Genomic DNA, 57,671 nt, shown 5'->3' with positions numbered 1-57,671 from the left:
CGGAAGCGGACCGGAACCGACTCCCCCCGGCACCCCTCACAACGTCCCGGACCGGCGCGACGGTTCCGCGTGCGGGAAATTCGTCGTCACATCGCGCTGGCGATGAGGACTTCGAGTTGCTCGGCGGTGTCGTCGAGCGGCTGGGCGCTGCGCTTGGCCCGGCACATGGCCACCGTGCCCTCGACGGCCGCGACGACGAGGGTCGCGAGCTGCGCCGCCCGCCCGGCCTCGACACCGTGCTGCCGTAGCGAGGCGGCGAGCAGGTTCTCCCACTCCTCGAAGACCTCGGCGGCGGCCGCCAGGGCGGGCGGCACCTCGTCCGCCGGAGGCTCCTCGATGGAGACGGCGAGGACGGGGCAGCCCGCGCGGAAGTCACTCTCGACGACGATCTTCCGCCACAGGGCGAGGAAGGCACGCAGCCCGGCGACGGGCCCCGCTTCGAGTTCCCGGCGCAGGCTGCGGGCCACCCACTCCCCCGTGAAACGCACCGCCTCCGTGGCCAGCTGCTGCTTGCCCTCGGGGAAGTAGTGGTACGTCGAGCCCAGCGGCGCCTTCGCGTGCTTGGCCATCTCCCGGATACTCGTGGCATTCAGCCCACGCCGACTGATCATGTCGGCGGCACCGGCGACGATCCGCTCACGCGAGGGTGAACTGCTCTTGGGCACCTGGCACTCCCCAATAGACCATGACGACCGTCATAGTCTAGCTTGACCTGCTTTGATGGCTCAGAATGTGTAGTTGATCGTCTTTTCCCGCATCATCTTCTCCAGCTCCGCGTCCGACAGCGGGTGCAGGGTGTTCAGGAGATGGCGCAGTCCGGATTCGTCGAGGGTCCAGCTGCTGACCTCGATCTCCACGTTCCGCCGGCGGCGGGTGAGGGTGACGGTGTGTTGGCCGGGGAGGTCGCGGGCCAGGCGCATCTCGCCGTGCGCGTCCACCGTGCAGGTCTCGCCCTTGAGCAGGACTTCGGGGCAACGGAGTGCCGGTGTGATCGGTGGGCGCAGGATGAGGTCTGCGTACGCGGTCCGGTCCGGCTGGACGGGGCCGTACACGACGCTGAAGTAGGCGGGGCCGACCTCGGCACGGGCCAACTGCATGCCGGGCGGCGCGGCGCCCATGTACAGCAGCTCCGGATGCTCCCGGTACCGCGCGACCTCCGCCTCGTTCCGGTGCTGCTGCGCCTGCCCCGGGCCGACGAAGCCCCCGTAGGCCACCCCGGCCGCCAGCACGGCCACCGCCCCCAGCCGTACCCACCGGCTCGGCACGAAGAACGCCGCGGCCACGGCGTACGGCACCCCGGTCAACGCGAACCGGGCACTGGCGCTCCCCAGGTCGACGCCCCCGTCGTAGGCGGCCAGACCCGCCACGACGCCAAGCGTGCCGAGGACGAACACCAGCACCGCCCAGCCGAGCCGCTGCGGCAGGGAGCCGCAGAGCGGCACCACACTCCGCGCCGAAATGCCCACCGTGGCCAGCAGGAACACCGACAGCGGCACACCCACCAGGACGACCGGCACCGCCGCACCGTTCCCACCACCCCATGCCGACAGCACCACCGCGAAGCCGAGCGCCGGCACCACGGCCGCCGTCATCGCCCAGACCAGGAAGAGATGCAGGGCTATCGGCGCCCCTTTGCCACTCGTCATACGCGAAGCCTGTCAACGCGCGACCTGGCGCACATGAGTGCGCGTACTCATAAGTCAGAAGCCCGGGCGGCCGTTCAGCGTGGCCGCATCGAGGTGAGCTTGCCCCACACCACCAGGCGGTACCTGGAGGTGTACTCCGGGGTGCAGGTGGTGAGCGTGAGGTAGTAGCCGGGGTCGGTGTAGCCGTAGGCGGGGTGCGTGGTGCTCCTCGGCACCGGCGCGATGGTGGTGCCGTCCCGGGCGGAGGTGCGCGGGAGCGTCCGGTCGACGGTGTACGTGTAGACCGCGCCGCGGGTCTCGACCTGGACCGTGTCGCCCTTGCGGAGCCGGTTGACGTACCGGAAGGGCTCGCCATGGGTGTTCCGGTGCCCGGCGACCGCGAAGTTGCCCGCCTGGCCGGGCTGTTGCGTGCCGGTGTAGTGGCCGACGTAGCCCTTGTCGAGGACGTGACGCTTGCTGGTGCCTTCGGCGACGGGGACGCGGAGGTTGAGGCGGGGGATGGTGAGGATGGCGTAGGCGCGGGAGTCGTCCAGGGTGGTCGCGGCGGTGGTGCCACCGCTGTGCGGTCGGACCCCGCCACCGGTGGCGGGGTCCGGGGCGGATGACGTACGCGCGCGTGTGCCCGCATCGCCGGACGACGTACGGGACCCGTCACTCCCGGCGTCGAGGCCGAGGTCGGCGTCGGAGCCGGCGTCGGAGTCGGGGTCGGCCCACTGCCTTTCCAGCGCCTCGACCGTCCGGCCCGCCCCCTCCTTGGCCTCCCGGTTGGTCCACCACAACTGGTGGGCGACGAAGAGCAAAAGGAGGACCCCGACGGTGACGAGGACCTCCGCACCGCCCCACAGCACGCGCCGACGCAGGGCGCGGCGCCGCCGGGTGCTGTGCCGTACGACGGGAACCCGCACGCGGACGCCTCCTTCACCGGGGCTGGCGGCACGATAAGGGGCGGGGCGCGAGGTCTCCAGAGGCACGCGCGCGTGGGTCCGCGTTCGCTCGCCCGAACACTTCCTCCACAGGTTTGAGAAAGGGCTGTCAGAACTCTCGACAACCTCACAGGTCACACCTGATGCTTCGTGTCGACCTGGACGGGACGAACAGGCCACGACGCCGGTCGGACGGCCGGCCGTCGGTCGAATCATCGAAGCGGAGAAGCCATGATCCGACGCAGGACACTGCTGACGGCCACCGGCGGAGCGATCCTCGGGAGCGCGCTCGCGACGGGCACCGCGCGGGCGGACGCGACGATCGCCGTCAACCCCGGCACGACGTACGGCACCTGGGAGGGCTGGGGCACCTCCCTGGCCTGGTGGGGCAACGTCTTCGGCAACCGCGACGACTTCGCCGACATCTTCTTCACCACGAAGTCGGTGGCGTACGGCGGTAGGACGCTTCCCGGCCTGGGCCTGAACATCGCCCGCTACAACCTGGGCGCGTGCAGCCCGAACAGCGTCGGCGGCGAGAGCATGGTCGCCTCCCCCAACATCCCGGCGTTCAAGCAGATCGAGGGCTACTGGCAGGACTGGAACAACGAGGACCCGACGTCCTCGGCCTGGGACTGGACGGCCGACGCGAACCAGCGCGCGATGCTGGTGAAGGCGACCCAGCGGGGCGCGACCAGCGAGCTCTTCGCCAACTCCCCCATGTGGTGGATGTGCAAGAACCACAACCCGTCGGGCGCCTCGGACGGCGGCAACAACCTCCAGACCTGGAACTACCGCCAGCACGCCTCCCACCTGGCCGCGGTCGCCCTGCGCGCCAAGAACAACTGGGGCGTGAACTTCGCGACGGTCGACCCCTTCAACGAGCCGAGCTCCAGCTGGTGGACGGCGACGGGCACCCAGGAGGGCTGCCACATGGACGCGACGGTCCAGTCGGCCGTACTGCCGTACATGAGAAGCGAGTTGGACAAGCGCGGCCTGACCGGCGTGCGGATCTCCGCCTCCGACGAGACGAACTACGACACGGCCCGCTCGACCTGGAGCGCCTTCTCCTCCTCCACCAAGGCCCTGGTCAACCAGGTCAACGTGCACGGCTACCAGGGCTCGGGCGGCCGCCGCGACCTCCTCTACACCGACGTGGTCACGACGTCCGGCAAGAAGCTGTGGAACTCGGAGACCGGCGACAAGGACGCCACCGGCCTCACCATGGCGTCGAACCTCTGCTACGACTTCCGCTGGCTGCACCCCACGGCCTGGGTGTACTGGCAGGTCATGGACCCGAGCACGGGCTGGGCGATGATCGCCTACGACCAGAACACGCTCCAGCCGACCACCATCCAGACGAAGTACTACGTGATGGCCCAGTTCAGCCGCCACATCCGCCCCGGCATGAAGATCCTCGACACGGGCGTGAGCTACGCGGCGGCAGGCTACGACGCGTCCGCGAAGCGCCTGGTCATCGTCGCCGTGAACACCTCCACGTCGGCCCAGACCCTGACCTTCGACCTCTCCCGCTTCACCACGGTGACGGGCGGCTCGGGCGGCCTGGTCCCCCGCTGGCACACCCAGACGGCGGGCGGCGGCGACCTCTACACCTCCCACTCGGACATCAAGCTGAACGGGAAGACCGTGGCGGTGCCGTTCGCGGCACAGTCGGTGCAGACGTTGCAGGTGGATGGGGTGACGGTGTAGGTGCCTGTGTAAGGGCCGCTTCTTCCCTCCTCTCTCCTCTTTTCTGTCAGCCCTGGGCAGTACGGTGTCTGCCATGCGCCCCGACACGCCCGCCGAAAACGTCGACCACCCCGCCGAAGCGGCACGCCTGGAGCGGACCGCCGGCCTGTACCCGGAGGACGCCGAGGCCCTGCTCCTGCAGGCCGCGGCCCACCTGGAACTGTCCGGCGACCGCCCCGCCGCGACCACCCTCTACGACCGCCTGCTGTCCTCCGCCGACGGCCTCGACAACCCCCACCTGGTCCGCGCCCTCAAGGCCTCGAACCTCTGGGAGTACGGCCACGAGGCGGAGGCCCGCGCGATCATCGACGGCCTCCGCGCCGCCGCCCCGCGCGACCCGGCCCCCTGGGTGATCGTCGCGGAGGCCCTCGAGAACCACGACGAGCTGGAAGCGGCGCAGAAGACGTTCACGGAGGGCGCGGAGCTACTCATCCCGGAGGGCGCGGAGCCCCCGTACGCCACCCACGCGTTGTTGTTCGGCCGCCACAGGGTCCGCCGCATGCTCGGCATCGGCCACGACGAGTGGGACATGCTGGCCGACACCCTCCACTCCTCCCCGGTCTCCCTCGACGAACTCCACGACCCCAAGCGCGTCTGGTCCCTCGGCTCGGACAACCCGGCGGAACTGGAGGCGGAGATCTCCCGGCTGAGGGCTGAGCTGGGGACGTACCGCGAGGCCCTGTCCCGCCCGTTCCCGGTGGCGGTGCTGCACTGGCCGGCGGGGGAACTGGCGGAGCTGGTGGCTGCTTATCCCTCCCTGGAGGCGGAGTACCCGTCCCACGAGTCCCACCTCGCGACCATAGAGGCATCCCTGAGAGAGCTGGCGGCCTCCGGCACCCCGAACCTGGGAATCGTCACGGGCACGGTCCCGTCGTACGAGGCGTTCGCGGCGTCGGAACTGTCCTCCCCCGGCGACATGGCGCTGCTGCCGCAGTACGCGACGACTCTGGCAGCGCGGGGCCGGGCGGTGGCTTGGCCCCCGCAGCGGACGGCGGCTTGCTGGTGCGGGTCGGGGCGAACTTACGGGGAGTGCCACGGGCTCGCGGCCTGATCTCGCTGTCAACACCGATACATACGGCCCGCCAGGCGCCCTGGCGGGCTTTCGGCATGCAAGGAAAGCAGACGCCGCCTCAAACAGCATCGCCCCTCACAACGCGAGAGCCGCCGATCCACCCGGCGTGCAGGCGAGGCGCGATCGCGCCCCCGACCCCGGCCCACATCGAAGCCACCACAAGGGACCGCCCACCCGGACCACCGCTTCTCCGGGCCGCTCGCTCGCTTCTACCCGCGGAAGCACGACACTGCCAGAAGCGAGCGGCCCTACGGCGCCGAACAAGGACTCCTTACGCCTCCCCGCCCAGCGCCGGCAGAATGCTCACGTGTCCGATGCTGTCCCCTCCTCCCCAGCCGTTTCCGCCCGCATGAGCCGCCAGGGCTCTCGCGACACGGCACCCGAGGTCGCGGTCCGACGGCTGCTGCATGCGGCAGGCCTGCGGTACCGGGTGAACATGCCCGTACCTGGCATACCGCGTCGCACGATCGACATCGCGTTCACCAAAGCCAAGATCGCAATCTTCATGGACGGTTGCTTCTGGCACGGTTGCCCACAGCACGCAACACAGCCCAAGGCGAACGCAGAGTGGTGGCGTGCCAAGCTGGACAAGAACATGGCTCGCGATCGGGAGACCACAGAGCATTTGCAAGCGGAAGGATGGACCGTTCTTCGCTATTGGGAGCACGAGCTGCCGATCATGGTGGCGGAAGAGGTGAGATCCACCGCTCTGGGACAATCGCGCAAGACGTGATCAGGCCACGCCATCGATGCACTTCCACCTGTCATCGACACTGCGGAAGATCACGCCTATTGTCTTGGCATATTCGTTGATCCATCGGGGCGGGGAGACTCCATGAGGAGACTGACATCGGTCGACGTATGTTCCGGCGCAGGGGGCCTCGCCCTAGGCCTGGAGCGCGCTGGGTTCGACCCGGTTCTCCTTCTGGACAACAAGCCGGTCGCCTGTGAAACGCTGCGCCTGAATCGGCCGCAGTGGAACGTCGTCGAGATGGACCTCCTGGAATTTGATCCGATCGAGAACCCGGAGCCCTACGACCCCGACGCCTACGAGGTCGATCTGCTGTCCGCCGGGTTGCCTCGCGTGAAGTCGTCGGCGACGACGAGGCGAGTGGAGACCGGCCTGGAGTTGCGCCTGCTGAAGGCAACAGTTCTCTTGGCCGCCCATGTTGTCCAACCCAAGGCCCTGTTGATCGAGAATGTGCCGGATCTCGTGACAGCGCCGGAATTCGAAGAGGTCCGCGACTACATACAGCGTGAGCTCGCACACCTCGACTACAAATTCCACTGGTTTGTCATCAATGCCGCCGACTTCGGTGTTCCGCAGGACCGGAAGCAAGGTGTACTCGTCGCACTCAAGAGCCGCTTCTTCGACGGTTTTCACGCTCCGACACCCACCGTGACCCGCCACACAACAGCGGGCGAGGCTCTGTTGCTGTCGATGTCGGCCCGCGGTTGGATAGGTGCAGCGGAGTGGGCGGCACAAGCCAACCGGGTCCCCCCGACCCTCGTCGGCGGGTCCGACAACCGAGGCGGCGCCGACCTCGGCCTGACCGGGAGCAAGAAGATCTGGGCTCAGATGGGCATCAATGGCGGGGCTCTGAGCGACGAAGTCCCGAATCCGGACGGCATCCAGGAGTCGGACACGTCCGGCTCGCCCCTCAAGAAACTGACTGTGGAACAGACAGCGATCCTGCAGTCCTTTCCGGAAGACTGGGCCTTCGCAGGCAAGAAGACGCTCCGGGCCCGGCAGATCGGTCATGCCTCGCCACCTCCGGTCGGTGAGGCTCTGGGCCGGTCGATCGCCGAGGCTCTTCGCGGTTGACCGCACTGCACCGCCGATGCGGGCATCCTGGGTCTGCCCCAGACCATCACCCGCGCCGGCTACACTTCGATGCCATGACCCCCGTACAGCCTCAGTCACCTCAGCCTGCACTTTTCCGCATGGTGGACCTCTTCGCAGGTCCGGGCGGGTTGGACATGGCAGCCGAGGCACTTGGGGTGGGGAGTATCGGCGTCGAGTGGGATGCCGGCGCGGTCGCCACTCGGGCACGGGCAGGACTGCACACCGTGCATACGGACGTCCGCGCGGTCAAGCCGACCGATCCCGAATTCGAGGGAGCCAACGTCTTGGCGGGGGGTCCTCCCTGCCAGACGTTCACCGTCGCAGGCACCGGCGCGGGGCGTCGCGCGCTGGACCTCGTATTGAAGTTCGTCCAGAGGCTCGTGGATCGCGACAAATGGTCCAACATCGAGGCCGATCTGGCCGAGCTCAAGGACGAGCGCACCGGACTGGTGCTACAGCCTCTCCATTGGGCCCTGGAAGCAATCGACAACCCTGCTCTCAGCCCATATCACGCCATCGTGTTGGAACAGGTCCCGGCGGTTCTCCCGGTATGGGAGGCCTACGCCAGGGCACTCAGCGACGAGTATGAAACCGATTACGGAGTCCTGCACACCGAGGAATTTGGTGTGCCGCAAACACGCAGGCGGGCCGTCCTCGTCGCACGGCGCCGCAACGGAGACACCAATCTGCAGAGCCATCACCCGCTGAGGCTGCCCAAGCCGACCCATCAGCGCTATCGCGGAGACAACGGCCGGAAGGACGAAGAGGGATTCACCTTCGTCGACTCTCTGCCCGAGAAGTGGGTGAGTATGGGCGAGGCACTCCCGACGCGCCGTGCCCCCTTCACCGTGATCTCCAATTACGGTACTGGAGGCGACCCCAAGGCCCGTGGGCAGCGCCGATCCGATCAGCCTTCGGCTACCGTCACCGGAAAGGTGTCCAGGAATCGGGTCGTCGGGCCCGACGGCAAGGACGATCGTTTCTCCGTCTACGAAGCCGGCCGACTGCAGACGTTTCCGGCGACGTACCCGTGGAGCGGCAAGGACGTCTCGCAGCAGATCGGCAACGCCGTGCCACCACGTCTCGGCATGCACATCATCAGTGCGGCCCTGGGACTCGGACGCCCCTCGAAGGAGGCGTTGGACCGGCTCGTTTCGTGGAAGCCGCCGACGGCCTCATAGGCTCATGAGCCCCTCACTGCGGCGTACTCGTCGAAGAGTTCTTCGAAGCGGACGACGAGGGTGTCGATCGCGTCCGAGGGAACCGGGCCATCTTCGGGCCCCTTCGGAAGGAACTTGCGCGGCACAGGGGGTGCCGATTCGGCGTCGCGAATCCACTCCTCCAGAAGGCTGCCGTCCACCCCGTCGTCCTCGGCAAGCACGTCGTACATCAGAGTGCTCGCCGAAGCGTTGACCGCCCTCGCCAGGGCGTTCACCTCGCGTCCGGTCTGAACCTTCTTGCGTGCCACCATCCGTATCAACGCCTGCGCCGTGGGCCGGTGGTCGATGACATCGAGGCGGAGAACCGTATTGAGGACATCCTGGTTCCCACAGGCCACCTGTACTGGTTCGTAGTCGCTGCCGTCCCTGAACAACTCGGCGGCCCACCACAGACGCGAGAAAGCCTGCGTGTAGTGAGCCCCGCGAAAGCGGCTCGCGGCGACCATAGGGGGAAGTCCATCCTTTCCCTTGGCCGGTAGATGGCGCCAGACCACGTAATCGGGAGCCACCGCAAGGGCAAGGAAGTTCCACAACCTACTGTCGGCCGCCTCTCGGCGCGTCAAACGCAGCGCGGCGTGCAAGCGTGGAGCAAGCCAGGCGTCCGCCTTCGTCGGACTGTCGTGACGATAAAGGTGCATCACGTCGTCGATGAGGTCCCGAACCGGAACGACCTCCGAGCGCACCTGAAGGTCGAAAAGCGATTCTGTGACCTTGTTCAGCGCGATGTACGGCGGCGACTCGTGCCCGGAAAGCACTCCCGTGCTCAAGTACTTCGCCGCATTGATGTCGGAGAGCAGCGCCAGTCGCTCCGGCAGGTGTTCGGGCTTTTCCGTCATGCTCAGCTCTCCCGCTGGGACACATCGAGGGTTCGAATGGCCGCACCCAGATTCCTGGCCACTTTCGCACGGCGGCCCGCCGCGTAGTTGATGCGTGGCTGAAGCTCGTTCCAGGCTGCCGACTCAGAGCGGCGAACATGGATCTCTCGCAAGGCATCGCCTTCGGAGTGGTCGGGAAGGATGTCGGCGAGCATGCCCTGCAGTACGCCGTCGCGCCAGCCTCCGGGCCATAGCGGCTCACCGCGTTCGTCCGTTTCCAAGTCGCTGACAAGAGAGTGGAACACTGCTGTCCAGACGTCGGAAGCGATCTGCGCCGCAAGCATGTCGCGAACGGCCCTTTCCAAGGGGCTGCCCATGGAGTTGATCAGCTCCGAGACTCCTTCGAACCCTGTGTTCAGATGCACAGTGGGAAGGTCGCCCGAGGTCTCGACAATCCAGGGCGCGTCTTTGAAAGGACGCAGCCACTCAGGCCCCACAGTGAAGTCGACCTCGTTGACCACCATCTCGCGCTGACGCGTGGGGGTGGTTGCCGTCAGGTCGACGACCCACGATTCCTCGGATGCGCCGATCATCCGGCCCGATACGCCATCCACCGTGGCCACGGCCACGACCGTCAGATCGGCCCGGCCCCGGTAGGCGGACCGCCAGAAGCGCAGGTATCCGTACCAGTTTGCTTCTGTGCCGCGGCCCTCCTGCGTGAGCCTGACCGTCGTCCGCGAGTTGGTCGCCTTCTCGGTCAGAACCGCCACGACCGAGACGTCGGTCCACGGGCCGTCGGCGAGTTCCTTGACCGGTAGAGCCGCGGAAATCGTGAGTCGGACGCTCTCCCAGTCGTCCCGCTCCGCTTGGTGCAGTGCCACGACACGCTCCTGTGTGGAGAAACTCCGCGTGTCCAGGTCGTGTTGGTAGCGACCTTCGAGTTCCTGGCGAACACCCGTCACTTTGAAGGCGATCTCGCCGGTCAGCCGCCGGTAGGGATAGACCTTCACGGCGAAACCTCCCTGGTCTTCTGCAGCTCGACGATCAAGCCGGCCAGGTCGGCCCGGACGGGATGTGTGGACACGTCGGTAACCGCACTGAAGGAAGCGCTGCGGGCGCCTCCCTTGAAGCGCAACTTGCCCTCGACGAGTTCACAGTTCTGGCCCGGGACGACTTCCGCCCACCTGACGGAGGGTCGTCCACCGGAACGCACATCGAACTTCGCAACCGGCACCAGTAGCCAGGGGTCCTGGCCGGTCGGCAGTTTGACCTCCGCCCTTACTCGCCACGCGCCCGAAGCATCGAGTTCCGCGTCCAGGCCACGAATCGTCGGCACCTTTCCTCCGCGGGCCATCGACGATCCCGTGTCGAGTCCCAGGAGGTCGCGCAACACCTTCGAACCGCTCTTGTTCCTCTCTCGGGAACGTCCCACGAGCTCTCGCACCGCCGTGTTGGCGGCTCGTGTGAACTCGCTGATCCTTCGATGTGCGGTGGCCGAGTACAGAGCACGCAGCTCCTCGGTCTGACCCCATTTGTTGTGCTCGGGGGGTTCCGACGCCCGGAGAAACGCCTCCGCCAGATCCGCATTCTCGGAGCCGTCTCCCGCCGCGTGTCCGGCGAGCAGTACGGCTTGGAAGGGGTTGGTGCCCAACGGCAAGTCCGGCACCCGCGCCGACCGAATGACCATGCGGTTGCCCCGCATGCCGACAATCTGGTTCGGCTTGCCGTCCGGGTCCTCGGCCGAGGTGATCAGGAGAACGGCCTCGTGCTCGACCGCGCCCCTCTGGCCGCGCAAGGCGGGCACCTTCAGCGGCACACGCACTTGGGCCACCTGCCCTGTTTCGGTCAGGCGGTCGACGGTCTCCCCGTCCAGGTATGCCCTGAGTGCGCGCGTGCGGGATGGCTGTACCCGCTGCGGCTCGACACGTTCCTCGTCGATGACCACGCGTCCGTTTCGCAGGGTCTTCACTGATGCCTCCAGCAGCGGCGCCTTGTCCCTGCCCGCCGTCATGGCGGCCCAGAAATTCCGGCCGAGCGCCTCCACGAGACGCTCGTGCATCGACTGCACCGTGTCTTCCTCTTCGACGGCGTCCTCGCCGTTGGACGAGTCGGTGACCAGGCTCGCCACATCGTGAGCACCGACGATCAAGAAAGACGTGCCGGGATCAGCGCTCTCCCGGGTGAGGTGCAGCCTCGCCACGGTCTCCTCGTCTGCCCACCAGGAGCGAGCCACGCCCTCGTTGCCGGGTGCCGTGTCGGGCTCACCGAACCAGGCGGGCCCGGCCCAAGGCTCGCCGTCCACGACCCGCCACGGCAGTTCGAGGCGCCCGATGAGCCGACGCTCTGTCCGCCCCTCGTGCTGCTCGCACAGGGTGGAGTTGACGAGGACCATGCCGAGCCGGCTGGTAGCCCAAAGGGTCGCCTTGCCCAGGCCGTACGAACCACCCGCGCTCGCGTCGGACTTCCGACTGTCGAGCTGCCGCCGCATCACGGCGGCGAACCTCCCGTCTTCATAGTCGTCCCCGGTGAGGCCCGAGGCGTTGTAGTCGTCGACCCTCAGCAGAACGATGCGATCCCGCTCGTACATGTCACGCAGGCCTTCGGCGATGACTCGGCCCACCTTTTGCTCCTGCGCGGCAGCCGCCTCGTAGTGAGGGAAGAGGTCGTCCCAGGCGATGGCTTCACGGAATCGGGCCAGCACCTCCCCCGTCAGCTCGTGCAGCGTATAGCGGACGCGTACGGGCTTCGTCCGGTCGAGTCGCTCGTCCAGGCTGTTCTGCGTGGCTTCGCGGGCCAAGACTTCCACGTCGGCCTCGAAGGCGAACGTGGCGGCGTTACCGAAGTCCCTTCCCCCGTCGGCGTAGGCGGGGCGGTGATACCAGGTGACGGGGCGGCTGCTCACCACGTCGGTCGTGCGCGTGTGCACGCTCACGTAGTCCACGTCGAACACGGCGGCGATGGCCCGCATGGTCTCTTCGCGAGGGGTGGCTCGGCCTGTGATCCAGGCCGAGACAGCGGCTCGGGTCAGGCCCACCCGCTCCGCGAGATCCGCTTGATTCATGTTGGCCCGGCGCAACTGCCGAGCAAGCCACGGACCGAAGTCCTCTCCACTACTGACCACGTGCGGCTCCCCCACCACGTTAGCTCCAGGTCAGAGGCACTCTAGCACGCGCCATTTGACACCTAAAGATCGCGACAATATTTGTTGACAAGGCCGGAGGGGTCGCCCCCCAAGAAGGCTCCAGAGGTAAATTCCTGCCGATTCACCCGATCTTCGATGCTTGCGTCCGCTTTTACGACCCTCCGTCCCTAATGCCCCTCATTCGGAGTCACTAATTCCGAATGTAGAGATCCCAGAGGACGCAGAAACGATGTTGCGGCGCCCTTGTCGGCGCCGCTACGGTTTGAAGCATGGCCCCCGTAGCCTCACGGGAAACAACCGTTACAGCTCGAGGTGCCTAGTTTGCTGTGCCCACACCCCCGGCGTACCAAACAGGATCGTAATTCCGCATGTCCACGCACGAATAACCGATCTCAACAACACCCATAGGGGGACTGCCGTGAGCAGTGACCTTGGCGACCCTTCCGGATCCAATTCCGATTCGCCCGAAATCGCGAGAATGCGTCGAATCCTCGCCGAGTATGACTCGATTGAGGATCCTGTCCTGAAGTCCGAATACCTGGACGCACACGGGCGGACCTTCGCCACCATCATGAACTACCGGAAGATCGTCGCTCGCGCCGACCGTCGATCCGCCTTGGCGCCCGTCACTGCCACGGTCCGCATCCGCGCGACCCGCCGCCGCACCCGTCGCGCCCCCACGTCCCCGCCCTCCCGCGCGTACGAGACCACCCGTCCGGGCGACTCGCCGCGGAACCGCGGTGGCCGTGACCGCGTCACTGTCGTCATCATCTTCGAATTCCCGTCTCCTTAGCCCCTCAAGCTGGTCATCTAGATCTTCCCCCTCCCCCCACACGCCTTCCACCCGCCGGGGTCGGCTGTGCCGTCGTGCACGGAATCGCCGGCCCCGGCATCTTCGATCACCAACAGAACGGACTTCTTGTGAGCCAGCAGCCGTTGTCGAGCGCTTCGTCTGCAACCCCCGTGATCGCCAAGATTCTCGAACAGTCGGAACGCGTACTGGAGACCTACCGTGTGGACCCCGGGCTGGTCCAGGAACACGCCAATGGGGAACGTCGCATCGCGCAGGGCGGATACGGAGACAGGCAGCTCTTCGAGCTCGTTCAAAACGCCGCCGACGAAATTGCGAACGAACCGGGCGGGAAGGTTCAGGTCGTACTGACCGAATCCCATTTGTACTGCGCCAACACAGGAACGGAAGTGACGCCCGAAGGCGCCGAAACCATCCTTCGGATGAGCGTCTCCCGCAAACGCGGTGGCCAGATCGGTCGATTCGGAGTCGGCGTGAAGTCGGTGCTCGTGGTGACGGACGCACCTCAGTTCTTCAGCATGTCCGGAAGTTTCGGTTTCGACCGCGAGTGGTCACACACCGAGATCTGTCGGGCCATTGGTGTCCAGCCGGCCCCCGACGTCGAGACCCCCGTACTTCGCATGGCCCGTCCCCTGGACGAAGCCGCGGAACGCCGCTCGGACCCCGTTCTCGACGAACTTCTGAGCTGGGCAACCACCGTGGTTCGTCTTCCTCTGCTGCACGGCAAGGCTGACCGCCTGGGCAAGGACATCTACCTCGCCAAAGAGGACCCCGAGCAAGAGGAATTCCCCGCGCTCTTCCAACTCTTCTCGCCGCACGTGAGTACGGTGACGCTGGAAGACCGCCGGATCGGAAACGGACGAAGCAAGGTACGGCGCGTGATCACGGTGGAGGAGGACGGCTTCCACCGCACGATCCAGGAGTGGCGACCGGGCGGAGGGGTAGCCAGCAGCCGGTGGAAGGTCTTCGGTGTCACGCACAAGCCGACCGAAGAAGCCCGTCGCAGTGCCGGCGAGATGCACGACCGGGGCACGATCGACATCGCGTGGGCCGTCCCGGAGTACACGGGGGAGCCTCCGTTCTCCACGCCCAGGGGGCGCGGACGGTTCTGGTCCTTCTTCCCGACTAAGTACGAAATGACGCTGAGCGGCGCGCTCAACGGTGCTTGGAAGACAAACGAGGACCGACAGAACCTGCTGGACTCCACCGCCTTCAACAGAGAGTTGATCCAGGTGGCTGCCCGCTTGGTCGTGGAATCCCTTCCTCATCTCTCGCCGCCGAACGATCCTGGCGCGTACCTGACGCTCCTCCCGGGTCGCCCGCGTGAGTCGGAGACTGTCAGTTGGGCCGACCTTCTGCTGACCAGGAAGATCTGGGAGTTGGCCGCCCAACTTCCCTCGCTGCCGGACCAGGAGGGTGTCCTTCGCGCACCTCGCGAACTGCGCTTCCCGCCCGTCGAGGGCAAGGATGCCACCAAGATCCTCAAGTCCGAATGGCTCCGCATGTGGAGCGGCTACCCTGGCCGCCCCTCGAACTGGGTGCACCCCTCCGTGGACACCACGGGCCGCCTCCGATCCGGCAAGGTAGAGCACATTCTGAACGAGGCGAAGCACCCGCGTGCCACCGTGCGTGAGTGGTTGGAGGCCCTGGTCGCCGACGGTCAAGCCGAGGCCTCAGCCACCGCGATCCGCATCTTCGCCGAGATGATCACGTCTGGCTCGCCGTTCGTGGAGGAGGCCCGGAAGGCGCGTTTCGTCCTGACCGAGTCGCACGGGATGGTGCCTCCGGTGCCCAACAAGGTCTGGCGCCGCGTCGTGCAAGACGGTCTGAAGGACGACTTGGTCTACGTGGACCCGAAGCTCTCCGACGATCCGTCATTGCAGAGTGCACTCAGCACCATCGGGATCCGCGAGGCGGACGACAGAGGTCGTTTCTCTGGAGTCCTCGACCAGGGGTTCGAGGCCTATGGCCCGCGCGATTGGACGCGTTTCTGGGAGCTCTTTCGCAGCGCGGGCGGCACCCACGTCACCGCAGAAGTACGGCGCCGATTCCCGGAGCCCATGAAGGCCCTACGCGTGCAGACGATCGACGGTCGCTTCCACCCCATGTACGACTGTCTGCTGCCGGGGCCGATCGTTCCTGACGACGGCTCGCGCGACACGTCCGTCGCGGTGAACGTGAAGTTCCACTCGGACGACTTGGCAGTCCTGCGTGAGTTCGGACTGCACGACCGCCCGGTCGGAGGGCATGGGCCGGAGGAGGAAGTCTGGTTCGAGGAGTACCGCAACTACCAGTACGAAAGCTACTGCCGGACACTCGGTCCCCGGGACAACCGCCCCCAGATCGGCCGGATGAACCTGAGCGGGTCACCCGTCGCCAAGTCCCTGCACCTGTTGCTGCGGCTGTCCGATGAAGGGAAGGCGGCCTTCGTCAAGGCCCTCCCGGACGCGTATGTCGTAGACGCGTGGACCATGCAGTTCGGTGCCCAGGCCCAGACCCGCCGAGGGGTCTCGTCACCACTGCGCTGGATGGTCCGCCGGTATGGTTTGGTCCCGACCTCTCAGGGCGTGAAGCGCCTCACCGAAGCCGTCGGTCCGCAGCTCACCTCGTACTCCGATGTCCTTCCCGTCGCCGACATCAGTCTCGAGAAGGCGCGCAAACTCCGGTTGCCTCTCACGGTCGACGCCGTCCCCGAAAGGCAGTGGGAAAGGCTGATCGAACAGCTCTTGCGCAGCGAGGACGACATCTTCGTAGGCAACACCTACGTGCTGTTGAGTCGTTTGGACGTTCCCTTCCCTGAGGATGTCCTGACCCGCTGTCGCATCGGCGACGAGTGGGGCAACCGGGAGGACGGCGAGATCGCGGTCGCCGCTACACCCGACGAGTACCGGGCGCTCCGGGCCGAGGGTCTGCCGGCGCTGCTCACTCAAAGGGCCGAGGACGCCGAACTCCTCATCGAAAAGTGGGGGATGCTGCGGTACACGGACGTGATCACCAAGGAGATCCGCCATGTTCCGGCAGGCGAGCCGATCCCCCTGCGTGACGCCTACCCGGCGTTGCGGCAACGCCTCGGCAGCCAGATCAACAACTACTCCCTTTTGAACTGCTCCGAGCTGGAACAGGTGACCCGCACGCCCAACGGCATCAAGCCCAGTCCCTTGAAGAGTGCCCTACAAGGCACCACCGTCCTCGTCCTTGAACCGAAGTCGCCCCTGGAAGCGCTGGTTGCCGCCGACCGGGAACTCCGATGGAACCTTGGCGAGGCCGGTTGCCGCGCCGTGCTCGAAGCGCAACGGCAACAGGAGCAGGACCGTAAGGTCCAGGCCGCTCTCAAGGCCGTGCGGGATGCCGAAACAGTCGTGGAGAAGCTGGCTCTGCTGTTGGGCGCCGAGACTCTGCGTGACCGACTTCCCGCCGGTCTCCTCGCCAGCGAGCAGAGCGAATCCGACGGAGAAGACCCCACTCCAGAACGCATCGCGCAAATGGCGTACAACGCGCACGGCGACGGTGTGCTCCAGGTTCACGTGAAGGATCTCCAGGCGACCTATCCGAACCATGCCCCGTCGTCGTTCACTGGCATGACCCCTGCGGTGAAGTTCGTCTCGGACCTCCGCTTCCCCGATTCTTTCGCCGGCTCTCGTGCGCCGTCACTGGCGCCGCGCATCGATGTGGACGGACCGAGCGAGTTCCCGCGCCTGCACGACTACCAGGAGCGCCTGGCCTCCAGCGTTTTCGCCATGCTCGATCGTGTCCAGCCGCAACGTGGAATGCTGTCGTTGCCCACTGGTGCGGGCAAGACTCGTGTGGCCTCGGAAGCCGTCATCCGTTGGATCAAGCAGGACGGTGACATCGGTGGCCCGATCCTATGGATCGCGCAGACGGAAGAGCTCTGCGAGCAGGCAGTCCAGAGCTGGAAATTTGTGTGGTCAAAGGTCGGTGCGGACAATCCCCTCGCGATCAGCCGACTCTGGTCGTCGAACGAGGCGGGCCCGGTGAGCGACCGGCCCCACCTCGTGGTCGCCACTGACGCCAAACTGCGCAGCTGCCTGGATACCGAGAGCTACGCGTGGCTACGCGATGCCGCCCTGGTCATCGTCGACGAGGCCCACGTCGCGATTGCCCCTCAGTACACCGAACTCCTCGCGACCATGGGTATCACTGCCTCTCGCACGGACCGGCATCTGCTGGGTCTCACAGCGACGCCGTTCCGCAATACCAACGAGGACGAGACCCGTCGTCTGATCCGGCGGTTCGGCGCGCGGCGACTCGACGACGGTGTTTTCACGTCCGGTGATCCGTACGCCGAACTCCAGGAACTGGGTATGTTGGCTCGGGTCGAGCATCGCGAACTCGCTGGTGGGACAATCGAGTTGACCGAGGACGAAATCGAGCGTGCGGACCAGTTGAGCGTGCTGTCGAAGGCCGCCGAGCAGCGCCTGGCCGAGGACCACGACCGCAACCGACGTATCGTCGAGGAAATCGCCGGCATGCCTTCGGATTGGCCCGTCCTGGTCTTCGCCACATCCGTCGCACACGCCAAGTTCCTCGCCGCCAAGCTCAACGACCGGGGTATCCGCTCGGCGGCGGTCGACTCAGCGACCAGTCCCACCGACCGGCTCAACCGCATCACGGACTTCCGGCGCGGTCGGCTTCGCGTCCTCACCAACTACGGCGTTCTCACCCAGGGCTTCGACGCGCCCGCCACCAAGGCCGTCGTGGTTGCGCGACCGACGTACAGCCCGAACGTCTACCAACAGATGATCGGGCGTGGTCTCCGGGGGCCTCGCAACGGTGGCAAGGACACCTGCCTGATCCTCAACGTCCGCGACAACATCACCAACTACGGCAAGGCACTCGCCTTCACGCAGTTCGAGTACCTGTGGAGCAGTAAGTGATCAGCCCGTACGCCGACAGCCCGCCACTCACCTCTGAGCAGCAGGCTGTCGTCGACCAGCCCTGGGACGCCCGGGTTCTCGTCACCGCAGGGCCCGGAGCGGGCAAAACATACACGTTGATTCGGCGGCTCGACGCCTTGATGAGCCGCGAGGACGACGCCTTGGAGGCTCGGGAGATCCTCGTCCTGAGCTTCTCCCGAGCCGCGGTGCGAGAGCTCAAGGAGAGGATCCGCAGGCACGCCCATCACGCGCGGAGGGTGAGGGCTCAGACCTTCGACTCCTGGGCCTATGCCCTGTTGACCTCCGCATACCCCGACGAGGACTGGAGCCGGCACTCCTTCGACGAGCGCATTCGGAAGGCGGAGCAAGCGATCGTCAAGGGTGCTGTCGAGTCCACCGAGGCCGGCGCGCCGGCTCATGTGGTGATCGACGAGGTTCAGGATCTCGTCGGCGACCGACGCAACATGGTCGAGACACTGCTGGACCACTTCCAGGATTCCTGCGGCTTCACCCTGGTCGGCGACGCCGCCCAGGCGATCTACGGCTTTCAGGTGTCCGATCCGGATGCGCGGGCCGCAGAGACCAACGAGTTCTTCGCCTGGCTGCGTACCTCGTATTTCGACGACCTGGTGGAGCTCCATCTGTCGGCCAACTTCCGCGCGGCGTCGGAGGAGGCCCGGATCGGGTTGCCCCTCGGCACGTCGCTTCAAGAGCTGTCCCCGAGGGTCGCCGACAGCGATTCTGCGGGCGAGTCTCTCTACCAGGATCTGCGGTCACGTCTACTGACGATGCCGTCCTTCGGACAGCTCGATGCACCCTTCACGCTCGACTCGCTCCGGAACCATCCCGACACCACGGCCATCCTGTGCCGGGACAACGCCCAAGCGCTTGTCATCTCCCAGATACTGTCCGAACACGATGTGCCGCACCGAATGCAGCGATCCCTGCGGGAGAGGCCGGTGCCTTCGTGGGTGGCCGGAGTGATGCTTCGTACCGGAACGGCGACGCTCGGTGAAGAGCGGTTCCGGGAACTCGTCGCGGAGGTCGGTGTTCCTGCCGACACCGATGTCGACTTTCTGTGGCGCTCCCTGCGTGGCGCCGCGCGTGACCGCCGTGGATTGGTGGATCTGGCAAGGGTGCACCGGTTGATTGCCGAAGGCCGGTTCCCCGACGAACTCTCCGCGCCGGAGCCGGCTCGTCTGATCGTGTCCACCGTGCACCGCGCCAAGGGTCTGGAGTTCGACCGGGTCGTTGTCGTCGAACCGCCGACCCTGACGGAGCTTCGCAAGCGACACACCCACATTGATCCTGCTGCCGAGGCCCGCGCTCTGTACGTCGCCGTGACCCGTGCTCGGTACGACCTGTACCGGCTCGCCTCCCCCGAGACCTCGCGCGTGCGTCGCAACCGCGTCATCGATCGGTGGTACGTGGGCGGTTGGAAGCCTCACGAGAGATACGGCATAGAGGCCACGGCGTCAGACGTGTCCACCGAGCATCCTCCCGGCACGGATGTCTTCCGGGATGACGCCGTCGGTCTTCAGGACCGCTTGTCGGGCACGGTCCGCTCCGGGGACGCTGTCACTCTCCGTCGCGAGCATGACATGCCGCTCGGCGCCGACCAGAGCCCGCCCTACATCGTTGTCCACCAGGGGCGCTCCATAGCCGTGGCCTCGGAACGCTTTCGCCGCGATCTCCATACTCTGCTCAAGATCAACAAGACATGGAACATCCGCTGGCCGGACGAAATCCACGGCCTTCGGGTCGACGCCGTGGAGAGTGTCGCCGGAAGCACAGCATCTGGTGCCCGTGCCGGCCTCGGGGATCATGGGGTTTGGCTGGTCCCGCGCCTGGTGGGACTGGGGCGCTACAAGTCGAGCGGAAATGCGCAGGAGGACAACGGCCGATGACGAACACCGATAGTCGGCACGCCGCGCACTACGCGGCTCGACAGAGCCTCGTCGACCAGCTTCGAAGGGATCTGCTCGGCCCCGGTGCCGAGGACGAGATCCTCACTCAGGACCCACCAATCACGACGTACCCGATCGGCGTCCTCTTTCCCCGCCCGGCCGACGATGACGCAATGGAGGAACAGGTCGCAAGCCTCCGCGAGACGGACGGGCTCGACGAAGCCCCTGTCCTGGCTCACTCGGACGCCGAGGACATAGGTTATGAGCTGGGCGTTTCGCTTGCCAACGACCGTCGGCCCTCTTCCATGGGCCTCACCTTCGCTGTCGATCCGTCAGTCTCGTCCACGGTGGTGGTCCGGGCGGAAGCCGCCATGTACGACCCGATCGACATCGAGGGTCGCGTCGTCTCGGCCAAGCGTGCGCAGGCTCGGAGCACGGAGGATCAGTCCGAGCACTGGCGCCGACGCCGACTGCCGCTGCGTCCCGTGACCATCAACGTGACCATGCCCGGCATGCAGGAGTTCGAGCCACTGGCCGAAGACGTATTGCTGCGTGTACTGGTACGCAAGCCCACAGCCTCCGGGACAGTGACCATCACCGTCACCCTCGTCAACGACAAGCGCGTCAGCGAACGCGAACTGCAGGATGCTTTCAGCCTTTTTCAGCCCCGGCTCACCGTGGAGACCCCTGCCGGCGAGGAGGCGTTCGTGGAACGCCCCACCACGCGGAACGCTGTCGACGACGAACAGGCCGCGAGCACGCTGCTGCATCGCCACGCTCCGACGTTCGCCGTGGGGCACGGCTGCGCGGCCCATTGGGACTGGACACCGCCGCCCGTGGGAACGCCGCACACCAGACGAGCGGCCGTCTCGATGGTGCGTACGGAGTTCGTGCCCGCACACGAAGTACTCCTCACCGATTCCAACGAGGAGATCAACAGCGACGCCCTCACGATGCAGGACCTCGCGAAGCTGCCGGACGCAGACGTGCTCAAGGCCCTCGAAGACTTGGCCACCGGTTACGAGCGCTGGATCGACGCTCGGTGTTCCGAGGCCACAAAGTTGGCAGGAACCCCTTTCGAACAGGCCGCGGAGGAACAGCTGAAGGCGTGTGCTGCCGCTCTGGGGCGTATGAGGCGTGGCATCGATGTGCTGCGCCATGACTCGGAAGTCATGCACGCCTTCCGGCTCGCCAACGATGCCATGGCGCAGCAGAGGGCTCGCAGTGCTTGGGTGAAGGGCGGACGGGCCGGCACTCCGGACCCGGCCTCCAGTCGATGGCGCCCCTTCCAGATCTCGTTCATGCTGCTGTGCCTCGAAGGGATCGTGGACCCTGATCACCCGGACCGGAAGCTCGCGGACCTGCTGTGGTTCCCGACCGGTGGCGGCAAGACCGAGGCGTACCTCGGGCTGATCGCGCTCACCACCTTCCTGCGGCGCATCCGCCTGAAGGAACACGGGGCCGGGGTGACCGTCCTCATGCGCTACACCCTTCGGCTTCTCACGCTGCAGCAGTTCGAGCGTGCAACGATCCTGATCTGCGCCATGGAACTCATGCGTCAGGCGGACGAGGCCCTCTTGGGATCAGAGCCCATTTCCATCGGCATGTGGGTCGGCCAGTCCGCGACCCCCAACAAGCTGAGCGTCGCCGAAGACAGCATCCAGGATCTCCGCAAGGGAAAGGTTCTCCAAGAGAAGAATCCCGTACAGCTGCACGCTTGCCCGTGGTGCGGCACCCGGCTCGACGCCCATCAGTACGAGGTGGATCACAACGCGAAGCGGATGCACGTCCGCTGCCCCGACCCGACGTGCGACTTCACCCATGGACTCCCGGTGCACCTGGTGGACGACGCCGTCTACGACGCCCGCCCGACCCTGGTCATCGCCACCGTCGACAAGTTCGCCTCCATGCCGTGGCGCGAACAGGCGGCGGCCCTCTTCAACCGGGACCGCTCGGACAACACCCCTCCCCCGGAACTGATCGTCCAAGATGAGCTCCATCTCATCTCCGGACCTCTCGGGACGCTCACCGGCCTCTACGAGACCGCGGTGGACGCACTTGCCGACCGACCGAAGGTGATCGCCTCCACCGCGACCATCCGCCGCGCCTCGGAACAGGGACGGGCGCTGTTCGACCGGGAGGTCCGTCAGTTTCCGCCCGCGGGCCTGGACGCCCGGGACTCCTGGTTCGCCGTTGAGACACCGCGCGAGAAGAAGGCCAGCCGCCAGTACGTGGGCCTGCTCACCCCCAGCACGAGTCAGTCCACGCTACTCATCCGCACCTACGCTGCTCTCCTGCACCAGGCACTGCGAATGGACACATCCGAGGCGGTCCGTGACGCGTACTGGAGCCTCGTCGGCTACTTCAACAGCCTGCGGCTGCTCGCCGCCGCCGAGCTCCAGGTACACGACGACGTCGAGGCGTATCTGGAGTACCTGGCTGAACGCGACGGTACGCCCAGGCGGAAGGTCATGGAGCTCACCGAGCTGACCAGTCGCGCCAACTCCAGCGAGATCCCGAGTCGGCTCAAGCAGATCGAGCGCCGTCTGCCTCACGAGGAAACCGTGGACGTCCTCCTGGCCACGAACATGATCTCTGTCGGCGTCGACGTCGATCGGCTGGGGCTCATGGCTGTGATGGGACAGCCTCAGACGACGGCCGAGTACATCCAGGCGACAAGCCGCGTGGGACGCAGTCATCCCGGCTTGGTCGCCGTGATGCTCAACTCGACCCGTTCCAGGGATCGTTCACACTACGAGAACTTCCTGCACTTCCACTCCGCGCTCTACCGCGAGGTCGAGTCGACGTCGGTCACACCGTTCTCCGCGCGCGCCCGTGACCGCGGGTTGCACGCTGTCGTCGTCGCTCTGGCGCGAATTCTCATCCCCGAGGCCCGGCCGAACGACGGAGCTGGGCGCGTCGATCTTTTCGAGAACGAGCTCCGAGGGCGGATCCGCGAGATCCTCCTCAGCCGGGTCGAGGGCACGATGACCGGGCAGGCAGGGGCGCGCGACAACAGGGAATACGAGGCGACCGCCCAAGCCTTCGACGAGTTCGTCGACCGGTGGGTGGACGAGGCCGAGGCACACGGCGGCCTCTACTACGAGCCAGTGCGCGGCAGGAAGGCGCCGTCTCTGCTCTGCGCTTTCGACGACGAGTCCAACGACGAGGCGTGGCCCACCCTGTGGAGCCTGCGCGACGTCGACGCGGAATCCGCTCTGTTCATGGAGGCATCCCGATGACCCCGCCCCCTGCTCGTCGCCGCCGTGGCGCGGGCGCACCCGAGCGCAGCTACCTGCGCAAGGGGTCCGTCCGACGAGCGCAGATGATCACAACGTACGGGGTCGGCTCAATGGTCGCCGTCGACAGCGAATCGTTCATCGTCGCCGGAACGGACTCCTGGAACATCACCGAGGCTCCTCGCATCCATGAGCACCGACTCGCTCGCGTCCTCGGCGTGAAGTCCTTCCGGCTCCCCCCGGCCTCCGACGACACGAGCAAGGACGGCGTGCATGTCCGCCGCTTCCCGCTCTGGCACTCGTGCCCGAGTTGCAACGCTCTTCAGCATGTCCGCGCTTTCAACTCGCCTCCGGGAAAGAACGAGTGCGGTGACTGCCAGGAGGACCTGGTGCCGTCGCGCTTCGTAGTTGCCTGTCCCAAGGGCCACATCGACGACTTCCCGTACTGGAAGTGGGCCCATCGCGACAACCGGCAGGAGGGAGCGTCGGGACTGTGCGGCGGTGAAATGCGCCTACGCACGACTGGCCGAACCGCTTCGCTGCGCTCCGTGCTGATCTCGTGCACCTGCGGTATCCCCGAAGTCTCCATGGAAGGCGCCTTCAGACGGAACACCCTGGCGAAGCTGCACGTCCGCTGCTCAGGCGCGCGGCCGTGGTTGAAGGACGCACCGGCAGAGACTTCCTGCACCGAGGTCCCTCGTACGCTCCAGCGCGGTTCGTCGATGGCTTGGCAGCCCATCGTGAAGTCCGTGTTGTCCATTCCCCCATGGAGCGACGGTCTGGCCGCCCGCCTCGCAGACCACTGGGATGACCTGCGCTCCCTCGACCGGGCCGGATTGGAGATCTACCTCAAGGCCCTCGCGCCGAAAGGTGGCGAGGTATTTCCCGTCGAAGCCGTACTTGCCCTCCTGGAAGCCGAACAGCACGAGGAGTCGGACCTCGAAGAGGGTGCCGACCACAACAGCAGGTACTTCGCCCTGCGTATGCAGGAGTACGAACGACTCTGTGCCGGCAACGCGGAACGGGACAGCGCACGCGAGGAGCAGTTCATCTGCGAGCCCCCGACGGAGTCCTCCCCTGCTCTGGAGCCTTTCGGGCTCACGTCACCCATGCTGGTCAAGCGACTGCGAGAGGTCCGCGCTCTCAAGTCCTTCTCGCGCGTCCACACTCCCGACTCCAACACCGAGGTCCACGAAGCGCCCCTCTCTTTGGCCGAGTTGGACTGGCTGCCCGCCATGGAGGTGCAGGGCGAGGGAGTATTCCTGCGGTTGGACGCGACGCGGGTGAACGCCTGGGCCCGCAATGTGGCCGTCGCCGCCCGTGGGGAACGCATACGCACCAATCACACGCGGCTGTTGCGCGAGCGGGCTTCCGATCCCCAGTCCGTGCCGGACTCGCCCGCGACTCCCCGCATGGTCCTGCTCCACACATTGGCACACGTACTCATCAATGAGTGGAGTCTGGAGGCCGGTTATCCGGCTGCTTCGCTACGAGAACGCCTGTACGCCGACGACAGCATGGCAGGCCTGCTGATCTACACAGCTACCAGTGACTCTGCGGGCAGTCTGGGCGGGCTCGTGGCGCAGGGCGAGCCGAGTCGTTTGGTTCGGACTCTCCGATCGGCGCTGCACCGCGCCGAGTGGTGCAGCGCCGATCCTCTGTGCATCGAGTCGGAGGCCGGCGGGACGGGAAGCGTCAATCTCGCCGCCTGTCATGCCTGTGTTCTTCTTCCCGAGACCAGTTGTGAGCAGAACAACGGCCTCCTTGATCGCGCCCTCCTGGTCGGCACGCCCAGCGACGCCTCAGTGGGCTTCTTCCGCCAGATGCTCGACTCGTGAGGCGGCCCGCTCGCCATAGCTGTCCAATTCTGCGTCGTAGCGGGTCTGGGCCCGATCCAAGGCTTCGTCCACGTCGCAACCGTGGGCACGAAGCCAGTGAAGGAAGTCCGTGATGGCGGTGATCACCGACTCCTCGGCCAACGCCCTCCCAAGTCTTCCCAGGCCGGGGCCCAGCGGCGGTTTCGCACCGGCGTAGAACTCCAACAAGGCCTCGGCCCGCTGGACGCCGGGGCCTGCCACATGGCCGTTCGGCGATGTGAGACCCGTCGCCAATTCGCACCACGTGACCTTCCGATCAAGTCGGAGCTGCACACCCCAGCGGGCAGCGATCGCGTCGACGAGAGCCATACCTCGCCCGCCCTCCGAGTCGACGCTCGCGTCCAGGAGGGTGGGCAGGGCACGTGTATCGGGATCATGGACCTCGATGCGCAGATGCACTCCGTTCATCGAAACGGCAAGTATGGCCGGAGTGCCGGGGCCGACGTGCGTGATGACGTTGGACGCCAACTCGCTCACGCAGAGCTGGGCTTCGTCGCTGACTTCGTGCAAGCCCCAGATGCCCAGATGCAGGCGCATGGCCCGACGCAGGGCCGCCACCTCTGTCGGCTCCGCTGTGAAGGCAAGGTCCCACGGTTTGCGCCTCATGCACGTTTCCTGGCCCACGAAAACCTCTCTGGTTGCAGTGACACCCCACGCGCACCACGCAGCGTCATAGGGCATCACGGTGAGTTGCTTTGCCATCAGAGTGGGGCCGGCGAATCCCTTCGTGCAATGTGCACAGCGAGAATCCCACTTCCGAGTGATTGGCAACCGCATCCCTTGGCACGAGACTGAACGCCCGCTATCCGAAACGGGGTTTGTATGGCCGGATCACCCACGGCACGCCGGCGCCGCCTGTCGATCGAGCTGAAGAAGCTCCGCGAACAGTCCGCTCTCACCTGTGCGCAGGTCGGGGCAGCTCTGGACTGGAGCGGCTCCAAGGTCAACCGCATGGAGACAGGCAGCGGCCGGGTCCAGCCGTCGGACATCGATGCCCTCTGCCGTTTCTACGACACCAGCGACGAGGTACGCGAGTTCCTCAAGTCCCTGGCCCGGCAGGCCAAGATGCGGGGTTGGTGGCAGGTACACGGCTCAGGCGTTCCGGAGTGGTTCAACATCTACATCGGCCTGGAACAGGACGCGTCAACCTTCCGCCAGTACCAGTGCGAGTTGCTGCCCGGGCTCATGCAGACCCACGCCTACGCCTCCGAGCTCCACAAGACCGGTGCGCACATGCCTGCTGAGGACATCGACCGGGCCGTACGGGTGCGCATGGAGCGCCAAGCCATGCTCAAGCGACCAGATGCCCCTGACGCCTGGTTCATCGTGAATGAAGGTGCTCTCCGCAACGTCATCGGGAACCGTGCCGTGATGCGCGAACAGATCGAGCGCGTCCTGGACTCAGCCCGATTGCCGACCGTCACCCTCCAGGTCCTCCCCTTCGACTCCGGCACCTACCCGGCTACGGGCTCATTCACCATGCTGGGGTTTCCTGCACAGGAGGACCCGGACATCGTCTACCGAGACGGCATCACCGACGCTATCTACCTGGAGGGCGCGCATCATGTTCGTGAGTACACCCGAGCGTTCGACGGCCTGCGAGCTGCGGCCCTGAGCCCTCAGCGTTCGGCACAGTTGATCGAGACAGTTCTGAAGGAATACGCGAATTGAGCATGGCAGCGCCAAGCGGGATCAACGGTCCGATTTGGTTCACGTCGTCCTACAGCAACGGTGCGGGAGGGGAGTGCGTCGAATGCGCGCTGGCGGGCGGTAGCGCCCTGGTGCGTGACTCGAAGAGTGTGGAGGGGCCTGCCATCTCCCTTGGGAGCACGGCTTGGCTTGCCTTCATACGTGCGGTGAAGCACAACGGCGAGAGCTGACAGCACCTGGGCGGCGCCGCTGTGTCGCCCGAGTGCGCCGAGCTTCGATCCGTTACGCCAGCGACTTGCGTACTGCGTCAACCAGCGACGTCGCACGCACATCGTTGGACCCACCGATAATGTGGTTCATCACGTAGGCGAAGGCGATGCCGTGCTCCGGGTCGGCGAAGCCGAGTGAGCCTCCTCGGCCGGTGTGGCCGAAGGAGTCCGGCCCGGTCATGGGGTTGGTCTCGGTGGGCAGCATGTAGCCGGTGCCGAACCGGCTCGGCACCACCATTACTTGGTCCGGCCCGCTTGCCTGCTCCTCGGTCGCCGATGCAACGGTTTCCGGGGTGAACAGGCGCACGCCGTCCACCTCGCCGATCAGCGCGGCGTACATACGCGCCAGTCCGCGGGCGGTGCCGATGCCGTTGGAGGCCGGGAGTTCCGCGGCCTGCACCTCGGGAGAGTTGAAGTCGATCTCGGCCGGATCGGTGACCGAGAAGGCCCTGTTGCTGAAGGAGTCCGGGTCACGCCAGGCAGCGACCAGTTCGCGGATTTCCTCAGGCACCGACTCCGGAGGCAGGGTGGTGTAGTCGACCTCGGGCTGTTGGTAGACCATGCGGCTGATCCGATCACGTTCGCTCGCCGGTAGCCCGATGAAGAAGTCCAGCCCCAGTGGGGCGGCGATCTCGTCGGCGAAGAAGCGGCCCGGCGTGCGGCCGGAGACCCGGCGGATCACCTCGCCGACCAGCCAGCCCCAGGTCCGGCCGTGATACCCGTGCGCTGCGCCCGGGGTCCAAAACGGACGTTGCGCAGCCAGTGCGCCCACCATCGGCTCCCAGGTCAGCGCCTCGGCCAGCGGCACCGGTCGGTCCAGAGCGACGAGGCCGGCCCGGTGGGACAACAGCCAGCGCACCGGGATGTCCGCCTTGCCGTTCGTGGCAAACTCCGGCCAGTACTTGGCCACCGGCGTGTCCAGATCCAGTGCGTCCCGCTGGGCCAGCAGATGCACCGCGGTCGCGGTCGCTCCCTTGGTGGCCGAATAGACCAGTTGCAGTGTGTCCCGAGCCCACGGACGACCGGTGTCGGGGTCGGCGGTCCCACCCCACAGGTCCACCACCGGCCGGCCGTCTCGGTATACGCACACGGCCGCGCCGATGTCCCCGTGCTGGGCGAAGTTCGCCGCGAACGCGTCGCGCACCGGCTCGAACCCTGCCGCGACCTCACCGCTGATCGTCGTCATACGGCCCATCCTGGCACTTTGACCGCCGCTTCGAGAGAGTCCTTTCTATGGGCGCAGCTCGTACCGATCAGACAGCGACGGACAACGCCTGAAGGCGTTCGCGGAATTCGCGGACGGCCGGAACGGACTTGTGCGGTTGGAGTTGCTCGGAGAACTCCTTCAGGCGGTCCAGAGCCCGTACAGAGCTGACCTTTTCTTCGAGGAGCTCGGCGCCGTGATTCGCGGCGTCCAGCGCTCCGTCCAGGTCGTTTCCGGCGAGGCGCGCTTCAGCCAGCCGGCTGGACCGTACGGCCTTGTCCCGAGGTGCGGCCTTCTTGACGGAAGTCTCCAGTAAAACTGTCGCGCGCTCCAGCTGTCCCGAGCGCAACAGGACCTTGCCCTCGGTCGACTTCAGTTGCGCCTCGCCGAACCAGTCGAGCCAGTCCGGGTTTTCCTCAACGGTGTGGCGTTCCCAGAGGGAAGCGGCACGGTTCAGCGCGGCACCGGCCCTCCCGTGATCTCCGTCGCGGGACAGCGCTTCGGCCTTGTGCAGGTAGAGGAAGGACTGGGTGTAGGGCGACAGGCTTCCAGGAGCGTTGTCGATGGCAGTCGAAACGAGGTCGACCCGCTCAGCGGTCCGTCCGGCTTCGGAGACATGGACGCCCATCTCTGCCAGGACGAAGGCCCCGAAGGCGTTGTCTCCGGCGGTGCGGGCGCTGCGCATGGCCCCGACGTAGTACCGCTGACCGGCGGACCGCAGCCCCGCGTCGTGAGCCATCCAGCCGGTCAGATGCGATACCCGTGCCGCCAGTGCGTAAAGACGGATGCGAATCCTGTCCGTGTAGCGGCCGGCGCTCAGGAGGCCGGTGATCAAGGCGAGATCACCGCGCGCTTGCTCCAGGAGCCGGGCGCCTCCGAGCTGGTCGTCGAGCGTGCGGAGTGTGCTGATGCGCTGCTCGATCGTCGAGACCATCGTGTCGGTGACACGATCTCCGTTGAGCGCAGAGGCAACGGCGGAAGGTGCGTCGGCCCAGCTTGCCGCGAGCCCCGTCAGGGCGGCGCCAGTGATAGTGAGGAACCCTCGACGGTCCATGCGGCCACTTCCCACCAGGTCAGCCAGTGCCTCAACGGTACCGGCCTCCGTCCAAGGAGCGGTGAGCCCGGTGACTTCCCAAACGGGGAGCCACCGAGGCCACGCTTCCGCCTGGACCTGTTCGGACGGAACGCGCAGCAGATCGGCAAGAACGCGCTGAGCGTCGGCGTCCGGCTCCTGACCCTGTTCCCACTTCCATACTGTCGTGCGGTTGGTCGCCAGGGGGATTCCGAGCGACTTCCCGTGCGTCTGCATGAGTCGTGCGAATTGGGCCTTCCCCCATCCACGCGACTGGCGGACGAACGTCAGCGGGTGGACTGCTAACGGCTCACCAGGCATGCCCTCACCCCGTCATCCCCTCGCGGCGTAGTTCGGAGGCTACCCCCGTGTATGGCATCGGCGATGCGCCCCGCAGCAGGAGAAACCCCCCAGAAACGTTCCACACCTGCACGCTGCGGCCGTTGACTGAGCACCAGCCGTTCATGAGGTCCGCACACGGCGTCCCTGCGGCCTCGGCGGTCGACAAGAAATCCGACCGCACGTGGCCGGCCGTTACCAACCGGCCCGAACGCGGTCGCCCGACGCCGCCCCTACGGCACCTCCCCATCTCCCGAAGCCGTGGGTGCAGCGCCCTGACTTCCCGCCGGGACCCCGGTGGGAGGAGCTGAAGAGGAAGGAGCACGAGGTGGCAGAGAGCACGGCACCGCCTCCGGCCCGGAGTGGCCTTCTGATGGCGGTCGAAGAACTGGCCGCCGTCCACGACCGGTACGACAGTCTCCGGTCCGACAACGCCGGTAGTTCCGGCGATGCCCCGTGGCCGGGCGGTGACGGCAACCTGACCGACGTCGAATAGCACCAAGCGGCGGGGGCTGCGTGTGGTCCGCCGTGCCGGCCCCCGCTGCGGCTGCGTCACGTGGTCGCACTCAAGAGGAGGCAGTGATGGAACACAAGTTGATCAGCGCCATCGAGGCGGCGCTGGGATGGGACGGAGCGGACGAGCTCGGACACGGCTTCGTGCGCGGGGGCATGGCCGACCCGGCTCTCGTCTCCCGCATCCTGACCCCGAACCGCCTGCTCGACATCGCCATGCGAAGGAGCCTCAACCGCCCGCAGTTCCGGTGCTTCCAGAAGGGTGAGGAGGTCCACCCGGCCGTCTATTACACCGACACGGTCAGTCCCCGGGGCCAGAGCATTCCCATGGTCAACATGCGCACTCTGGGTAGGTTGCTCGGGGAGGGCGCAACGCTCATCCTCGACCAGGCCAACGTCTTCGACCCGACGATGGAGGTCGCCTGCCGGGCGTTGCAGTGGTGGTCACGTGAGCGGGTGCAGGTCAACGCGTACCTGACGACGAATGACGCCGCGGGTTTCCCCCTGCACTGGGACGACCACGACGTGCTGATCGTCCAGCTCGCCGGCGAGAAGGAGTGGGAGGTACGCGGCACCTCTCGCAAGGTGCCCATGTACCGCGACTCCGACCCCAACAGCACCCCGACCGAAGAGATCGTCTGGGCCGGCGCGATGAAGACCGGTGACGTGATGCACATCCCCCGGGGCCACTGGCACCAGGCAACCCGCAGCGGTCGCGGATCAGGGAAGAGCCTTCACGTGACGTTCGGGATCACCAAGCGCACAGGGGCGAGCTGGCTGGCGTGGTTGGCCGACTGGTCCCGCGAGCACGAGATCTTCCGGCACGACCTGGATCGCGTACACGAGAGCGGCGCTCAGGCCCTGAGCGAGGCCGCCGGCCGACTGATCGGTGAGCGGTCCCCGGCCGACTTCCTGGCCTCGTACGAGCAGGCGACGGCACTTCCACGGCACGTCCCCTTCCTCGATGCTCTAGGTCCGCTCAACGCCATGGTGTGCACCACCCACTTTCCTCCGCAGATCCGGGAGAACGGCGGGACCGTTGACGTCGTGGCCTGTGGGAAGAAGCTCACGTTCGCGGCCGAAGCCTTACCGGCGCTGCGTCTGCTGCTGAGCGGCAGGCCGGTCTGGCTGGAGCAGGCGACAGCCGTTGCCGGGGCCGAGGCGGTGGAGGTGGCCGAGATGTTGGTGAAGGAGGAGCTGTGCGCGGTGCTCACCCCCGAGTTGTCCTCGGGCTACACCGGTCTCGTCACGAACGCCGTCTCCTGACCGCAGCACTGGACCTAGGCGTCACAGCGATCGACACCAGCACCAACTACATCAGCTTTCGCTCCCATGAGATCCTGGCGCGGACAGTCGGCGATCTGTTGCCGAAGTTCACTCTGTCCACGAAGGTGGGCTACTTCCCGAGGCGGGACAGGGCGGAACACTCCCTGGACCCCGTTCGGCTGTGCGGGGCCGTAGAACAGGCGGCCCGGGAGCTCCGACGAGAGCCGGACGTGGTGTTCCTGCACAACCCGGAACACTCGCTCCAAGAGGCCTCTTCTGAGACCGTCCCTCACAACATGGACGTCCTGGCCCAGGCATGCGCCGCCCTTGACGACGCCACAGCGCGAGGGCTGTGCGGAGCCTGGGGCATCGCGTCCTGGGACCCGTCTCCACTGCAAACTCTGATCGGTACGACCATGCCGAGGCCATCCGTACTCATGGTCCGTGCCGGCCTGCTGGTGGGAAGCAGAACGCTCGATGCCGCGGATTCCCTCACCGCGGCGTGGGGCATGAGCGACGGCATGGTGTGGGGCATGAGCCCCTTCGGGGGCAGCACGGGCACTCCTGTGTGGGACAGGATCGACCCACGCGTCTTCCTCGTCGGAGACAGCGCCGGGCTCTCCCGCCTGCAGGCGGCCTTTCGGGCCGCCTACCACCTCCCCCGGATCGATGTCCTTGCCGTAGGAACCGATGATCCCGCCCATCTGGGCGAATTGATCGGTGCTCTGGCCGGCGAGGTCGACGAGCGGGCGATCCACGAGTACCGGAACCTTCTCCGGGATCGATCGCGCGGTCAGCCCGTCTGAAGCTCCGCGACGATCTGTTCCGCCGCACGGCGTGCGGGCTCCTGCCGAGGGTCTTCCGGATGCGCACCAGGCCCAAGGATCTTCGCGCACACGAACAGCGTCATCAGCTTGCCGTCCCGGCTCTCGAAGTCATGGCGCCGCTCTTGCCGTACGCGATCGGCCAGAGCTGGGACGGCAAGGGAACTACCCCACAGGGAAGCCGAGTCCAGCCCCCGCGGCGCGATTCCCCAGTCCTCCCAGTCGAACAGGCAGAACGTCGGCGCGGTCATGTTGGCCCAGTTCAAGTCCGCGTGGGCAGGTACCCATTGCTCGACGGTCGTGTCGAAGTCGCCGGAGAACGCGCTGTGGATGGACTCGGTGACGAGGGCCTGTGTGATGGCGACAGTGTCCGGCGTAGCGACCCGTCCGGTGTCCTGAGCCGAGAGCGCGTCCACCGAGGAACTGAACGCCTGCCACCATTCATCCGGCAGCTTGGGGTCCTCAGTGAGAACAGCGGTGCCGATGGGCGGTCCCGGCAGGAGCTCGGTTTCGTCGGCCCGCCACATCACCGGCTCATCTGCGTCCCGCCAAACCAGACATCCCCGCCATGCCGGCTGGGCAATGCCGTCCAGGCGCGCCGCGCACTCAGTACCGTTCCAGCCCTGAACACCGATCTTGTCCAGCCCCCGCCTCTCGATACGCACCCACGTACCACGATCCGTCCGTGCCCCGATCGAGCGGCGCTTTCGTACCACGGTGTCCCTGGCCAGACATGTCTGAAGCGACCGCCCTACGCGATCAAGCACCTCATCAACGGGTTCAACCCGCAGGTCGACAGCACGAGTCGTTGATGCCGAGAGCGTCATACGGGCGACCGTAGCACCGGGGCGACCGCCCACCTTCATCACAGCACTAGGCACATTGCCAGGGAGGAACAGCGTGACAAACATGGTCCCCTGGCAGCAGCGACTGGCCACCGGTACGGAAGACATCCAGGACGAGGTGATCCGCTGGTACCGAGAGGCAGGGAATGGCAAGGCCTACATTCCCGACATGATCTGGGGAACGCTGCAGACTGAGGCGTACGCGACCGTGATCCTGCGCCGGGTTGTCGACTTCCTCGGTGTGCCGGACGATGTGCCGGCTGGGGTGGCCAAGCGAATGGAGCGGCAGCAGGTGCTGTACGACGGGGAGCGCCACTACGACGTGGTGCTCGGTGAACAGGCCCTGTACACGAACGTCGGCGGGAAGTCGGTCATGCGTGGACAGTTGGAACGCCTGCTCCGCGACATCGACCTTCCTTCGCTCAGGCTTGGAATCCTTCCGGCCACTGCGGAGGTGCCAATCTTCCCCGTTCCCGGATTCAACATGCGTGAGGGGGAGGCCAACTACGAGCTCCTCTCCAGCGGCGTGGACATCACCGACCCCGCCGAACTCGCCCTCCACGAGAAGGCCTTCGCCGCCATCAGCAGTGCCGCCAGCTACGGGTCCGCGGCAGAGGGCTTGATCTCGAAGGCGCTGACTTACTGGAATGGTGATTGATTCCTCCGCCGAGGGGCCGGTGTGAGTCCTGGCGTCGCTTGGCTCAGACATTCCGATGTGGGGCCGGAGTGCGGTGCGCGCGGACAGCTATTCCGCGGGGCGAAGGTCGGCGACCAGGCGGAAGCGTTCCAGAACCGTCAGCGTCGCGTCGTCCACGGTGAACTCGGGGTCCTCCAACGCCGCGCGCATCTCGTCGCTGTGCCAGAAGCGCTCGTGGTTGGCCCGCCACTCGGCCACGCTGGTGTCCCCCTCCCCCTCGTCCACAGCGTGGGCGAGATCCACCTGCGCCAGGGGGACGACACGCACGTCGGTCACCTCGATGACCGCGACTGGGCGGTCGTCCGAGTCGATGACCACCGCACGGCTTCCCACTTTCGGCAGGGGCTCCCCTTCGTGCTCGTAGTCGACGACGAGCCCTGTCGTGGAGGTCTTGGTTCCGTTGAGGATGGCTGCGACCAGCTTGTCCCGCAACGGGCCTGGGAAGGCGAACTCGACTCTGGGCAGCGACGCTGGGTTCTGGGGTGAGGTGGCGTCAGTCGTCATGCGGTCACCGTAACTACCGGCCTGCGCAGGGCGACACGTGCATTGGCGCCTGCCTGACTCGCGTTGATACGGCCCTCGGGAGTCGCTGTGGCGCCCTCTGCCGTCACACGGTGTCCCGGTGGCCGGAACCGGCGTCCGACAACCCCGGTTTCAGGCGGAGGAAGCTGATGGCGGCGTGCACCGCGAGCACAACCGGGAGAGCGAGGAGAAGGGCCCACGGCACCGCGCCGACCGCTGCCAGGAGACAGATGACCGGAAGAGTGAGGAGTGTGGGGAACGTCGAGGTGAGGGCGGTGAGCGTACGGGTTCGGCGGTTCATTGGCGGACTCCTTCGGAGAGAGTGAAGATGCCAGGGTGACCACGGCGAGTGAGAGTCAGGCTGGGCTGTTGCGGGCGAGGTCCAGGTAGTCGGCCAGCTCTCGCCAGGCGTCGGACGGAGCACCTGGGTCTCCCGACATGGCGGCTGGATCGTCATGCCAGGCTGCCTTCACACCAGCGGAAATACCGGCATCGCCGCCGGTGAACAACGCGCTCAGCTCATCCATGCGGGCCGCCAGTCGGCGGACTTTTTGATCACTGGGTGGCATGCCGGCCACACGGAGCCGTTCGGCCCTGCGATAGAGCTCAGGCCACTCGACCTCGAGCAGGTAGTGCATTGCAGGCCCCAGGGCAGCGGCACGAGTCCGCAGGACGTCGATCTGGTCGGCATCCAGGTGGCGGCCCAGCGTGTACTCGCCCTCCGGACCGGTGCCGCCGATCGCCCGCAGCGCTTCAAGCAGGTCCGTGGCTGTCGGGGGCCGGTCCTCCGACAGTTCGTCACCGAGGCGCACGAGCCGTTCCCGCAGGACACCGAGCGCGGCAAGGGACGCCTCCACACCGGCCAAGTGGTCGCGGACCAGCCGGGCCGGGTCGACCCCGGCATCAAGGCAGACGGCGATGGTGTCCAGAGCCAGCCCCAGACTGCGGAGCGCCAGCACCTGATACAGACGGACCAGGTCTTCCTCGGTGTATTCCCTGTGTCCTCCCGCGGTGCGCTGTGAGGGACTGAGCAGACCGATGGCGTCCCAGTGGTGCAGCGTGCGCACGGTCAGGCCGCTGGCCTCGGCGAGCCGGCCCACCTTCCAGGTAGCAGAAGTGGTCATGAAGCAACGATGCATCCTGACACCGCGTGAGGTTCAAGCCACGACGTGACCCCATCAGCGGGTCACTTCACATACGCCGGAGCCACCGCCTACTTCATCAGTCGCCGTGTCGTGCCCGTGCCGTCGGCCGGAACCGTCCACAGGTCCGAGCCGTAGCCCCTGGGGAGGGCTTAGTCCAGGTCCTTCTCAGGAGCCGGACCGGAACAGTGCGACCATCAGCCAGATCATCCCCACCGCCAACAAGGCTGCCACGGTGAGGTAGATGAGCCTCGACAGGCGCTCAGGGGTCAAGGTTTCCCCTCCTTCGGTGTGGTCACCGCGTGCCGGTGACGGTCCGGGCATGGTCGCAGACCCTGGCCGGTTCGGGCCAGGGATACGGGTGGCGTCACAGGGGGTCTTGGTTCGCGGCTCTGTCAGCGGCTCACCGTAGGGTTCAGGCCGTCTATGCCCTGCCAGTAAGGAGACACCGTGGCCCAGCCTGCTCGTCTCGTGAGGACACATGCAGCTCCCCTTGCCTTTTCAGGAGCCGACGATGCTCCCACTGTCGAGCCCGGGCTCACAACGGGGCTGCTCGTGCAACGAGGTGACACGGAGTTGGTCGTGCGGGAGCTCGGAGCGGCGGCCTCGTCTTCGGCATCCCTTCGAAGTGTCCGGCCTGCCAACAGGCCTCGGTGACGGGACCTGGTACACCGCATCCGCCGTCGAGAGCGCCCTTCATCTCTGGAGCGTGTAGCGAGCGGATCAGGTGCGGTCCGGGAGCAGGTCTGGAACAGCCCGACGAACTGCCATACGGTGAACGCCGTCGACCGGATCGCCGGTCCCGGGCGGACAAGCCTCGACGCTCGCCCAGGGCTCACATCAACCGGTCCGGATGGACCATGGCCCCGTCCGGACCGGCATCAGGCGGCCCAGGGGATCACCGCCAGAGGGTCGTGGAGGGCCGCCCGCCCAGGGCTGGGCGGAGGAGTGGGTCACCGCCGCGGCGGGCATGCTTCGCGTGCCCAGCGACAGCCGGTCGAAATGGGGGTCGATGGCCAGCATCCTCACCGGGCGGCGACGTGAGGCGCTGATCCTCGCGTCAGGACCTGTCCTCGCAGCAGCCGTGGGCGTGGTGACCAATCTGATCACCTCAAAATGGAGTTGGGGTCTCTTCGCCGCGCTGCTCGTGGTGATAGCCCTGGCCGCCGTGGCCGCCGCTCTGGTGCCTGGAAGCAATGACGACGAGTCGGACTCCGCCCGCAGTACCGGTCCGTGCACACTGCCCCCGGGGGCCGCGGTGTTCGCCGGGCGCGACCGGGAGCTGCGCCAACTCCTCGGCGCCCAACCTCGGACGAGCGGGTCCCGGCCCCTCGTCTGCATCATCACGGGCCGGTCGGGGAGCGGCAAGACGGAACTGGCCGTCCAGGCGGCGCACCTGCTCGCCGAACGGTACCCGGCGGGCCAGCTCTTCGTGAGTTACCGGCGCCATGCCGCCCCAGACGAAGGACTCGATCCGCAGGACGTTCTTGCCACTCTCCTGCTCGCGGTCGACGCCCCTCAGATCCCGACGCGGCCGGGCCTCACCGCGATGAGCTCGCAATGGCAGTCCGCAGTGCGACACAAACCGTTCCTGATCGTGCTCGACGACGTCGACCACACATCCCAGGTACTGGAAGTCCTTCCCAGCTCCCCTCGCGGCCTCGTTCTGGTCACCAGCCGGAAGATGCTTCCCGGAATCGAAGCGGACGTGCACGTTCCGGTCGACACGCTGACCGAAGAGGGCGCACGAACCGTGTTGAACGCCCTCCTGGAGCAGCACCAGTGCACCGTCGGCGACACGGTGATCGACGTGCTGACAGCGATGTACCGGCTTCCGCTCACCGTGCGGCGCATCGCGGACCGCATCATCACCGAGCAGAGACCGCTCGACCCGTACAACGGGCCGGGCCACAACACCCTCGGACTCGAGCCGATGCTGGCGACGATCCAGGCCCTCCCACCGACGGCCCGTCTGGTCTTGCATCGGACCGCGCTGCATCCGGGGGCCCACGTCACGGCCGCGATCGCCTCCGCCCTGGCGGACGTGAGCCACGAGGAGGCCGGACACGCCCTGGACCTACTCCATCGTCGCGGTCTGCTCATGAGTCCCGACCCGCACTGTTACGGGTTCCACGACCAGGTGCTGTTGCTGGCGCAACCGGAGGACACGGTGCAGAACGACGAGACGTCCGCGCCGGCCAGGGAGCGGCTGTTCCAGCTGATGGCATGCCTGCTGAACCGGGCGAACAAGTACATCTCCGCGCCCATCGTCCTGAGCGGGCTGGACAGTGCCAGTGCGGGGCCCGACGTGCGGATGAGCGAGACAGAGGCGCTGGAGTGGCTGCACCATCACTTCGACGACTTGCAGTCAGTGGCACGCCTGGCGGTCGAATGCGACTGGTCCAAGAGCTGGCAGCTGACGACCGGGCTGGCCTACTTCATGCGCATCGAGAGGCACAACCTCGCTCAGGCCGAGCAGCTGAACACGGACGCAAGAAAGATCGCGGAACAGTCAGGAGATCTCGCTGGGGTGGCTTACTGCCGCGCCCACCTGGGGACCTTGCACCGCGCTTCGGGACGGTACCGATCGGCAGAGGAGCACTCCCGTACGGCGATGCGTCTCTTCGCCGAGCTGCCGCCGTCCGAGCGGCCCGAGCCGCGCAACGAGGCGTACTGTGCGAGCGAACTCAGCACCATTCTCTACCACTTGTCCAAATACGTGCCCGCGGAGGACACCGCGGAGCGGGCCGTCGACCTCTACCGTGATGTGGCGGACCGGCGTGGCGAGGCCAACGGACTGGGTGTCCTCGGCCTGATCAGACGGGCGACCGGCAAATACCAAGAAGCGCGCGAGGCTTTCACGGAGGCGTATTCGATCTTCGCCAGTATGGAGAACCTTCGCAACCAGGCGTGGATGCTCATCGAGCTGGGCACCGTCGACCGGCTCACCGGGGATCTGCAGGGCGCTCTGACACGGTTCTCCGAGGCTCTGGACATCTATACCGACACCACGGACCGAGGTGGCTGCGCCTGGGCACGGCGCGAGCTGGGCATCGTGCACAGGATCCTCGGCAACCACACCCGGGCCCTCCGCCTGCTCGAAGCGGCGCGCCGGGAGTTCACCGATCTGTGCAGGCCGAGGGACGTTGCGGACGCCGAAGTGGAACTCGGCACGTTGCACCGGTCGATGGGCGACGTCGACGCAGCGCGCGGGCACGTGATGGACGCGCGTGACGCGTACGACGACATGGGCAACCGACGAGGCAAGGCATGGGCCGAGCTGGAACTGGGCGCTCTGGATGTCGCACAGGGCCAGTACACCTCGGCGGCGGGAAGCTTCCAGCTGGCACAGCGGATCTACCAGGACATCGGTGACCGTTCCGGTGCCGCGCGGGCCCTACTGGAACTGGGCGGACTCGCACTCGCCCGGGGGGATCGCGCAAGAGCGCGCCATTACCTCGCAGAAGCCCATTCCCTCTACACCGCGCTCGACGCACCGCAAGCCGCGGAGGCTCAGGACCTCCTCGACAGGACGTGAGGGATCGACCGGTTCAGCCGGGCCCGGGCGCACCGTCGGCAGCCCGGTCACCGTCCGCAGGACGGGCGCCGCCGAGTACAGCGCGGACGGTCGCGCGGACGGTCTCGTGCTCCTCCTCCGACATCCACTCGCGGACCACGCGCTGCAGAAGCCGGTGGATCTGGATGGTTCCGTTACGGCGGTCGACGTGGCACAACGGCTGACGGCCGAGACACCGGACGGCCCGCGCGACCAGAGCCGTGTCGTCGCTCCCCGGCTCCAGCTCGGCCAGGGCATCGCGCACGGCCTTGCCGTTCAGCAGGTCGAGCGGGATGGCCTCCGGGCCGAAGTGGGCACACAGTTGGAGCAGACGGCGGGCGACGGGCCACTGTGGGAGGGAGTCAGGCAGGGCTCCGCCCCGCCACGACGGGTCCGCGTCGGTACCGGCGTCGTCACGGCCCGGCTTCTCCCGCAGCAGACGAAGGTACAAGGAGGGGTCCATGCGGGACTGTTCGAGAAAGGCGGCCGCCAGCTCCACGGCCAGTGGCAGGTCGGCGACCTCTTCGGCGACGGCATCGGCATCCTCGGCGCTCAGCTCGGAGACCCGGCCACGGAGATGCGCGATGCTCTCGGTCCGTGTGAAGCCGCCCACGTCGAGGTGCTCGGCGAGCCGGGCCCAGCCGTGGTGTTGCGTGGTGATCAGGACATGGCCCACCGAACTGTCGACCAGCATCGGTTCGAGGGTCTCGGGTGTGGTGGCACTGTCGAAGATCAGCAGCCACCGGCGGTACCTGCCGTCGTGGCGCAGGGCGTCCCGGACCGCCTCGGCCGTGGCCGCGGCATCGCCGCGCTCCTCTACGCCAAGGTGGGGAGCCAGTTCGGCGTACTGCTCCAGTGCTCCTGCGCGGGACTCCGCGTGGATCCACCAGACGACGTCGTAGCCGCGGCCGTAGCGGTGGGCGTACTCGAGGGCCAACTGTGTCTTCCCGACGCCGCCCGGACCGTGCAGCACGAGGGGCGTGTCGTTGCCGTCGAGCCGCCGACGCAGTGTACGAAGCAGTTCGGTGCGCCCGGTGAAGCCCCGGTTGCGCATGGGCACGGACCAGGCGGGCGGTTCGACTCCCGGGTAGCGGGGGCCGCTGTCGGCAGCGGCGCCGGGCCCCGCACGAGAGACGTCCCGCAACTTCATGGCCCGTAGGAGAGCGGTTCTGGCGTCGGCCTCGTCGTCACCGGTCAGGTCCACGGCCGCCCGGTCCGGGAACTGACACGCGAGCGGTACGGGGTCGACGCGGACGGGCACCAGTATGCGCCCCGAGCCCAGCTCGTCGACGGCCACCACGGCTTCCCACAGGGTCCGGGCCAGGGCGGAATCCCCGTACGCGGCCGACACGACCACCACCGTGCGGGAGGCCACGCGCACCAGGTCCTGGATCCCGGCGTCCTCGGGGCCCGGGCGGACCACGGTGAGCCCCGCCTCGCCGAGGACACCACCGATCCAGTCCGCCCACACGTCGTCCTCGGGCAGATGGCCGAGGACGACGTCCGGGGGGTCGACGGACCGGCCCCGTACGGCGGTCTTCAGATACGTCCGGCGTTGTCCCTCGTCCGGCGGGACGAGCGAGGTGACCTCTCCCCGCGTGATGACCGCGGTGAGCCGTTCGTAGGCCGCGAGCAGGGAGGACGGGGCGCCCGGTTCGTCACGGAGGACTGCCAGGATCTCCTCGTAGGCGTAGGCCGGTTGGTACGGGATCTCCACGTCGCCCCAGTAGCGGCGAGGGTCGACATCCGGTGTGCGCAGCAGAAACCCGTGGAACCTCAGCCGGACCCGGGCCCGGGCGGCCTCGAGCCGGTCCGGTTCCGCGCGTTCCGCGCGCATGGGCACCGGCAGGACACGGATCCGGCGGTGCGTGTACAGGCTCTCCACCCGGTGCGACAGGGCCGCCGCACCCTCGATGCCCTGGTCGCTGTGGGTGAAACAGTGCACCAGCACGTCGGGCAACTGGATGGTGCAGAGGTCGGCGAGGTCGCTCCCGCCCTTGGGGCTGTCGACGAGAACATAGTCGTAGTCCCGCCGGAACAGCGCGCACAGCGCATCCAGGAACCGGCCGCCGAACCGCTCGTCGTAGAAGCGGTCCCAGTCGGGTGTCGAGTAGGCGCGCGCCCATTCATTGTCCGCTGTACGGGCGTGGAGGTGGTCCAGTCGTCCGCCCGCCGGAAAGTCCACTTGCAGCGGGGACACCGCGTCCTCGATACCGGTGTGCGCGGCGACCCAGGCGTCGAGCCGGTCCATCTCGCCGGGATCCTGCGGCAGTCCGCCGGGCTCCGGCAGACGGGCACGCGCCTCCTCGACGCGTGCCACGTGTCCGAGGACGAGCTCCAGCACGCCGGGCCGACGGCGCAGTGCGCCACGGTCGAGGAACGGGTGCAGGAACCGGTCCAGCCCCGGCGCCTCCAGGTTCCAGTCGGCCGTCAGGACCCTGTGGCCCTGCGAGGCGATGATCCAGGCCACGTTGGCCAGGGCCATGGTGCGACCGGTGCCGCCCTGGGGACTGTGGAACGTGATGATCCGACCTTCGGAGGGCCGGTCGGGCGGGTGCGTCATGGTCGGACACGTGGCCTTTCGACGTCCGGGCCGCGGGCCGCGTGAGCGCGCGAGGGCCGGTGGAGGTCCATCCACTCGACAGCGGAGTCGACGGCCCAGCGCAGCGGCAGCAGGCGGCTTTCGGCGTTGCCGACACGGCCGTGTGCGATACGGCCGTCGGCGGTCGGGCCGTCATCGCGGGACCGTGTCTCGAGCCACCGGCCCAGTGGGCCGAAGTCCTCGTCGTGCAAATCCACGTCGACAGAGCTCGTCCACCGGGGGGTGCCGTCGACGAGGACCTTGCAGTCGTATCGGCGGGTAGGACCGGGCGGGCGGTACTCCGCCAGGTGGAAGGCGGTGCAGACGTCGAATCCGACGCCCAGCAGCAGGATGTGGGCGCCGAGTTCGTAGAGGCGGCCCAGCGGTGACTGTTCGCCCAGGTGACAGTCCTCCGCGTGCCATGCGGTGACCCGCTCGGCGTGGGCGCCGAGTGCGGCGAAGGAGGTCTGGGGATGGCCGCTGCGCCGGGCACCCGCCGTGCGGCGCACCTCCTCGGCGATCCTTCCCATGCCCTCGGACGGAGTGGACGACGCCCTGAAGGGCTCCATGACGTCGTGGAACTCCCTCAGTCGGCTGTCCGTCATACCGCGCGTGCGTGCTATGTACTGGGGGGACGTCCGCGAGTTGCCCGCGGTGAAGGCGGGCACGACCAAGGTGCCCTCCGGGCCGAGCACGGCACGGAGGGCACGGACCACCGTGCGGGCGCCGTCCCGCACCGGGCCCATGGAACCCAGAGACGCGTGGACCAGCAGTGTGGTGCCCTGCGCGCAGCCCAGTCTCCTCAGATCGGCGGCGAGTGACGCCTTGCTGTGCATCCGTCGTCAACTCCCCAGCAGACCGGCCATACGGCGTCCGTATCGCGTCAGACCGGCCGCGTCCCGGGCATCGGCAGCCGCGCGGCCGAGGTAGGCGGAGCGCAGCCGGTCCAGGGCCTCCGGGCTTCCGGCGAGGTCGAACAGGTCCGACAACGCGTTGAACTTGAGCTCTTGGACGCCGTCCACGAGGAGGTCGCTCAGCTGGGCGGCGGTGTCCGGCAGGGACAGCGCCAGCGCGCCGAAGGCCCGGGGGCCGGCGGTGACGGCCCCCTCCGGTGTCGGGTCGCGGAGCGGGGTGCAGGCGGTCAGCAGCGTGCGGATTCCCGGCAGGCGCCGACTGTGCCGGGCCCGGAGATGGGCGGCCGCCTCGGTGAACAGGTGTTGCCACCGGCCGTACTCCTCGTCGTCCAACCGTGGCGACGGCGCTACGCCGGCGACGTCGCGGTAGGGGTCGCCGTCCTCCAGCAGGACGCGGAACTCGTCCGTGACGATGCGGCGCACCGGTTCCCATGACGTCTCTTCGTGCGCTGTCCCGGTGACGGGCCGTGGGCGCTCGCCGTCGCCCCGGCTCAGCAGGAGCACCCCACGGCGCACGACGAGTCCGACCCGCCCCCGGGCGGGCGGCAGGGTCAGCCGGCCGAAGCCCGGCACGTGGAGCGTGTGGACGGTGTCCGGCAGCTCGGCCTCCAGGTCGGTCCCGGCGCGCAGGGCGAGCGCAAGGGCGATCTCCACCAGCCGCTGCCGGACGGCACCCTGATCCAGGAGCCCTTCGAGACTGCGGGCCGACCACTCCCCCAGATACGGGTGACGCAGTAACTCGGCCGTCCGGTGCGGCCATCGACGGTCCATACGGGTCAGTGCCTCCGCCTCCGGTCCGGGCTGTCGCCTGCACACGGCGGCCAGGAGCATCCTGCGGACACTGGATTCAGCCGTGACGAGGACGCGCAGCGCCTCGTCGTCGCCGTCACCCGCCGCGAGGGAGTCGAAGCTCCGCCGCGTGAGGGCGTGGGCAGGCCTGACGGGACGCCGGGGCGGGGACTGGAGCACATGGTCGATGAGCCGGACCAGGTCGATGCAGTACACCGAGGGGTTGTCGAAGCCGTTGCCCCGACGGTACCGGTGGCCGTAGAGGCCACCGCCGCAGATCCGTACCAGGCGGCAGTGGCGGCAGGTCCGGCACAGGCCGTCCATGCCGTTCCGCTGGGCGAGGAAACCGGGGTGCGCAGCCGCCTCGTCGAAAGAATGCCGCAGGACATGGAATCCGGTCCGCGGCGCGTCCTGCTCCGCGGTCTTGAGCCAGTCGGCCTGCTCGATCTCGCCGTCCGTCTCGACGACCACGAGGTCGGGACTGCCCAGGCCGAGTGCCTCCGTGAACGAGTCCTGCCCGTCGCGGCCCGCCTCGAGCGAGTCGAACAAGCGGACCGGGAAGGGCCTGCCCTGGGCGTTCCAGAGGTCGTACACATCGGTCAGCCACCGCGCGTAAGCGGTGGGGTGCTCCCCGGACCGCGCGGGAGGCCGCTCCCAAGTGGCGTGCGGCAGCAGGAAGTCCACCCTGGGGGGTTCAAGTTCGGCCAGGGCCCGGTACACCGCTGACGGGTCGTTCGCCACGTCGACCGTGCACAGCAGTCCCGCGAAGGCTCGACGGTAGGGAGGGGACCCGATGAGCCGAACGGCCCGGACCACCGCGTCGTACGAGCCGGTGCCATTGGCCCGTTTGCGGTGACGGTCGTGGGAGGCACGGTCCCCGTCGAGGGATATTCCGGTACTGATCCCCTCGCGGACCAGCATGGCGCAGAAGTCGTCGTCCAGGAGCAGGCCGTTGGTCTGCATGCGCAGGTCGAGGGTGCATACCCCGTCCAGCGCCGCACGCAAGTCTGCCGCGATCCGAGCCAGCCGCGCGCGCCCGGCCAGCAGCGGTTCGCCGCCGTGCAGGATGACGTGCACGCGCTGGAGTTCGGGGTGGCGAACCATGTGCTCGGTGATCCGTGACACCGTCGCGTCGACCACGTCGTCGGGCATCACATGCGGCCTGCGCCGCCAGCTCTGGTCGGCATGCTCGTAGACGTAGCAGTGGTCGCAGGCGAGGTCGCACCTGCTGTGCACCTTCAGGACGAACTGGCGAAACGCTGGGGAAGGAGCAGCCACCGCAGACGGTGTCCGGCTCGCTCAGATACTGGACTGGAAGGTCGCTGTGGGCGTCCCCCCGCACGGAAGCAGTCGGGCCAGTGCCGCGGCAGTGGCCTCACCCAGCTCTTCCAGAGGGGTGTCCGCGCAGTCGGGGACCAGCGTGGCGAAATCCACCTCCACATGCGGCGTGCGAGACAGACCGCCAGGGAAGACGTCCGAGGCTGTGCTCATCCCGATCTCCTTTGCTGGTTCACGAAGGGCACACGCTGTGTCACCCGGCGCGGCGGGCCGTCACCGCAGCCTCATCATCGTGGCGTCGTCGGCGCGAGGACAAGAGCACGAACCGGCCCCGGTTCCGGCGAGGATGGCGGGCCCTGTGCCCTCACTCCACGTAAGCGGGTGCCACCGCCGACGTCAGCAACCGGCGGGCCGTGCCCGTCCCGTCCGCCGGGACCGTCCACAAATCCGAGCCGTAGTCCCCTGGGAGGGCGTAGTCCAGCGTGGAGTTGTCGGCCCACAGGGCCTGGTCGTCGATGTTGCGCTGTTCCGCCGTTGCCGTTTCCTTCATGGTGCGGAGGTTGAGGACGTAGAGGCGCCAGGGCGCGTCCGGGGAGGCTCCTTGCACGCGTTTCTTGTACGCGATGCGCGTGCCGTCGGGGGAAAGGGACGGGCATTCGACGTTGCTGTGCAAGGTCGTGAGCGTGCGGGCCTCGACATCGCCTCGGACCAGGTAGGTCTTGCCCCCCGTCGCCAGCGTGGCGTAGAAGCGGTTGTCGTCGGCGAAGGTGACGCCCCAGATGTTGGTGTCGGCGGCGCGGTAGGGGTGGCCGTCCTTGGTGATGTGGAAGGTCTCGAGGTTGTCGTCGATGGACCAGGTGCGGGTGTCGACGATGGCGGTGCGGGTGGAGAAGTCGGTGCCGGCGTAGGAGTCGCCGCTGACGAAGACGGTCCAGGCGACGAGGTGGCCGGAGGGCGAGACGCGGGCGCGGGTGGGGATGCCGGCGGCCGGGAAGTGGTGGAGTTCGTGGAGTTGGGAGTCCAGGACCACCGCGCGGTAGGTGTCCTCCAGGGCGCCGTGTACGGCCTGGAGGCAGATCGCCGTTCCGGCCGCCGCGTGGAAGCGCAGGCACTTGACGCCCGAAGCCGTGCGCGGGCCCCGCACATCACCGGCGGGCACGGCGGCGATCTCGTCGCGGTGCGGGCCCCAGGCCAGGTTGCGGAACAACAGTTGGGGGGTGGGCGGCCGGAGTGACACCGTGCCGGGTCGTACCGTCGGGCCGTCCGCCTGTTGCTCGTCCCGTTGGCCCGAGCGGTGGGCCGCGTGCAGTACCGCTCCCGTGCCGACCGCGCCGAGCAGCACGACGGCGAGCAGGAGGATCAGCAGTCGGGATCTCCTGGTCATGCGGGCTTCACCTCGTCTGTCGTACGGAGTACATACGCGGCCACCGCCGCGCTGACCGCCAGTGCCGCCGCCGTCATGGCCAGGGCGGTTCGGCCGCCCCACTCGCTCCAGGCCGCGCCGAAGGCGAGGGAGCAGGCGAACCGGGCCAGCGCCTGGCCGGTGCCCACCAGTGCCTGGCCGGCGCCCTGGTGCTGGGCGGGGACCGCTCCCGCCGTGGCGGCCGCGAGTACGCCGTCGGTGGCCGCGTAGAAGGTGCCGTGCAGAAGGAGGACCGCGATGACCGCCGGGATGCCGTGCCAGGGGGACAGCACCAGGCCGTAGCCGAGCAGCAGGACGCCGTGGCCGGCCAGGAAGAGCAGGCGGCGGTCGACGCGGTCGGCGAGGGCGCCGAGCGGGACGGCGAGGAGGAGGAAGACGGCCGCCGTGCCGAGGGGCAGGAGCGGGAAGAGGTGGGCGGGCAGGTCGCCTTCGCGTTGGAGGAGCAGGTACAGGAAGGAGTCGCTCACCGTGGTGAGGCCCAGGAGGGTCGCGCACAGGGTGAGTCGGCGCAGCTCCGGGCGGCGCAACAGGCCGAGCGCGTCACGCAGCGCCGGGCGGGCCGGGTCCGGGGACGGTACGGCACCCCGCTCGCGCAGCGCGGGGCGGGCCGGGTCCGGCGACGGTACGGCATCCCGTTCGGGCGGCGGCTCGGGGCGCGGCCCGGCGACCGTCGTCGCGATACGGCGCGGCACGAACAGCACCAGCACCAGGACGCCGAGCGCGGCGACGCAGCCGCTGACCGCGAAGACCGCGTCGTAGCCGTCGACGGTGGCGCGCAGTACGGCGAAGGCGACGAGGGGGCCGAGGAGTGCGCCGGTGGTGTCCATGGCGCGGTGGACGCCGAACGCCCGTCCCCGGCGTTCGGGTGCGGTGGCGAGGGAGATCATCGCGTCCCGGGGTGCGGTGCGCAGCCCCTTGCCGGTGCGGTCGACCGCGAGGACCGCGCTGATCAGGGGGAGGGTGTGGGCGAGGAGCAGAAGGGGCTTGCACAGCGCCGACAGGCCGTAACCGAGGCCCGCGACGGCCTTGTGGCTGCGGCCTCCTCCCCGGTCGGCGAGGTGGCCGCCGGCCAGGCGGACCAGGGCGCCCACGCCGTTGTTGATGCCGTCCAGGAGTCCGAAGCCGAGCGGTGAGAGGCCGAGGGCCGTGACCACGTACAGCGGGAGGACGGCCGTGACCATCTCCGAGGAGATGTCGGTGATCAGGCTGACCGCGCCGAGTGCCAGCACCGTGCCGGGCACGGCGGCCGACCGCCGCCCCGGACGGGTGTCCGGGACGACGGCGGCCTTGGTGCTGTGCGAGTCCCCGGTCTTGGTGCTACGGGAGTCCGCGAGATACACGAGTGTCAGTTCCAGATGCCGGAGATGTCGGCCGCCGAGGCGGCGTTGCCCGCGTGGGCGGTGAGACCGGCGAGGTCCTCCACGGTGCGCAGGACGTTGTAGTGGTTGTAAGTGGTGGCGCTGGAGCTGCCGGGGGTGACGTGCTCACCGTAGAAGACGGTGGGGATGCGGTTGCCGGACAGCTTGTTGTCCTCGTCGAAGGTGACGGCGAGGATGCTGTTGTGGGTCTTGGCCCAGGTGGCGTAGGCGCCGAGGTTGTTCTTGATCCAGGTGTCGCCCGTGGAGACCGAGCAGTCGTGCATGTCGCTGCACAGGTTGGGGACGACGAAGGACACCTTCGGCAGGGTGGTGTAGTCGGTGGGGAACTGGGTCATGGTCTTCGCGGTGCTCGTGGGCACGTTGGAGAAGCCGAACCACGGGTTGTGCTTCTGCGCGTAGTTGCCGCTGCTGCAGGTCGTGGAGCCCTGGCTGGGCAGCGACTCGTTGTAGCTCGCCCAGGTCTTGCCGGCGGCGATCAGCTCGGAGGCGAGGTTGGGCTTGTTTATGGAGCCGACGGAGACGCAGCTGTCGTCGGTGCGGCCCTGGTTGGAGCCCGAGAACAGCATGTAGTAGTTGGGCTCGCTGGGGTGGGTGAGGCCGTAGGACTGCGTGAGGTTGGCGCCACCCGCCTTCAGGGTGTTGTTGATGTAGGGGGCGCTGGAGCTGCCGATCACCTGCGAGTAGGCGTGGTTCTCCATCACCACGACCACGACGTGGTCGGGGGTCGGGAGGGAGGCGGCCTCGGCGGTGGAGGCGGTGGCGGCCCACAGCCCGATCGAAGTGGCGGTGAGGGCCACGGCACCGGCCAGTGCGGCGAGGGGACGTCGGTCGCGCTTGGGAGCCTTGACGGCGGTCATAACTGTCCTCCGGACAGGTGTGACGGACTCACGGGGGGTGGTGGGAGCGCCGTAACCCTAGGGGTGGGCGAGGGAACCCGGCCGCGCGTCGTGAGCGAAGATCAGACGAACGGTGGGCCCTGCCGGGCAAAGCCCGAGTCAAGCGGTCACCATCCCGGCAAATTCCGGGTCAAGCGGGGCGCCGACGGGTTTGGGGCATGGCGGAAGCCTTCAGCTGGGCACGGTGGCGGCCGTCAACCTCGGCCGCGGTTGAGGTCACGCAGCTTGGTCCGGGTGGTGTGGCGGACGCGTCTGGTGCGGCCCTGGTCGGCCAGGAGGGCCAGTGCCTCGGGGTTCGCGGATGTCTCGACGATCTTGCGTTGCAGCCAGTCGGAGGCCCTCGTCAGGGACTCGGGGGTCCAGGGGTGGGCCAGGGCGACGGACCGGAGGAGGGTCCATTCCCGGAGGCGGGCAGTCAGGAAAGGGTGGTCGGTCGTCGCCTCCGTCATCGACTGCGACCACTGTGGGTGGGCCGGGGTCAGGTGGAGGGCCGTCGCCCGTTCGTCGAGGTGGTTGAGTACGGCCGACCGGGACATCACGGGGTCGGGATCGGCGAGGATTCTGCGGATCAGCAGGGCTTCCTCGGCGGGCGTCGCCTGACGCAATTCTCTCACGTAGGTCGCGAATCTCGCGTGTTCCGGCGGCTGGGCCTCGCTCACCGTGCCGCCTTCCCGTTCATGAACCCGGCGATCGCCCGATCGCCTCGTACAGCGCGTCCGGCTGGTCCAGGTGGACCAGGCCGTCAGGTTCTCCTGTGCGGCCCGGCCGCCGCCAGCGATTTGCCCGTCGAGGCCGCCCGCCCGCCCCCTCCCCCGCTCAGCCCTTGACCGCGGAGCTGGCGACGCCCTGCACGAACCAGCGCTGGAAGAAGGCGAAGACCACCAGGACGGGGAGGACGAGGAGGACGCCGAAGGCGAGGATCTGGCCCCAGTCGGGGGGCTGTTGGCCCTGGAAGACGCTCATTTCCAGGGGGAGCGGGCGGACCGACGGGTCGGAGACCATCAGGACCGGCCAGAGGAAGGAGCCCCACTGGGTGAGGAAGGTGAGGATCGCGACCGAGGCGAACACGGGCTTCGACATCGGCACGATGATCGCGAAGAAGGTCCGCCACGGGCCCGCGCCGTCCAGCCGGGCCGCCTCCTCGATGCTCGGCGGGATCGAGCGGAAGAACGTGTGGAACTGGTAGACCGAGAAGGCGTTGGCGATGAAGGGGATCGCCTGGATGAAGAGCGTGTTGCGCTGGTCGTTGAACATATAGAACAGCGGGACCGCCACCGACTCGAACGGGACGAGCATCAGGAGGAGGACCAGCGTGAAGACCGCCTCCCTGCCCCGCCATTTCAGCCGTGACAGCCCGTACGCCGCCATCGAGTTGACGAACAGGCCGCCCGTGACGACCACGAACGACAGCAGCAGCGAGATGCCCATGAAGCGCCAGAAGTAGCCGGTGCTGTCGGAGTTGAGGCTGTCGAGGACGGCGGAGTAGTTGTCGAAGGACAGATGGGTCGGGAGGAAGCCGGACAGGCCGTCGAGGACCTCGTCGGACGGCTTGAGGCTGCCCAGGAAGAGATAGAGGACGGGCAGCGTGAAGACGAAGGCCAGGACGGAGAGGACGGCGTAGTCGAGGACGCGGCGGATCCCCCTGTGGGGCGCGCGCGGCATGCGGGTCGTGCGGGTCATGGCCATGGGTCAGTCCTCGTTGTCGGGCCGGACGACGCGGCGCTGGATCAGGGTCAGGACCACGACGATCAGGAAGAACACGACCGTGATCGCGGACGCCTGGCCGATGTTGTTCTGGTCGAAGGCCGTGGTCACGGCCTGGTACATCACGGTGCGGGCGGCGTCCTCGTCGAGACCGCCGCCCCGGACGAGGACGTAGACCTGGTCGAAGACACGGAAGGACAGCACCGAGGTGAGCAGGGCGACGAACACGAGGGTGCCCCGGATGCCGGGGAGCGTGACGTGGCGGAACTGCTGCCAGCGGGAGGCCCGGTCGAGTTCGGCGGCCTCGTACAGCTCACCCGGTATCTGCTGGAGGCCGGCGAGCAGGATGACCATCTGGAAGCCGACGCCCTGCCAGACGGAGAGGACGATGACCGACGCCATGGCCGTGGTGGCGTCGCCGAGCCAGTCGAAGGCGCCCCAGTTGCCGAAACTCACCACGTCCAGCGCGGAGTTGAGCATGCCCTGGTCGCTGCGGGCGAGGATCAGCCGCCAGATCACGGCGACCAGCGCCATCGGGAAGACGACGGGCATGAAGAAGAAGGACCGGAACAGGCCGATGGCCTTGAGCTTGCGGTTCAGCAGGATCGCCAGCCCGAGCGCCAGGCCCGTCTGGAGGGGGACGACGACCACGGCGAACGTCAGGTTGTTGAGCAGCGCCCGCAGGAACGGTCCCGAGAGGTCGGGGTCGGTGAACAGCCTCCGGTACTGCTCCACTCCGAAGAAGGTCGGTTCCAGCGGCGAGCCCAGGCGCACGTTGTAGAAGGAGAGCACCACGGCGTAGCCGAAGGGGATGCCGACGAAGGCGATGAGCCCGCCGACGGCGGGGGCGGACATCAGCAGTCCGTGCAGCCACTCGCGGTTCTTGCGCGCTGTGCGTGTCGGGGGTGCGGGCTTCACGGAGGTCACGGGCGGGGCCAGGTCCGGGCCGGGCGGTGCGGCGTGCGCGGGTTCCACGGATTTCACGGGTGGGGTCCTCTCCCCGGCGGGGCGGGCACGGCTGCCGCGTGCCCGCCCCGGCCGATGGGTCCTACGGGATCTCGTAGCCGGCGTTGTCGGAGAAGTCCCGGTCGATGGCGCGGGCGGCCTTGGACAGGGCGTCCTTGGGGTCGGCGCCGCCGTAGATCGAGTTCAGGGCCTCGCTGAACTTGGCGGTGACCACGGGGTATCCGGCGGTCACGGGGCGGGTGACGGCCACGCACGACTTGGTGATGTCACGGTCGCCGCACGGCTTGGCGAGCTGCTCGGAGAAGAGCTGGAGCGGGCCGCCCTGCTTGTACAGCTCGCTCGCGGCGAGCGCCGACTTGGTGGCGGGCACCGCGCCGTTGGCCTTCGTCATCGCGGTGACGTTGGTGTCGTCGAGCAGGGTGTCGAGGAAGGCGCCGGCGGCCTTGGCGTTCTTGGTGTTCGCGCCGATGCCCCAGGCCCAGGAGCCCTGGCCGGTCTTGGGGCCGTTGCCGAAGTCCGGCAGGGGCATCACGACGAGGTCCTTGCCGAGCGCCTGGCTGTACGCGGGGTACATCCAGTGGCCGACCCAGCTGAGCGCGACCCGGCCCTTGGTGAAGGCGCCCGCGTCGGTGTTCGGGTCGACGTAGGGCTTCCAGGACTGGAAGGTCTTCAGCGCCGAGACCACGGCCGGGGTGTCGAGGGCGCCGGCCGCCTTGCCGTCCTTGAGCAGGGAACCGCCGGCCGACCAGACGACGGGGGCGAAACCGTAGGTTCCCCACTCGTTGTTGAGGCCGTTGCTCTCCTGGAGGTCGAGGACCTTGCCGTCGGAGTCCTTGGCCTTGAGCGCCTTCAGCGCGGCGTCGAACTCCTTCGCCGTCCAGGCGTCGGACAGGCCCTTCGGGTACTTCACCCCGGCCGCGTCCAGCAGCTTCTTGTTGCCGTACATGCCGAGCCCGGAGTCGAACATGCCCAGGCCGTAGTGCTTGCCGTCGATCTCGCCCTGCGCCTTGATGGCGTCGGTGGCATTGCCCAGGGTCTTGGCGGAGACGTAGGAGTCGATCGGGGCGAGCTTCTTGTTGTAGACGAAGTTCGCCATGGTCGGGCCGTCGAACTCCATCACGTCCGGCAGCTTGGAGGCGTCGGTTGCGGTGATGGTCTTGGTGTAGTCCTTCTCGGGTATCAGCTTCAGCTCGACCTTCACCTTGCTCTGCGAGGAGTTGAAGGACTTCACCGCGTTCTGCAGGGCTGCGGCCTCGCTCTCCTGGCCCTGGTGGGCCCAGACGCTGATGGTGCCCTTGCCGCTGCCCGCCTCGGCCGAGGTGTCGGTGCCACCGCCTCCGCCGCAGGCGGCCAGCGCCGCCAGGGGCAGGGCGAGGGCCAGGCCCGTACAGGCCGCGTGGCGGTGCCTTCTGTGTCCGGCGTTCATCGTGGTCCTCCGTGCGTCGGTGCTGGGGTGAGGGTCGGAACTGCTGAGCGCTCCCCGGCGTGGGGGCGTGGAGCTCGAAGAGGTGAGGGAGTCGGAAGAAGTGAAGGGGTCGGGGTTACTGCGGTCCGCGAGGGCTGGGCGGGGCCGTGGTCTCGCGCAGGACGAGACGGATGGGCATCTGTACGTGCCCGGGCTGGTCGGCGCCCGGTTCGTCGAGCTGTCGCAGCAGCAGCCGGGCGGCCTCGGCGCCCTGGCCGGCGACCGGCTGGGCGACCGTGGTCAGGCCGACGACCTCGGCGAGCTCGTGATCGTCGAACCCGACGACCGACACATCGTCAGGAACCCGGAGCCGGTGGCGCCGCAGGGCGCGCAGCGCGCCCATCGCCATCTCGTCGGACTGCGCGAACACGGCGGTCGGCGGCCGGGACGCGGCGAGCAGTCGGGTCATGGCCTGCTCACCGCCCTCGACGGTGTAACCGCCGTCGGCCTCCAGCGCCGGGTCGTGCGCGATTCCGCTCTCGGCCAGTACGTCCAGATACCCCTGACGTCGCGCTATCGGGGTGGTCCAGTGCAGCGGCCCGCTGGTCCCGGCGATCATCCCGATCCTGCGGTGTCCGAGGTTCACCAGATGCCGTACGGCGCTCTCGGCCCCCGCCCGGTCGTCGATGCCGACCACGGTGAAGCCCTCCCGGGGCCCGCCGACGGTCGTGGCCAGCGGCACGCCGAGCGAGCGCAGCGCGCCCTCCTCGGCCCGGTCGGGGATCAGCAGCGAGAGCACCGCGTCGACCCGCTTGCGTACCGGCAGTTTGGTGAAGAAACGCTTGCGCGCCTCCGGTGAGCCGAGGTTGTACAGCAGCACGTCGTACCCGGCGGCGCTGAAGACCTGTTCGGACGCGTCCAGCACGGTGCCGAAGAACCAGCGCCCGATGTACGGCGCGACCACCCCGATGGTGTAGGTACGCCCGCTGGCCAGGCTGGAGGCCGAACGTGAGGCCGTGTAGCCCAACTCGGCGGCGACGGCGGCGATCTGTGCCCGCACCTCGTCCGAGACACCCGGCTGGCCCCGCAGGGCGCGGGACACGGTGGACGCGGAGACCCCGACGGCGCGGGCGACGTCGGTGATGCTGGCCGTCACGGGACATTCCTCCAGGGCTGTTTCACATCGGTGTGATCTGCGAGTGACGCGACCGTAAACCCGCTCACGTTGTTGCGCAAGCGTTTGCGTTCAGATTTACTTGGGCCGATTCTCAAGTGACTCCTTCGTTATCAATACTCAGCGCACGCGTTTGGGCGCTGCGGAGCCGACAGGACCTGTGCATGCGATACGCCCCGCCCGGCCTCTGCGTGAACGACTTCGCCCTGCTCCGGGACCATGACGGCACCTACGCGGTGCTGCACCTCCAAGGCCCCTGGACGGACGAGTTCGACCACCTGCGGATGGAGACCTCCTACGGCAGGGCCACCTCCACCGACCTGGTCCAGTGGCAGCCGCAGGGAACGGCGTTCGGCACCGGCCTGCCCGGCCGCTTCGACCAGCAGGCCGTGTGGACCATGCACCCCGTCCCGTACGGCGACGGCATGGCGATGTTCTACACGGGCGTGAGCGGTCTGACGGCGGACGGCTGGCCGCTCCAGTCCGTCGGACTCGCCTACTCGGAGCGCACCGACGGCACGGGCTGGCGCCGCCACGGCACCGGTCCGGTCGTCGAGGCGGACGCACGCTGGTACCGCACGGGCGAACGGATGGGCTGGCGCGACCCGTTCGTCGTCCGTGACGACGAGTCGGACGGCTGGTTCATGGCCGTGTGCGCCGCCGACGCCTCCCTGCCCGTCGAGGTCGGTGGCTGCGTGGCCTGGGCCACCTCCGACGACCTGGAGCACTGGACGGTCCACCCGCCGCTCGTCTCACCCGGCGACGTCGACGAGTTGGAGTGCCCGGTCCTGGAACGCCTCGACGACGGCAGCTGGCTGCTGCTCGGCTCCATCGGCGCCACCCGCGGCTTCGAGGCGTGGACCGCGCCCCGCCTGCGCGGCCCCTGGACCCGCCGCGGCCCGCTCGGGCCCACCGGCTCCTACGCGCCCCGCGTCATCGCCGCCCCCGACGGCTCCCGTGTCGTCCTGCACACCACTCCCCGCCGCGTCGGCCTCACCGACTCCGGCGACCGCTGCCGCGGCATGCTGGCCCAGCCGAAGCTCCTGGTCACCTCGCCGGACGAGGCACCCCGCCTGGAGTGGTGGCCCGGCCTGGACACCTGGCTCGGCGAGGAGACCGATCAGCCCGCCCTGCACGCGGTCGGCGACCTCGACATGGCGGGGCCCGTCGAGATCACCCTGCGCACCGACGCCCCCGGCGGCGGCCGGCCCGCCCTGACGGTCGGCTGCGACGGCAAGAACCTCTGGGTGAGCGGCGCCGACGGGGCCCGCATCGGCGAAGCCGTCCTGGCCGAACCGGCGTCCACCCTGCGCGTCCTGACCATCGGTGAGTACGTCGAGGTCTACGCCGACGGGGTTTTCGCCCTGACCACGCTGTGCTACTCCGGCCACCCCGCCCGGTGGACGGCGGTCACCGACGGAGTCGAACGCTCCCTCCCCGTCCGTCCGGTCCGGCTGCCCGACCCCCACCGTGACGACGCCTCGGCCGTCTGGCCCGGACCGTCACCGCGGTGACGCACTCCCCTGCCACAGAGGCGCCCCGGGCCCGGCTGTGACACTGCTGTTGCCGGAACTGTGGGCTCCGCCACAGGTGGGGCGGGCTCGGCGTGTTGGACTCGGTGCTCGACTCGACGATCGACCGATCGTTCACAACCGGGGGGCCGCGACTCGATGTTCTACCTGCTCCTTCTCCTCCTCATCGTCGCGGCCGTCACCGTCTTCGGACTGACCGGGTTCGGCTTCGGACAGCTGGCCCAGGCGGGCGTACGCCACACCGGGGAGGCGACCCTGCTCCGCGCCGTCGCCGCGCTCACCGGTGCCGCCGCCCTCGCCATGTACACCTGGGGGCTGCTCATCGTCACCGGCGCGGTGATGACCGCGGAGGACGGCGGGACGGACTCCTCGCCGCCGCAGTCCTGTCGTACGGCCGGGTGGTGGGAGCGCCACCGGCAGGGCATCGAGATCACCGACTACTCCGTGCACTTCGTCCCCCTCGGGTTCGTCTGCGAGACGAGCGACGGCGGGAGTTACGACAACGGCGACGTCCCGGGGTACGTCAATCCCGCCACCTTCGCGCTGGCGCTGACCTCCGCCGCGGGTGCCGTCGGGGCGCGCCGCCTGCCGGAGCGGGGCGCAGGGGCCGACGGTGGTCGGCCGAAGGGTCAGCCCGACGGCGGTCAGCCCAGCGAGGCCGGCTCCCCCCGGCCGAACAGCGGTGCGTGAGGGACGGAGAATGGGCAGGTCGGGGCGCTGACCCCGGCGGCACCACACAACACGGCGTCACGCATCACGCATCACGGCATCACGCATCACGCATCACGCATCAGTAGGAGGCAGTCATGGCGAAGGTTCCCAGCTCGGTGATCGCCGCGGGCGGGCTCGTCGGCGGGTACGGCGTGGCCCGCTGGACGAAGAAGCGGCAGCTCGGCGGGGTCGTCCTGGCCGCCGCGGGGGCCGCGGCCGCGCAGCAGTGGCGACAGCGGGCCGGCGGGAAGGCCGCGGGCGCGCTGACCACCGCGTACGTCGCCGCGTTCGCCGGGTCCCACCCCCTGGCCAAGAAGGTCGGCGCCTGGCCGTCGGTGCTCGGCGTGGCGGGCGCCGTCGCCCTCGCGTCGTGGGCGGTGGCGGACCGGCGGGCGTGACCTATCCCGTTTCCGTCGCCCGCTCCGACCGGAACGCCCTGCGGTAACCCTGCGGGCTCGTCCCCACCACTCTCCGGAAGCGCTCGCGGAACGCCGTCGGGGAGCCGAAGCCGGTCTGGGTGGCGATGCGTTCGACCGGGTGGGCGGTGGTCTCCAGGAGGTGCTGGGCGCGCCGTACGCGTGCCCGGTGCAGCCATTGCAGGGGCGTCGTGCCGGTCTGTTCGCGGAAGCGGCGGTTGAGGGTGCGGGTGCTCATGCCGGCGTGGGCGGCGATCTCGTCCAGGGTGAGGTCGCGGTCGCAGTGGTCCTCCAGCCAGCCCAGCAGGGGTTCGAGGGTCGCTCCGGCGGGCGCCGGGGGCAGGTCGTGGACGATGAACTGGGACTGGCCGCCCTCCCGTTCCAACGGCATGACCGCCATCCGGGCGGCGTGCGCGGCGACCGCCGAGCCGTGGTCCCTGCGGATCATGTGCAGGCACATGTCCATCGCGGCGGCCGCGCCCGCCGAGGTGAGGAACTGGCCGTTGTCGACGTAGAGGACGTTGGGGTCGACGCTCACCCCGGGGTAGCGGGCCGCCAGGTCGGGCGCGGCGATCCAGTGCGTCGTCGCGCGCAGGCCGTCGAGGAGGCCCGTGGCGGCGAAGAGGAAGGCGCCCACGCAGATGGAGGCGATGCGCGTACCGTTCGCCGCGGCCGCGCGCAGGGCCTCGGTGACGCCCGGCGGCAGCGTGTCGGGCGGGTCCTCGACGCCGGGCAGGACGATCGTGTCGGCCTCCGCGAGCGCCTCCAGGCCGTACGGCGTCCGTACGGTGAAGGTGCCCGCGCTCACCTCACCCTCCGGGGAGCAGACCCGCACCCGGTAGGCCTCGCGGCCGTCGGGCAGCCGGGCCCAGCGGAAGGTGTCGATCGGGGCGGAGAGGTCGAAGGGGATGACGCCGTCGAGCGCCAGGACGGCCACGGTGTGCATGGCGAGAGCGTAGGCGTACGACGGACTCCGGCCAACGGCGCGCCCCCGTTCCGCCGCGCTTCGCGCGCCTGCTGGCGAGAATCCGTCGGCGCCTGGCATTACCGCCGCTTCTCCAAGATCTCCGGCCGTCCTACCGTCGGCCCGTGACCAAGTTCCTCCTCGCCGTCCACGTCCTCGCCGCGATCGTCGCCATCGGTCCCGTCACCGTCGCCGCGAGCATGTTCCCGCCCGCCGCGCGCCGCGCCCTGGCCGCGCCGGACGATCCCCGGGCCACGGAGACCGTGCGGCTCCTGCACCGCATCTGCCGCGTCTACGCCGGAATCGGCATCGCGGTCCCCGTCTTCGGCTTCTTCACGGCGAGCGCGATGGGCGTCATGGGCGACACCTGGCTGATCGTGTCCATCGCCCTGACCGTGCTGGCGGCGCTCGTCCTCGTCGTCCTGGTTCTGCCCGGCCAGGAGCCCCTGGTCGAGGGAGAGGGGACCCGTGAGGCGACCGTGCGACTCGCCATGTTCACCG

At 68.1% G+C, this 57,671-nt stretch carries 47 protein-coding genes (1 of these 47 running past the window's edge); 21 read left to right on the top strand and 26 right to left on the bottom strand.

Annotated elements, in window-relative coordinates; all coding sequences use genetic code 11:
• Nucleotides 1-86 precede the first annotated feature (86 nt).
• The 3 genes from ACGFNV_RS41330 to ACGFNV_RS41320 form a co-directional block, all read right to left on the bottom strand.
• Nucleotides 87-665 (bottom strand): TetR/AcrR family transcriptional regulator, encoded by a 579-nt coding sequence (locus ACGFNV_RS41330; protein ID WP_393630120.1) that lies wholly within the window; start codon nt 663-665, stop codon nt 87-89.
• Between the two features lie 60 nt (nt 666-725).
• Nucleotides 726-1,646 (bottom strand): hypothetical protein, encoded by a 921-nt coding sequence (locus ACGFNV_RS41325; RefSeq protein ID WP_393630118.1) that lies wholly within the window; start codon nt 1,644-1,646, stop codon nt 726-728.
• Between the two features lie 74 nt (nt 1,647-1,720).
• On the bottom strand, nt 1,721-2,551 hold the full coding sequence (locus tag ACGFNV_RS41320; RefSeq protein WP_393630116.1) for a class E sortase: 831 nt from the start codon (nt 2,549-2,551) through the stop codon (nt 1,721-1,723).
• Between the two features lie 249 nt (nt 2,552-2,800).
• Here ACGFNV_RS41320 and ACGFNV_RS41315 point away from each other — a divergent pair, with 249 nt between their 5' ends.
• The 5 genes from ACGFNV_RS41315 (at nt 2,801) to ACGFNV_RS41295 (ending at nt 8,414) form a co-directional block, all read left to right on the top strand.
• Nucleotides 2,801-4,276: a glycoside hydrolase gene (locus ACGFNV_RS41315; RefSeq protein ID WP_393630114.1), complete on the top strand. Its 1,476-nt coding sequence runs from the start codon at nt 2,801-2,803 to the stop codon at nt 4,274-4,276.
• A 73-nt stretch (nt 4,277-4,349) separates the two neighbouring features.
• On the top strand, nt 4,350-5,366 hold the full coding sequence (locus ACGFNV_RS41310) for an SEC-C domain-containing protein (protein WP_393630113.1): 1,017 nt from the start codon (nt 4,350-4,352) through the stop codon (nt 5,364-5,366).
• Nucleotides 5,367-5,736: 370 nt separating this feature from the next.
• Entirely contained in the window at nt 5,737-6,120 is a 384-nt protein-coding gene (locus ACGFNV_RS41305; protein WP_393630219.1) for a very short patch repair endonuclease, read from the top strand.
• 102 nt (nt 6,121-6,222) lie between these two features.
• On the top strand, nt 6,223-7,212 hold the full coding sequence (locus ACGFNV_RS41300; protein WP_393630111.1) for a DNA cytosine methyltransferase: 990 nt from the start codon (nt 6,223-6,225) through the stop codon (nt 7,210-7,212).
• A gap of 119 nt (nt 7,213-7,331) precedes the next feature.
• A complete protein-coding gene (locus tag ACGFNV_RS41295; protein WP_393630109.1) occupies nt 7,332-8,414 on the top strand; it encodes a DNA cytosine methyltransferase in 1,083 nt (360 codons plus the stop codon).
• A 2-nt stretch (nt 8,415-8,416) separates the two neighbouring features.
• On the opposite strand, the gene ACGFNV_RS41290 is transcribed toward ACGFNV_RS41295, so the two are convergent.
• The 3 genes from ACGFNV_RS41290 to ACGFNV_RS41280 are packed head-to-tail and all read right to left on the bottom strand — an operon-like array spanning nt 8,417 to nt 12,329.
• Nucleotides 8,417-9,289 carry a DUF6339 family protein gene (locus tag ACGFNV_RS41290; RefSeq protein WP_393630107.1) on the bottom strand — a complete coding sequence of 291 codons (873 nt, stop codon included), beginning with the start codon at nt 9,287-9,289 and terminating at the stop codon, nt 8,417-8,419.
• Nucleotides 9,290-9,291: 2 nt separating this feature from the next.
• Nucleotides 9,292-10,278: a hypothetical protein gene (locus ACGFNV_RS41285; RefSeq protein WP_393630105.1), complete on the bottom strand. Its 987-nt coding sequence runs from the start codon at nt 10,276-10,278 to the stop codon at nt 9,292-9,294.
• Nucleotides 10,275-12,329: a helix-turn-helix transcriptional regulator gene (locus tag ACGFNV_RS41280; protein WP_393630217.1), complete on the bottom strand. Its 2,055-nt coding sequence runs from the start codon at nt 12,327-12,329 to the stop codon at nt 10,275-10,277. Before ACGFNV_RS41280 ends, ACGFNV_RS41285 begins: the two co-directional genes overlap by 4 nt.
• A gap of 499 nt (nt 12,330-12,828) precedes the next feature.
• Here ACGFNV_RS41280 and ACGFNV_RS41275 point away from each other — a divergent pair, with 499 nt between their 5' ends.
• From ACGFNV_RS41275 to drmB, 5 genes are all read left to right on the top strand, one after another.
• Complete coding sequence (locus ACGFNV_RS41275; RefSeq protein WP_393630103.1) at nt 12,829-13,203, top strand: hypothetical protein; 375 nt, start codon at nt 12,829-12,831, stop codon at nt 13,201-13,203.
• Between the two features lie 128 nt (nt 13,204-13,331).
• Nucleotides 13,332-18,116: a DEAD/DEAH box helicase gene (locus ACGFNV_RS41270; protein WP_393630215.1), complete on the top strand. Its 4,785-nt coding sequence runs from the start codon at nt 13,332-13,334 to the stop codon at nt 18,114-18,116.
• Nucleotides 18,113-20,023: a UvrD-helicase domain-containing protein gene (locus tag ACGFNV_RS41265; RefSeq protein WP_393630102.1), complete on the top strand. Its 1,911-nt coding sequence runs from the start codon at nt 18,113-18,115 to the stop codon at nt 20,021-20,023. Before ACGFNV_RS41270 ends, ACGFNV_RS41265 begins: the two co-directional genes overlap by 4 nt.
• The gene (locus ACGFNV_RS41260) at nt 20,020-23,265 is read left to right on the top strand and encodes a helicase-related protein (RefSeq protein ID WP_393630213.1); all 3,246 of its coding nucleotides are present in this window, start codon (nt 20,020-20,022) and stop codon (nt 23,263-23,265) included. The genes ACGFNV_RS41265 and ACGFNV_RS41260 overlap by 4 nt, the downstream gene beginning before the upstream one ends.
• A complete protein-coding gene (gene drmB / locus ACGFNV_RS41255; RefSeq protein WP_393630212.1) occupies nt 23,262-25,100 on the top strand; it encodes a DrmB family protein in 1,839 nt (612 codons plus the stop codon). The genes ACGFNV_RS41260 and drmB overlap by 4 nt, the downstream gene beginning before the upstream one ends.
• Here the strand turns inward: drmB and ACGFNV_RS41250 are convergent.
• Nucleotides 25,065-25,745, bottom strand: coding sequence for an ATP-binding protein (locus tag ACGFNV_RS41250; protein ID WP_393630100.1), 681 nt, complete (start codon nt 25,743-25,745; stop codon nt 25,065-25,067). The two genes, drmB and ACGFNV_RS41250, sit on opposite strands and share 36 nt — an antisense overlap.
• 216 nt (nt 25,746-25,961) lie before the next feature.
• Between ACGFNV_RS41250 and ACGFNV_RS41245 the strand changes: the two genes are divergently transcribed.
• The gene (locus ACGFNV_RS41245; RefSeq protein ID WP_393630098.1) at nt 25,962-26,810 is read left to right on the top strand and encodes a helix-turn-helix domain-containing protein; all 849 of its coding nucleotides are present in this window, start codon (nt 25,962-25,964) and stop codon (nt 26,808-26,810) included.
• 2 nt (nt 26,811-26,812) lie between these two features.
• Nucleotides 26,813-27,019 carry a DUF397 domain-containing protein gene (locus tag ACGFNV_RS41240; protein WP_393630210.1) on the top strand — a complete coding sequence of 69 codons (207 nt, stop codon included), beginning with the start codon at nt 26,813-26,815 and terminating at the stop codon, nt 27,017-27,019.
• 52 nt (nt 27,020-27,071) lie between these two features.
• On the opposite strand, the gene ACGFNV_RS41235 is transcribed toward ACGFNV_RS41240, so the two are convergent.
• Nucleotides 27,072-28,244 (bottom strand): serine hydrolase domain-containing protein, encoded by a 1,173-nt coding sequence (locus ACGFNV_RS41235; protein ID WP_393630096.1) that lies wholly within the window; start codon nt 28,242-28,244, stop codon nt 27,072-27,074.
• 67 nt (nt 28,245-28,311) lie between these two features.
• Nucleotides 28,312-29,655, bottom strand: a complete 1,344-nt coding sequence (locus tag ACGFNV_RS41230) for a transcriptional regulator (protein ID WP_393630094.1) — start codon at nt 29,653-29,655, stop codon at nt 28,312-28,314.
• 346 nt (nt 29,656-30,001) lie between these two features.
• Here ACGFNV_RS41230 and ACGFNV_RS41225 point away from each other — a divergent pair, with 346 nt between their 5' ends.
• The 3 genes from ACGFNV_RS41225 to ACGFNV_RS41215 all read left to right on the top strand — a co-directional run bounded on the left by ACGFNV_RS41225 (nt 30,002) and on the right by ACGFNV_RS41215 (nt 32,258).
• Nucleotides 30,002-30,169, top strand: a complete 168-nt coding sequence (locus ACGFNV_RS41225; RefSeq protein ID WP_393630092.1) for a hypothetical protein — start codon at nt 30,002-30,004, stop codon at nt 30,167-30,169.
• 86 nt (nt 30,170-30,255) lie between these two features.
• On the top strand, nt 30,256-31,452 hold the full coding sequence (locus tag ACGFNV_RS41220; RefSeq protein ID WP_393630090.1) for a JmjC domain-containing protein: 1,197 nt from the start codon (nt 30,256-30,258) through the stop codon (nt 31,450-31,452).
• Entirely contained in the window at nt 31,386-32,258 is an 873-nt protein-coding gene (locus tag ACGFNV_RS41215; RefSeq protein ID WP_393630088.1) for an aldo/keto reductase, read from the top strand. The genes ACGFNV_RS41220 and ACGFNV_RS41215 overlap by 67 nt, the downstream gene beginning before the upstream one ends.
• Here ACGFNV_RS41215 and ACGFNV_RS41210 read toward each other — a convergent pair.
• Complete coding sequence (locus ACGFNV_RS41210) at nt 32,246-33,103, bottom strand: hypothetical protein (RefSeq protein WP_393630087.1); 858 nt, start codon at nt 33,101-33,103, stop codon at nt 32,246-32,248. The two genes, ACGFNV_RS41215 and ACGFNV_RS41210, sit on opposite strands and share 13 nt — an antisense overlap.
• 82 nt (nt 33,104-33,185) lie before the next feature.
• Here ACGFNV_RS41210 and ACGFNV_RS41205 point away from each other — a divergent pair, with 82 nt between their 5' ends.
• Nucleotides 33,186-33,779 (top strand): Scr1 family TA system antitoxin-like transcriptional regulator, encoded by a 594-nt coding sequence (locus ACGFNV_RS41205; RefSeq protein ID WP_393630208.1) that lies wholly within the window; start codon nt 33,186-33,188, stop codon nt 33,777-33,779.
• A gap of 87 nt (nt 33,780-33,866) precedes the next feature.
• Here the strand turns inward: ACGFNV_RS41205 and ACGFNV_RS41200 are convergent, their stop codons facing one another.
• The 3 genes from ACGFNV_RS41200 to ACGFNV_RS41190 all read right to left on the bottom strand — a co-directional run bounded on the left by ACGFNV_RS41200 (nt 33,867) and on the right by ACGFNV_RS41190 (nt 35,464).
• Entirely contained in the window at nt 33,867-34,322 is a 456-nt protein-coding gene (locus ACGFNV_RS41200; RefSeq protein ID WP_393630085.1) for an ASCH domain-containing protein, read from the bottom strand.
• Between the two features lie 103 nt (nt 34,323-34,425).
• On the bottom strand, nt 34,426-34,641 hold the full coding sequence (locus ACGFNV_RS41195; RefSeq protein ID WP_393630083.1) for a hypothetical protein: 216 nt from the start codon (nt 34,639-34,641) through the stop codon (nt 34,426-34,428).
• Nucleotides 34,642-34,696: 55 nt separating this feature from the next.
• Nucleotides 34,697-35,464 carry a MerR family transcriptional regulator gene (locus ACGFNV_RS41190; protein WP_393630081.1) on the bottom strand — a complete coding sequence of 256 codons (768 nt, stop codon included), beginning with the start codon at nt 35,462-35,464 and terminating at the stop codon, nt 34,697-34,699.
• A gap of 871 nt (nt 35,465-36,335) precedes the next feature.
• Here ACGFNV_RS41190 and ACGFNV_RS41185 point away from each other — a divergent pair.
• Nucleotides 36,336-39,020: a tetratricopeptide repeat protein gene (locus ACGFNV_RS41185; protein ID WP_393630079.1), complete on the top strand. Its 2,685-nt coding sequence runs from the start codon at nt 36,336-36,338 to the stop codon at nt 39,018-39,020.
• A gap of 13 nt (nt 39,021-39,033) precedes the next feature.
• Here ACGFNV_RS41185 and fxsT read toward each other — a convergent pair whose 3' ends face one another.
• From fxsT to ACGFNV_RS41125, 12 genes are all read right to left on the bottom strand, one after another.
• Nucleotides 39,034-41,601, bottom strand: coding sequence for an FxSxx-COOH system tetratricopeptide repeat protein (fxsT, locus tag ACGFNV_RS41180; RefSeq protein ID WP_393630077.1), 2,568 nt, complete (start codon nt 41,599-41,601; stop codon nt 39,034-39,036).
• A complete protein-coding gene (locus ACGFNV_RS41175) occupies nt 41,598-42,455 on the bottom strand; it encodes an aminoglycoside N(3)-acetyltransferase (RefSeq protein ID WP_393630075.1) in 858 nt (285 codons plus the stop codon). Before ACGFNV_RS41175 ends, fxsT begins: the two co-directional genes overlap by 4 nt.
• Nucleotides 42,456-42,461: 6 nt before the next feature.
• Nucleotides 42,462-44,600, bottom strand: coding sequence for an FxsB family cyclophane-forming radical SAM/SPASM peptide maturase (locus tag ACGFNV_RS41170; RefSeq protein WP_393630073.1), 2,139 nt, complete (start codon nt 44,598-44,600; stop codon nt 42,462-42,464).
• A gap of 21 nt (nt 44,601-44,621) precedes the next feature.
• Nucleotides 44,622-44,813 carry a hypothetical protein gene (locus ACGFNV_RS41165; RefSeq protein WP_393630071.1) on the bottom strand — a complete coding sequence of 64 codons (192 nt, stop codon included), beginning with the start codon at nt 44,811-44,813 and terminating at the stop codon, nt 44,622-44,624.
• Nucleotides 44,814-44,964: 151 nt separating this feature from the next.
• Nucleotides 44,965-45,984: a TolB family protein gene (locus ACGFNV_RS41160; RefSeq protein WP_393630070.1), complete on the bottom strand. Its 1,020-nt coding sequence runs from the start codon at nt 45,982-45,984 to the stop codon at nt 44,965-44,967.
• Complete coding sequence (locus ACGFNV_RS41155) at nt 45,981-47,363, bottom strand: MFS transporter (RefSeq protein WP_393630068.1); 1,383 nt, start codon at nt 47,361-47,363, stop codon at nt 45,981-45,983. Before ACGFNV_RS41155 ends, ACGFNV_RS41160 begins: the two co-directional genes overlap by 4 nt.
• Before the next feature lie 5 nt (nt 47,364-47,368).
• The gene (locus ACGFNV_RS41150) at nt 47,369-48,259 is read right to left on the bottom strand and encodes an alkaline phosphatase family protein (RefSeq protein ID WP_393630066.1); all 891 of its coding nucleotides are present in this window, start codon (nt 48,257-48,259) and stop codon (nt 47,369-47,371) included.
• 233 nt (nt 48,260-48,492) lie between these two features.
• Entirely contained in the window at nt 48,493-48,957 is a 465-nt protein-coding gene (locus ACGFNV_RS41145; RefSeq protein WP_393630064.1) for a hypothetical protein, read from the bottom strand.
• A 157-nt stretch (nt 48,958-49,114) separates the two neighbouring features.
• The gene (locus ACGFNV_RS41140; RefSeq protein ID WP_393630062.1) at nt 49,115-49,984 is read right to left on the bottom strand and encodes a carbohydrate ABC transporter permease; all 870 of its coding nucleotides are present in this window, start codon (nt 49,982-49,984) and stop codon (nt 49,115-49,117) included.
• A 3-nt stretch (nt 49,985-49,987) separates the two neighbouring features.
• Complete coding sequence (locus ACGFNV_RS41135; protein ID WP_393630060.1) at nt 49,988-50,986, bottom strand: carbohydrate ABC transporter permease; 999 nt, start codon at nt 50,984-50,986, stop codon at nt 49,988-49,990.
• 64 nt (nt 50,987-51,050) lie between these two features.
• Nucleotides 51,051-52,394, bottom strand: a complete 1,344-nt coding sequence (locus ACGFNV_RS41130) for an ABC transporter substrate-binding protein (protein ID WP_393630058.1) — start codon at nt 52,392-52,394, stop codon at nt 51,051-51,053.
• A gap of 115 nt (nt 52,395-52,509) precedes the next feature.
• Nucleotides 52,510-53,529: a LacI family DNA-binding transcriptional regulator gene (locus ACGFNV_RS41125; RefSeq protein ID WP_393630056.1), complete on the bottom strand. Its 1,020-nt coding sequence runs from the start codon at nt 53,527-53,529 to the stop codon at nt 52,510-52,512.
• Nucleotides 53,530-53,711: 182 nt separating this feature from the next.
• Here ACGFNV_RS41125 and ACGFNV_RS41120 point away from each other — a divergent pair, with 182 nt between their 5' ends.
• The 3 genes from ACGFNV_RS41120 to ACGFNV_RS41110 all read left to right on the top strand — a co-directional run bounded on the left by ACGFNV_RS41120 (nt 53,712) and on the right by ACGFNV_RS41110 (nt 56,188).
• Nucleotides 53,712-55,061: a mucin-1 gene (locus ACGFNV_RS41120; RefSeq protein ID WP_393630054.1), complete on the top strand. Its 1,350-nt coding sequence runs from the start codon at nt 53,712-53,714 to the stop codon at nt 55,059-55,061.
• A 156-nt stretch (nt 55,062-55,217) separates the two neighbouring features.
• Nucleotides 55,218-55,769, top strand: coding sequence for a hypothetical protein (locus ACGFNV_RS41115; protein ID WP_393630052.1), 552 nt, complete (start codon nt 55,218-55,220; stop codon nt 55,767-55,769).
• A gap of 116 nt (nt 55,770-55,885) precedes the next feature.
• On the top strand, nt 55,886-56,188 hold the full coding sequence (locus ACGFNV_RS41110) for a hypothetical protein (protein WP_393630051.1): 303 nt from the start codon (nt 55,886-55,888) through the stop codon (nt 56,186-56,188).
• A 1-nt stretch (nt 56,189) separates the two neighbouring features.
• On the opposite strand, the gene ACGFNV_RS41105 is transcribed toward ACGFNV_RS41110, so the two are convergent.
• Nucleotides 56,190-57,152 (bottom strand): GlxA family transcriptional regulator, encoded by a 963-nt coding sequence (locus tag ACGFNV_RS41105; RefSeq protein ID WP_393630049.1) that lies wholly within the window; start codon nt 57,150-57,152, stop codon nt 56,190-56,192.
• Nucleotides 57,153-57,295: 143 nt separating this feature from the next.
• Between ACGFNV_RS41105 and ACGFNV_RS41100 the strand changes: the two genes are divergently transcribed.
• Nucleotides 57,296-57,671, top strand: partial view of a hypothetical protein gene (locus ACGFNV_RS41100; RefSeq protein ID WP_393630047.1) — the 5' portion only. It continues 74 nt past the right edge of the window; the window shows 376 of its 450 coding nt (coding positions 1-376); its start codon is at nt 57,296-57,298; its stop codon lies off the right edge, out of view.

Origin of the sequence: Streptomyces sp. NPDC048751 (genome assembly GCF_043198595.1) — a bacterium.
Taxonomy (GTDB): Bacteria; Actinomycetota; Actinomycetes; order Streptomycetales; family Streptomycetaceae; genus Streptomyces.
This window is presented reverse-complemented; position numbering and strand designations above follow the sequence as displayed.

Bases quoted from the DNA above. Each gene is read 5' to 3' on its own strand.
- ACGFNV_RS41200 (WP_393630085.1), bottom strand. From the start codon at position 34,322: ATGACGACTGACGCCACCTCACCCCAGAACCCAGCGTCGCTGCCCAGA.
- ACGFNV_RS41140 (WP_393630062.1), bottom strand. From the start codon at position 49,984: ATGGCCATGACCCGCACGACCCGCATGCCGCGCGCGCCCCACAGGGGG.
- ACGFNV_RS41290 (WP_393630107.1), bottom strand. From the start codon at position 9,289: ATGACGGAAAAGCCCGAACACCTGCCGGAGCGACTGGCGCTGCTCTCC.
- ACGFNV_RS41115 (WP_393630052.1), top strand. From the start codon at position 55,218: ATGTTCTACCTGCTCCTTCTCCTCCTCATCGTCGCGGCCGTCACCGTC.
- ACGFNV_RS41150 (WP_393630066.1), bottom strand. From the start codon at position 48,259: ATGACCGCCGTCAAGGCTCCCAAGCGCGACCGACGTCCCCTCGCCGCA.
- ACGFNV_RS41325 (WP_393630118.1), bottom strand. From the start codon at position 1,646: ATGACGAGTGGCAAAGGGGCGCCGATAGCCCTGCATCTCTTCCTGGTC.
- drmB (WP_393630212.1), top strand. From the start codon at position 23,262: ATGACCCCGCCCCCTGCTCGTCGCCGCCGTGGCGCGGGCGCACCCGAG.
- ACGFNV_RS41210 (WP_393630087.1), bottom strand. From the start codon at position 33,103: ATGACGCTCTCGGCATCAACGACTCGTGCTGTCGACCTGCGGGTTGAA.
- fxsT (WP_393630077.1), bottom strand. From the start codon at position 41,601: ATGACGCACCCGCCCGACCGGCCCTCCGAAGGTCGGATCATCACGTTC.
- ACGFNV_RS41220 (WP_393630090.1), top strand. From the start codon at position 30,256: ATGGAACACAAGTTGATCAGCGCCATCGAGGCGGCGCTGGGATGGGAC.
- ACGFNV_RS41230 (WP_393630094.1), bottom strand. From the start codon at position 29,655: ATGCCTGGTGAGCCGTTAGCAGTCCACCCGCTGACGTTCGTCCGCCAG.
- ACGFNV_RS41250 (WP_393630100.1), bottom strand. From the start codon at position 25,745: ATGAGGCGCAAACCGTGGGACCTTGCCTTCACAGCGGAGCCGACAGAG.
- ACGFNV_RS41130 (WP_393630058.1), bottom strand. From the start codon at position 52,394: ATGAACGCCGGACACAGAAGGCACCGCCACGCGGCCTGTACGGGCCTG.
- ACGFNV_RS41190 (WP_393630081.1), bottom strand. From the start codon at position 35,464: ATGACCACTTCTGCTACCTGGAAGGTGGGCCGGCTCGCCGAGGCCAGC.
- ACGFNV_RS41110 (WP_393630051.1), top strand. From the start codon at position 55,886: ATGGCGAAGGTTCCCAGCTCGGTGATCGCCGCGGGCGGGCTCGTCGGC.
- ACGFNV_RS41195 (WP_393630083.1), bottom strand. From the start codon at position 34,641: ATGAACCGCCGAACCCGTACGCTCACCGCCCTCACCTCGACGTTCCCC.
- ACGFNV_RS41105 (WP_393630049.1), bottom strand. From the start codon at position 57,152: ATGCACACCGTGGCCGTCCTGGCGCTCGACGGCGTCATCCCCTTCGAC.
- ACGFNV_RS41315 (WP_393630114.1), top strand. From the start codon at position 2,801: ATGATCCGACGCAGGACACTGCTGACGGCCACCGGCGGAGCGATCCTC.
- ACGFNV_RS41300 (WP_393630111.1), top strand. From the start codon at position 6,223: ATGAGGAGACTGACATCGGTCGACGTATGTTCCGGCGCAGGGGGCCTC.
- ACGFNV_RS41305 (WP_393630219.1), top strand. From the start codon at position 5,737: ATGAGCCGCCAGGGCTCTCGCGACACGGCACCCGAGGTCGCGGTCCGA.
- ACGFNV_RS41260 (WP_393630213.1), top strand. From the start codon at position 20,020: ATGACGAACACCGATAGTCGGCACGCCGCGCACTACGCGGCTCGACAG.
- ACGFNV_RS41185 (WP_393630079.1), top strand. From the start codon at position 36,336: ATGGACCATGGCCCCGTCCGGACCGGCATCAGGCGGCCCAGGGGATCA.
- ACGFNV_RS41235 (WP_393630096.1), bottom strand. From the start codon at position 28,244: ATGACGACGATCAGCGGTGAGGTCGCGGCAGGGTTCGAGCCGGTGCGC.
- ACGFNV_RS41295 (WP_393630109.1), top strand. From the start codon at position 7,332: ATGGTGGACCTCTTCGCAGGTCCGGGCGGGTTGGACATGGCAGCCGAG.
- ACGFNV_RS41120 (WP_393630054.1), top strand. From the start codon at position 53,712: ATGCGATACGCCCCGCCCGGCCTCTGCGTGAACGACTTCGCCCTGCTC.
- ACGFNV_RS41160 (WP_393630070.1), bottom strand. From the start codon at position 45,984: ATGACCAGGAGATCCCGACTGCTGATCCTCCTGCTCGCCGTCGTGCTG.
- ACGFNV_RS41175 (WP_393630075.1), bottom strand. From the start codon at position 42,455: ATGCACAGCAAGGCGTCACTCGCCGCCGATCTGAGGAGACTGGGCTGC.
- ACGFNV_RS41205 (WP_393630208.1), top strand. From the start codon at position 33,186: ATGGTCCCCTGGCAGCAGCGACTGGCCACCGGTACGGAAGACATCCAG.
- ACGFNV_RS41240 (WP_393630210.1), top strand. From the start codon at position 26,813: ATGGCAGCGCCAAGCGGGATCAACGGTCCGATTTGGTTCACGTCGTCC.
- ACGFNV_RS41165 (WP_393630071.1), bottom strand. From the start codon at position 44,813: ATGAGCACAGCCTCGGACGTCTTCCCTGGCGGTCTGTCTCGCACGCCG.
- ACGFNV_RS41310 (WP_393630113.1), top strand. From the start codon at position 4,350: ATGCGCCCCGACACGCCCGCCGAAAACGTCGACCACCCCGCCGAAGCG.
- ACGFNV_RS41245 (WP_393630098.1), top strand. From the start codon at position 25,962: ATGGCCGGATCACCCACGGCACGCCGGCGCCGCCTGTCGATCGAGCTG.
- ACGFNV_RS41280 (WP_393630217.1), bottom strand. From the start codon at position 12,329: ATGAATCAAGCGGATCTCGCGGAGCGGGTGGGCCTGACCCGAGCCGCT.